The 56,600-nt window shown below is 65.6% G+C and carries 50 protein-coding genes and 1 tRNA gene (1 of these 51 only partly in view); 29 read left to right on the top strand and 22 right to left on the bottom strand.

Features of this window, described 5'->3' with window-relative positions; translation table 11 throughout:
• Positions 1–841: the 3' portion of a transglycosylase SLT domain-containing protein gene (locus tag P5W99_RS11435; RefSeq protein ID WP_434660838.1), read on the top strand. Its footprint begins 368 nt before the window's first position; the window shows 841 of its 1,209 coding nt (coding positions 369–1,209); the start codon falls outside the window, past its left edge; its stop codon occupies positions 839–841.
• 136 nt (positions 842–977) lie between these two features.
• On the opposite strand, the gene P5W99_RS11430 is transcribed toward P5W99_RS11435, so the two are convergent.
• The 9 genes from P5W99_RS11430 to P5W99_RS11390 all read right to left on the bottom strand — a co-directional run bounded on the left by P5W99_RS11430 (position 978) and on the right by P5W99_RS11390 (position 11,022).
• Entirely contained in the window at positions 978–2,171 is a 1,194-nt protein-coding gene (locus tag P5W99_RS11430; protein WP_421024534.1) for a pyridoxal phosphate-dependent aminotransferase, read from the bottom strand.
• A gap of 100 nt (positions 2,172–2,271) precedes the next feature.
• Entirely contained in the window at positions 2,272–2,706 is a 435-nt protein-coding gene (gene nusB, locus P5W99_RS11425) for a transcription antitermination factor NusB (protein ID WP_035522241.1), read from the bottom strand.
• Entirely contained in the window at positions 2,703–3,215 is a 513-nt protein-coding gene (gene ribH / locus P5W99_RS11420; protein ID WP_129562624.1) for a 6,7-dimethyl-8-ribityllumazine synthase, read from the bottom strand. The genes nusB and ribH overlap by 4 nt, the downstream gene beginning before the upstream one ends.
• A 54-nt stretch (positions 3,216–3,269) precedes the next feature.
• The gene (gene ribBA / locus P5W99_RS11415; protein WP_434660835.1) at positions 3,270–4,430 is read right to left on the bottom strand and encodes a bifunctional 3,4-dihydroxy-2-butanone-4-phosphate synthase/GTP cyclohydrolase II; all 1,161 of its coding nucleotides are present in this window, start codon (positions 4,428–4,430) and stop codon (positions 3,270–3,272) included.
• Between the two features lie 226 nt (positions 4,431–4,656).
• Entirely contained in the window at positions 4,657–6,486 is a 1,830-nt protein-coding gene (locus P5W99_RS11410) for an ABC transporter ATP-binding protein (protein WP_421024532.1), read from the bottom strand.
• Positions 6,487–7,058: 572 nt separating this feature from the next.
• Positions 7,059–7,694, bottom strand: a complete 636-nt coding sequence (locus P5W99_RS11405; RefSeq protein WP_421025252.1) for a riboflavin synthase — start codon at positions 7,692–7,694, stop codon at positions 7,059–7,061.
• A 44-nt stretch (positions 7,695–7,738) separates the two neighbouring features.
• Positions 7,739–8,899, bottom strand: coding sequence for a bifunctional diaminohydroxyphosphoribosylaminopyrimidine deaminase/5-amino-6-(5-phosphoribosylamino)uracil reductase RibD (ribD, locus tag P5W99_RS11400; RefSeq protein WP_434660833.1), 1,161 nt, complete (start codon positions 8,897–8,899; stop codon positions 7,739–7,741).
• 98 nt (positions 8,900–8,997) lie between these two features.
• Positions 8,998–10,287: a glutamate-1-semialdehyde 2,1-aminomutase gene (hemL, locus tag P5W99_RS11395; RefSeq protein WP_434660831.1), complete on the bottom strand. Its 1,290-nt coding sequence runs from the start codon at positions 10,285–10,287 to the stop codon at positions 8,998–9,000.
• A gap of 198 nt (positions 10,288–10,485) precedes the next feature.
• Entirely contained in the window at positions 10,486–11,022 is a 537-nt protein-coding gene (locus P5W99_RS11390; protein WP_434660829.1) for a hypothetical protein, read from the bottom strand.
• Positions 11,023–11,311: 289 nt separating this feature from the next.
• On the opposite strand from P5W99_RS11390, the gene P5W99_RS11385 reads away from it, so the two are divergent.
• Positions 11,312–12,547 carry a Bcr/CflA family multidrug efflux MFS transporter gene (locus P5W99_RS11385; RefSeq protein ID WP_434660828.1) on the top strand — a complete coding sequence of 412 codons (1,236 nt, stop codon included), beginning with the start codon at positions 11,312–11,314 and terminating at the stop codon, positions 12,545–12,547.
• Between the two features lie 101 nt (positions 12,548–12,648).
• Here the strand turns inward: P5W99_RS11385 and P5W99_RS11380 are convergent, their stop codons facing one another.
• The 3 genes from P5W99_RS11380 to zwf all read right to left on the bottom strand — a co-directional run bounded on the left by P5W99_RS11380 (position 12,649) and on the right by zwf (position 16,784).
• Positions 12,649–14,571, bottom strand: a complete 1,923-nt coding sequence (locus tag P5W99_RS11380; protein ID WP_421024527.1) for a bifunctional transcriptional regulator/glucokinase — start codon at positions 14,569–14,571, stop codon at positions 12,649–12,651.
• Positions 14,552–15,253, bottom strand: a complete 702-nt coding sequence (gene pgl / locus P5W99_RS11375) for a 6-phosphogluconolactonase (RefSeq protein ID WP_421024526.1) — start codon at positions 15,251–15,253, stop codon at positions 14,552–14,554. The genes P5W99_RS11380 and pgl overlap by 20 nt, the downstream gene beginning before the upstream one ends.
• Positions 15,254–15,317: 64 nt before the next feature.
• On the bottom strand, positions 15,318–16,784 hold the full coding sequence (zwf, locus tag P5W99_RS11370; RefSeq protein ID WP_421024525.1) for a glucose-6-phosphate dehydrogenase: 1,467 nt from the start codon (positions 16,782–16,784) through the stop codon (positions 15,318–15,320).
• Between the two features lie 621 nt (positions 16,785–17,405).
• Between zwf and P5W99_RS11365 the strand changes: the two genes are divergently transcribed.
• The 4 genes from P5W99_RS11365 (at position 17,406) to P5W99_RS11350 (ending at position 21,729) form a co-directional block, all read left to right on the top strand.
• Positions 17,406–18,653: an ABC transporter substrate-binding protein gene (locus P5W99_RS11365; protein WP_421043240.1), complete on the top strand. Its 1,248-nt coding sequence runs from the start codon at positions 17,406–17,408 to the stop codon at positions 18,651–18,653.
• A gap of 138 nt (positions 18,654–18,791) precedes the next feature.
• On the top strand, positions 18,792–19,733 hold the full coding sequence (locus P5W99_RS11360; protein ID WP_421024523.1) for a carbohydrate ABC transporter permease: 942 nt from the start codon (positions 18,792–18,794) through the stop codon (positions 19,731–19,733).
• Positions 19,723–20,580, top strand: a complete 858-nt coding sequence (locus tag P5W99_RS11355) for a carbohydrate ABC transporter permease (protein ID WP_213293438.1) — start codon at positions 19,723–19,725, stop codon at positions 20,578–20,580. Before P5W99_RS11360 ends, P5W99_RS11355 begins: the two co-directional genes overlap by 11 nt.
• A 30-nt stretch (positions 20,581–20,610) precedes the next feature.
• Entirely contained in the window at positions 20,611–21,729 is a 1,119-nt protein-coding gene (locus P5W99_RS11350; protein ID WP_434660825.1) for an ABC transporter ATP-binding protein, read from the top strand.
• Between the two features lie 111 nt (positions 21,730–21,840).
• Here P5W99_RS11350 and P5W99_RS11345 read toward each other — a convergent pair whose 3' ends face one another.
• Positions 21,841–22,611: a Smr/MutS family protein gene (locus P5W99_RS11345; RefSeq protein WP_421024521.1), complete on the bottom strand. Its 771-nt coding sequence runs from the start codon at positions 22,609–22,611 to the stop codon at positions 21,841–21,843.
• Between the two features lie 178 nt (positions 22,612–22,789).
• On the bottom strand, positions 22,790–23,782 hold the full coding sequence (gene trxB, locus P5W99_RS11340; RefSeq protein WP_421024520.1) for a thioredoxin-disulfide reductase: 993 nt from the start codon (positions 23,780–23,782) through the stop codon (positions 22,790–22,792).
• A 366-nt stretch (positions 23,783–24,148) separates the two neighbouring features.
• On the opposite strand from trxB, the gene P5W99_RS11335 reads away from it, so the two are divergent.
• Entirely contained in the window at positions 24,149–26,464 is a 2,316-nt protein-coding gene (locus P5W99_RS11335) for a DNA translocase FtsK (protein WP_421043243.1), read from the top strand.
• A 74-nt stretch (positions 26,465–26,538) separates the two neighbouring features.
• A complete protein-coding gene (gene lolA / locus P5W99_RS11330) occupies positions 26,539–27,249 on the top strand; it encodes an outer membrane lipoprotein chaperone LolA (protein WP_421024518.1) in 711 nt (236 codons plus the stop codon).
• 87 nt (positions 27,250–27,336) lie between these two features.
• Here lolA and P5W99_RS11325 read toward each other — a convergent pair whose 3' ends face one another.
• A complete protein-coding gene (locus P5W99_RS11325) occupies positions 27,337–28,407 on the bottom strand; it encodes an MBL fold metallo-hydrolase (protein ID WP_434660822.1) in 1,071 nt (356 codons plus the stop codon).
• Between the two features lie 236 nt (positions 28,408–28,643).
• Between P5W99_RS11325 and P5W99_RS11320 the strand changes: the two genes are divergently transcribed.
• From P5W99_RS11320 to bioB, 10 genes are all read left to right on the top strand, one after another.
• Positions 28,644–29,069 carry a MerR family transcriptional regulator gene (locus P5W99_RS11320; protein WP_421024516.1) on the top strand — a complete coding sequence of 142 codons (426 nt, stop codon included), beginning with the start codon at positions 28,644–28,646 and terminating at the stop codon, positions 29,067–29,069.
• 71 nt (positions 29,070–29,140) lie between these two features.
• Entirely contained in the window at positions 29,141–30,958 is a 1,818-nt protein-coding gene (gene aceK, locus P5W99_RS11315; protein WP_421024515.1) for a bifunctional isocitrate dehydrogenase kinase/phosphatase, read from the top strand.
• Between the two features lie 15 nt (positions 30,959–30,973).
• The gene (locus P5W99_RS11310; RefSeq protein WP_434660819.1) at positions 30,974–32,167 is read left to right on the top strand and encodes an acetyl-CoA C-acetyltransferase; all 1,194 of its coding nucleotides are present in this window, start codon (positions 30,974–30,976) and stop codon (positions 32,165–32,167) included.
• Between the two features lie 90 nt (positions 32,168–32,257).
• Positions 32,258–32,935 carry an SDR family oxidoreductase gene (locus P5W99_RS11305; RefSeq protein WP_421043247.1) on the top strand — a complete coding sequence of 226 codons (678 nt, stop codon included), beginning with the start codon at positions 32,258–32,260 and terminating at the stop codon, positions 32,933–32,935.
• Positions 32,936–33,068: 133 nt separating this feature from the next.
• Positions 33,069–33,521, top strand: coding sequence for a YchJ family protein (locus P5W99_RS11300; RefSeq protein WP_434660817.1), 453 nt, complete (start codon positions 33,069–33,071; stop codon positions 33,519–33,521).
• Between the two features lie 527 nt (positions 33,522–34,048).
• Positions 34,049–35,440, top strand: a complete 1,392-nt coding sequence (locus P5W99_RS11295) for a dienelactone hydrolase family protein (RefSeq protein WP_434660815.1) — start codon at positions 34,049–34,051, stop codon at positions 35,438–35,440.
• A gap of 379 nt (positions 35,441–35,819) precedes the next feature.
• Complete coding sequence (gene bioA / locus P5W99_RS11290) at positions 35,820–37,175, top strand: adenosylmethionine--8-amino-7-oxononanoate transaminase (protein ID WP_434660813.1); 1,356 nt, start codon at positions 35,820–35,822, stop codon at positions 37,173–37,175.
• Positions 37,175–38,407 carry an 8-amino-7-oxononanoate synthase gene (bioF, locus tag P5W99_RS11285; RefSeq protein ID WP_434660811.1) on the top strand — a complete coding sequence of 411 codons (1,233 nt, stop codon included), beginning with the start codon at positions 37,175–37,177 and terminating at the stop codon, positions 38,405–38,407. The genes bioA and bioF overlap by 1 nt, the downstream gene beginning before the upstream one ends.
• Positions 38,404–39,162 (top strand): dethiobiotin synthase, encoded by a 759-nt coding sequence (gene bioD / locus P5W99_RS11280; protein WP_434660810.1) that lies wholly within the window; start codon positions 38,404–38,406, stop codon positions 39,160–39,162. The genes bioF and bioD overlap by 4 nt, the downstream gene beginning before the upstream one ends.
• 17 nt (positions 39,163–39,179) lie before the next feature.
• Positions 39,180–40,259 carry a biotin synthase BioB gene (bioB, locus tag P5W99_RS11275; protein WP_421024507.1) on the top strand — a complete coding sequence of 360 codons (1,080 nt, stop codon included), beginning with the start codon at positions 39,180–39,182 and terminating at the stop codon, positions 40,257–40,259.
• An 87-nt stretch (positions 40,260–40,346) separates the two neighbouring features.
• Here the strand turns inward: bioB and cytX are convergent, their stop codons facing one another.
• Positions 40,347–41,678 (bottom strand): putative hydroxymethylpyrimidine transporter CytX, encoded by a 1,332-nt coding sequence (cytX, locus tag P5W99_RS11270; RefSeq protein WP_434660809.1) that lies wholly within the window; start codon positions 41,676–41,678, stop codon positions 40,347–40,349.
• Positions 41,679–41,920: 242 nt separating this feature from the next.
• Between cytX and P5W99_RS11265 the strand changes: the two genes are divergently transcribed.
• The 3 genes from P5W99_RS11265 (at position 41,921) to P5W99_RS11255 (ending at position 44,816) form a co-directional block, all read left to right on the top strand.
• Positions 41,921–43,252, top strand: coding sequence for a replication-associated recombination protein A (locus P5W99_RS11265; protein ID WP_421024505.1), 1,332 nt, complete (start codon positions 41,921–41,923; stop codon positions 43,250–43,252).
• A gap of 58 nt (positions 43,253–43,310) precedes the next feature.
• Positions 43,311–44,603, top strand: coding sequence for a serine--tRNA ligase (gene serS / locus P5W99_RS11260; protein WP_434660807.1), 1,293 nt, complete (start codon positions 43,311–43,313; stop codon positions 44,601–44,603).
• Positions 44,604–44,725: 122 nt separating this feature from the next.
• Positions 44,726–44,816, top strand: a tRNA-Ser gene (locus P5W99_RS11255).
• Positions 44,817–44,883: 67 nt separating this feature from the next.
• Here P5W99_RS11255 and P5W99_RS11250 read toward each other — a convergent pair.
• Positions 44,884–45,696: a glycosyltransferase family 2 protein gene (locus P5W99_RS11250; protein ID WP_434660805.1), complete on the bottom strand. Its 813-nt coding sequence runs from the start codon at positions 45,694–45,696 to the stop codon at positions 44,884–44,886.
• 202 nt (positions 45,697–45,898) lie between these two features.
• Here P5W99_RS11250 and map point away from each other — a divergent pair, with 202 nt between their 5' ends.
• The 6 genes from map to P5W99_RS11220 all read left to right on the top strand — a co-directional run bounded on the left by map (position 45,899) and on the right by P5W99_RS11220 (position 50,238).
• A complete protein-coding gene (map, locus tag P5W99_RS11245; protein ID WP_421024502.1) occupies positions 45,899–46,684 on the top strand; it encodes a type I methionyl aminopeptidase in 786 nt (261 codons plus the stop codon).
• Positions 46,685–46,836: 152 nt separating this feature from the next.
• Positions 46,837–47,373 (top strand): GNAT family N-acetyltransferase, encoded by a 537-nt coding sequence (locus tag P5W99_RS11240; protein WP_421024501.1) that lies wholly within the window; start codon positions 46,837–46,839, stop codon positions 47,371–47,373.
• Positions 47,374–47,553: 180 nt separating this feature from the next.
• On the top strand, positions 47,554–48,465 hold the full coding sequence (gene minC / locus P5W99_RS11235; protein WP_434660803.1) for a septum site-determining protein MinC: 912 nt from the start codon (positions 47,554–47,556) through the stop codon (positions 48,463–48,465).
• A gap of 92 nt (positions 48,466–48,557) precedes the next feature.
• Positions 48,558–49,373 (top strand): septum site-determining protein MinD, encoded by an 816-nt coding sequence (gene minD / locus P5W99_RS11230; RefSeq protein WP_421024499.1) that lies wholly within the window; start codon positions 48,558–48,560, stop codon positions 49,371–49,373.
• Positions 49,374–49,387: 14 nt separating this feature from the next.
• Entirely contained in the window at positions 49,388–49,642 is a 255-nt protein-coding gene (minE, locus tag P5W99_RS11225) for a cell division topological specificity factor MinE (protein WP_322056710.1), read from the top strand.
• 278 nt (positions 49,643–49,920) lie between these two features.
• Complete coding sequence (locus tag P5W99_RS11220) at positions 49,921–50,238, top strand: hypothetical protein (RefSeq protein ID WP_421024498.1); 318 nt, start codon at positions 49,921–49,923, stop codon at positions 50,236–50,238.
• Positions 50,239–50,446: 208 nt separating this feature from the next.
• Here the strand turns inward: P5W99_RS11220 and P5W99_RS11215 are convergent, their stop codons facing one another.
• Positions 50,447–51,826, bottom strand: coding sequence for a chloride channel protein (locus tag P5W99_RS11215; RefSeq protein WP_434660800.1), 1,380 nt, complete (start codon positions 51,824–51,826; stop codon positions 50,447–50,449).
• A gap of 238 nt (positions 51,827–52,064) precedes the next feature.
• Here P5W99_RS11215 and waaC point away from each other — a divergent pair, with 238 nt between their 5' ends.
• On the top strand, positions 52,065–53,072 hold the full coding sequence (gene waaC, locus P5W99_RS11210; protein WP_434660798.1) for a lipopolysaccharide heptosyltransferase I: 1,008 nt from the start codon (positions 52,065–52,067) through the stop codon (positions 53,070–53,072).
• A 273-nt stretch (positions 53,073–53,345) separates the two neighbouring features.
• Positions 53,346–53,471, top strand: a complete 126-nt coding sequence (locus tag P5W99_RS11205; protein WP_269151836.1) for a hypothetical protein — start codon at positions 53,346–53,348, stop codon at positions 53,469–53,471.
• Positions 53,472–53,497: 26 nt separating this feature from the next.
• On the opposite strand, the gene P5W99_RS11200 is transcribed toward P5W99_RS11205, so the two are convergent.
• The 4 genes from P5W99_RS11200 to P5W99_RS11185 form a co-directional block, all read right to left on the bottom strand.
• The gene (locus P5W99_RS11200; protein WP_035522328.1) at positions 53,498–53,677 is read right to left on the bottom strand and encodes a hypothetical protein; all 180 of its coding nucleotides are present in this window, start codon (positions 53,675–53,677) and stop codon (positions 53,498–53,500) included.
• Between the two features lie 156 nt (positions 53,678–53,833).
• Positions 53,834–55,150: an MFS transporter gene (locus tag P5W99_RS11195; RefSeq protein ID WP_421043257.1), complete on the bottom strand. Its 1,317-nt coding sequence runs from the start codon at positions 55,148–55,150 to the stop codon at positions 53,834–53,836.
• Positions 55,151–55,590: 440 nt separating this feature from the next.
• Positions 55,591–56,136, bottom strand: coding sequence for a TonB C-terminal domain-containing protein (locus P5W99_RS11190; RefSeq protein ID WP_434660795.1), 546 nt, complete (start codon positions 56,134–56,136; stop codon positions 55,591–55,593).
• Between the two features lie 155 nt (positions 56,137–56,291).
• A complete protein-coding gene (locus P5W99_RS11185) occupies positions 56,292–56,504 on the bottom strand; it encodes a hypothetical protein (protein ID WP_421024493.1) in 213 nt (70 codons plus the stop codon).
• Between the last annotated feature and the right edge of the window lie 96 nt (positions 56,505–56,600).

The raw sequence follows: 56,600 nt of genomic DNA, 5'->3' as shown, positions 1-56,600 counted from the left end.
GGTGGATCGCGTCGCAACCAGCGTTTCCAAAGGCGGCATGGCCACGCTCGACGCGGTCACGCTCAATGGTCTCGACCCGCGTTCGCTGCCGAGCGTCGGCACGCTGGCGCGCATGATCCCGTCGCAGCGCATCACGCCCGATGCCCGCGACGACCGCGTGCTGGTTTCGGCGCGCGAACAGGCGATGGTTGCGACCTATATCGCGCGCCGCTATCGCGTGGCGCAGGAGCCGGTCGGCGAACTCGTCAAGGCTGCCTTCGACACCGGCCGTGAAGTGGGGCTCGATCCTCTGCTGCTGCTCGCGGTCATGGCGATCGAGTCGGGCTTCAACCCGTACGCCGAAAGTGGCGTGGGCGCACAAGGTCTCATGCAGGTCATGTCGAAGGTTCACTCGGACAAATTCCGGTACTTCGGCGGCCAGAGCGCTGCGCTTGATCCGCTCGCGAACATCAAGGTCGGCGCGCTGGTCCTGAAGGACTGTATCGCGCGCGGCGGTTCGCTGCCGGGCGGTCTGCGCCTGTACGTGGGCTCGACCTCGCCCGACGACGGTGGCTACGGCGCCAAGGTCATGGCCGAGCGCGGGCGTCTGCGCGACGTGGCTCGTGGCCGCAACGTGCCGATCAACGCGCCACAGGCGCCTGTGACGTCCACGGCCGGCACGTCGTCGGTGCAGAAAGTGGCGAGCACCAGCGGCGAGAAGCGTGTGCACGTGACGCTCGACAACGCGCATGCGCTGGTGGAGAAGCCCGCGGCCGAGAATACCGCACCTGAACAGGACGACGCCAACAACGGCGCCAGCACGGCGGCCCAGAAGCACAGCCAGTCCGAGTTCGGCGCGTAACAAGGTATCGAAAGGCATCGAGATCGGACTCCGGCCAGCAGGACATGCTGGCGAATACGAAAAACGAAAAAGGCACCCTCGGGTGCCTTTTTTTCATGTCTGCCGGCTTGGCGGCAGCAACGGAATCGCTGGGGGATCAGCGATTGAACAAGGTCCGCAGCCGCCCGACCGCCTCTTCGAGCCGCTCGTAAGCCGTGGCATATGAGAGCCGTACATATTGGTGCGGCGCCGCCGCGCCGAAGTCCATGCCCGGAACCATCACCGTGCCTGCATCGTGCAGCATAGCGCGCGTGAGCGCGTCGCTGTCGCCGGCCGCCGGGTGATTGACGTTCGTGCAGTCGGCGTAGACATAGAACGCGCCGTCGGGCATCACCGGCACGGTGAAGCCGAGCGACTCGAGCGCAGGCGCGATGAAGTCGCGGCGGCGCTTGAACTCCAGCCGGCGTGCTTCGTAGATGTCCAGCGTCTGCGGCTCGAAACAGGCGAGCGCCGCATGTTGCGCGAGCGCCGACGCGCAGATGAACAGGTTCTGCGCGAGCTTTTCGAACGCGCCGACCAGCACGGGCGGCACCACGAGCCAGCCCAGCCGCCAACCGGTCATGTTGAAGTACTTCGAGAAGCTGTTGACGGTCACCACGTCGTCGCCGAAGGAGAGGGCGGAGACGGGGCGAGCGTCGTAGCTCAAGCCTTGATAGATCTCGTCGACGATCGTGAAGCCGCCGCGTGCGCGCACGGCCTTCACGATGCGTGCGAGCTCGTCGGGCTCGATCGAGGTGCCGGTGGGGTTCGACGGTGAGGCGAGCAGCACGCCGCGCGTGCGCGCCGTCCACAGACGCTCGACGTCGCCGGCGGTGAGCTGGAAGCGCGCCTCCGGGCCGCTCGGCACGAGCACCGGCTTGCCTTCCGCGGCGGCCACGAAGTGCCGGTTGCACGGATAGCACGGGTCGGGCATGAGCACTTCGTCGTCGCGGTCGACGAGCGCCGTGCAGGCGAGCAGCAACGCCGCCGAGGCGCCGGCCGTCACGACGATGCGTGCCGGATCGACCTTCAGGCCGTAGGCGTGTTCGTAGTGCGCCGCGATCGCCTCGCGCAGCGTGTGGAGGCCGAGCGCATTCGTATATTGCGTGACGCCACGGCGCAGCGCCGCGGCGGCGGCCTCGACGACGGGCTCGGGCGCCGTGAAGTCCGGCTCGCCGATGCCCATATGGATGATGTCGCGACCGGCGCGTTCGAGCTTCGCGGCCTCCTTCGCCAGTTCCATGACGTAGAAAGGCTGGATCTCGTCGACGCGCGCGGCAAGCCGCAGCAGCGGTTCGGCAACAGTGTTCATGCGGGTGTTTCCAGTGCTTGCGGGCGATGGAGCGCGCGAGAGGCCGAGGGCTCGATGCCCCGGCCCCGCGCGCTTCATGCCATTACAACCCTTACCGCCATTACGACCGGCGGGCGGCCTGGGCTTCGGTGGCGCGCAATTGCGCCGCGAGCTTGTCGAGTACGCCGTTCACGTACTTATAGCCGTCAGAGCCGCCGAAGGTTTTCGTGAGCTCGACCGCCTCGTTGATGACGACGCGATACGGAATGTCGACGTGGTGCTTGAACTCGTAGGTCGCCACGAGCAGCACCGCGCGCTCGACGGGCGAGAGCTGCTCGATCGGACGGTCCAGGCACGGCACGATGGCGGCGGAGAGCTCCTCCGATTCGCGGATCACGCCGTGCAGAAGGGCGTCCAGGTGCTCGTGGTCGGCCTTGTCGTAGCCCTGCGAACCGCGCAGCTGCGCGTCGATCTCGCCGGCGGGCACACCCGACAGCAGCCACTGATACAAGCCCTGCGTGGCCAGTTCGCGGGAGCGGCGGCGCGCACTCTTCATTGCTGTTCCTCTTCGTCTTCCTCGTCTTCGTCGTCGTCGCCACCGTCGAGCTGCTCCAGCGCGACCGTGAGGTTCGCCATTTCGACGGCGACGCGCGCGGCGTCACGACCCTTCTCGGTCATGCGCGCGATGGCCTGCTCATCGTTCTCGGTCGTGAGGACCGCATTCGCGACCGGCACGCCGAAGTCGAGCGCGATGCGCGAGATGCCCGCGCCGCTTTCGTTCGAGACGAGCTCGAAGTGGTACGTCTCGCCGCGCACGACCGCGCCGAGCGCGATCAGGGCGTCGAATTGGCCGCTTTCGGCGAGCTTTTGCAGTGCGAGTGGAATTTCCAGCGCGCCCGGCACGGTGACGAGCAGCACGTCTTCGCCGGTGACGCCGAGGCGTTCGAGTTCTTCGATGCAGGCGTCGACGAGGCCGTTGCAGACGGGTTCGTTAAAGCGCGACTGGACGATGCCGATGCGCAGTCCATCGCCGTCGAGATTCGGTTGGTATTGTCCGATTTCCATGTGATATCCGTAGGTTCGGTTGAGCGTGGTGACGCGTGAAGTGGGGCCTGCGGTTTAATGTGCAGAGCGGTCGGCGGCTTCCGGCGGGCAGGGCGCTTCTGCGTCGCTGCCCGGCATCGGCACGAAGCCGGTGACTTCGAGGCCATAGCCCGACATGCTGCCGAGGCGGCGCGGCTTGGAGAGCACCTGCATGCGGCCCACGCCGAGTTCGCGCAGGATCTGCGCGCCGATGCCGTATGTCTTAAAGTCCACCGGCCGGCGCGCGAGCGCCTCTGCGCGCTCCTTCTGGTCGAACGCCTTGAAGACGTCGATCAGATGTTCCTTGGTGTCGCCGCAGTTGAGCATGACAATCACGCCGAGATCGCGCTCGGCGATTTCACGCATGGCCGCGTCGAGCGTCCACGAGTGCGTGGAGGAGCCCGTTTCCAGCAGATCCAGCACCGAAAGCGGCTCGTGCACGCGCACCGGCGTGTCCTCGCCGGGCTTGGGCGTGCCGCGCACGAGCGCGATGTGCGGCGTGCGGGTGGGCTGGTCGACGTACATGACCGCGCGGAACGTGCCGTGGGCGGTGTGCATGGTGCGCTCGGCCACGCGTTCGACGATCGATTCGGTGCGGCTGCGGTAGTGGATCAGGTCGGCGATGGTGCCGATCTTGATGTCGTGCTCCTTGGCGAACTCGATCAGATCGGGCAGGCGCGCCATCGTGCCGTCGTCTTTGATGATCTCGCAGATCACCGCCGCCGGCGTGAGGCCCGCAAGCGCCGTGAAGTCGCAACCGGCCTCGGTGTGGCCCGCGCGCACGAGCACGCCGCCGGGCTGCGCCATGATCGGGAACACGTGGCCCGGCTGCACGATATGCTCGGCGCGCGCGTCATGTGCCACGGCGGTCTGGATCGTGCGTGCGCGGTCGGCGGCGGAGATGCCGGTGGTGACGCCTTCGGCCGCCTCGATGCTGACCGTGAACGCCGTGCCGTACTGCGTGCCGTTTCGATAGGTCATGAGCGGCAGGTTGAGCAGCTTGCAGCGCTCCTGCGTGAGCGTGAGGCAGACCAGGCCGCGGCCGTACTTCGCCATGAAGTTGATGGCTTCAGGCGTGACGAACTCCGCTGCGATGACGAGGTCGCCCTCGTTTTCCCGGTCTTCTTCGTCGACGAGGATCACCATCTTGCCGGCTTTGAGCTCGGCGATGATTTCAAGGGTGGAGGCGAGCGTCATGGTGGAATTTTGGCTGGAAAGCGCACATTTTACGCCACGCGGGCGGGCGCGTCGCCCAGAACGAAGGGTGGCGGAGGGATTTGGGTCTGGCGTGTGCGTGAGCGGGCTTGCAGGCGTTGGGCGTTCGCCTCGCCGGATGCGCATCGGGCGTATGCAAGGGTCGGCCGAACGTCCCGCACGCCCCCCGAGTGGCGCTTTCGCGACAATGAAGCTGTTCGGTCGCCGTTTATCGCAGCACGACATCGTCGGCGAGTCCCTTCGTGAGCTCCAGCGCCTGGCGCTCGAACAGGCGGCGGTACAGCCCGTTCTCGCGGCGCACGAGTTCGTCGTGCGTGCCTTCCTCCGCGACGCGCCCGCGCTCGAGCACCAGCAGGCGGTCGAGCGCGCGCACGGTCGAAAGCCGGTGCGCGACCACGACCGTCGTGCGGCCCTCCATCAGCCGCTCCATCGCCTGCTGGATCAGCACTTCGCTTTCGCTGTCGAGACTGGAGGTCGCTTCGTCGAAGATCAGGATCGGTGCGTTTGCAAGGAACGCGCGCGCGATCGCCACGCGCTGGCGCTCGCCGCCCGAGAGCTTGACGCCGCGCTCGCCCACGAGCGTTTCATAGCCGCGCGGCAGCGCCATGATGAAGTCGTGCGCGCTCGCGAGTTTCGCCGCCAGCACGATCTCGTCGTGGGTCGCGCCGGGCCGCGCATAAGCAATGTTCTCGGCAAGCGAGCGGTGGAACAGCACCGGCTCTTGCTGCACGATGGCGATCTGCGAGCGCAGCGACGCCTGCTGCACCTGCGCGATGTCCTGGTCGTCAATCGTGATGCGGCCGTCGGTGACATCGTAGAGGCGCTGGATCAGCTTGATGAGCGTGGTCTTGCCGGAGCCCGAATGGCCGACCAGACCCACGCGCTCTCCCGGCGCGATGCGCAGCGAAAGATTCGCGTAGAGCGGCCGCTCGTGCGCGCCGTAACGGAACGTCATGTTCTCGAAGCGGATGTCGCCACGGTCGATCACGATCGGTGGCGCGCCCGCTTCATCTTCGATGCCGAGCGGCTGGGCTTCGAGCATCACCAGCTCTTCCATGTCGTTGACCGAGCGTTGCAGGTTGCGCACGTGCATGCCCACGTCGCGCAGATAACCCTTGAGCAGGAAAAACAGCGTGAGCGCGAAGGTGATGTCGCCCACGCTCGCGAGCCCGTGCGCCCACAGCAGGAGCGCCGCGCCGAGTATGGCGGCCTGCATCGCAACCAGCAGCGCGCCCTGTACGCCGCCGTTGAAGGTGCCGCGCCGCCAGGTGCGGCGCGTGCGGCTGTCCCATTTGTCGATCACGCGCGCGAGCCGTGCCTCTTCGCGCGTTTCCGCGCCGAAGGCCTTGACGACCGCGTTGCACGAAATGGCGTCGGCGAGCGCGCCGCCCATCTTCGTGTCCCACTGGTTCGCGAGGCGCGCCGACGGCGCGACGTAGAACAGCGACAGCGACACGGTGATGGCGAGATAAAGCACCGAGCCGATACCGACCACGAGGCCCATGACGGGCCACTGCAGCGCGAGCAGGGCGGTCGAGCCGACCAGCATCACGAGCGACGGAAAGAGCGCCACGAGCAGCGTGTCGTTGAGCAGGTCGAGCGCCCACATGCCGCGCGTGATCTTGCGCACGGTCGAGCCGGCGAAGCTGTTCGCGTGCCAGTCGGTGGAGAAGCGCTGCACGCGGTGAAAGGCGTGCGTGGCGATCTCGCTCATCATCTTCAGCGTGAGCACGATGATGTTCTGGAATGCGGCCTGGCGCATCAGCGTGCCGGTGAGCCCGAGCGCCGTCAGTGCCCCGAACGCCGTGACGGCGGCGTGCCAGGCGGCGGCATTGCCGCTCGCGGCGTCGTGCGCGAGCGCGTCGACGAGTTGGCCCGCATAGTGCGGCGTGAGCACGTCGGCGAGCGCGCCCAGTAGCGCGGCGAGGGCCACCGCGCCTGCGCGGCGCGGCTGGCGCGACCACTGCCGGAACGTGAAGCCGAGAACATTGCGGAACGTTTGTCCGCCGGAAGCAGGGTTTTTGTCTTGGTCTGCCATGGACAGATGCTTCGGGCCAAAGGCCTGAAGACTCTTCAGAAATGCGATGAGCGGAAAACGGGGTTCGCTCGTTCAGGCACCGGATGCCGAACGTCAATCCTCGAAATCGTGGGAAAGCGGCGTGGCGGCCAGATCGCCGCCACGGGCGCACCGCCCGAGACGCGCCGTCGTGGACGCAGTCAGCGCACCGGAAGCAGCGCGTGCGCGATATGTGGCATCACCCGAACCGGCGGCATGACGGCGGCCTTCTTGACTACTGCCATCTTTGCCTCCTTCATGGTGTTCGGGTGGGGAGCGCGCGGCGCGTCAAAAAGGCGGCCGCGAGGGAATTTGGACGGATTTTATCAGTGATGCTGCAGTTGCGCTTGCGCGGTGCCCGGGACACAGAGTCAGGGCCATTTTGGCGGAAATTTTGACCCTGTTGAATGGGCGAAGAGCCGAATTTTGGAGACCTGACGATAATACGAACCGTAGGTAAGGGTCGTGCACATTCGGAATCACCGCCGCCATCCAATCGCGAATTTGGCCAGATCGGGGGAGGCAGCGGTAAACCGTGGATTTCAAAATCCGGATTATTTCAACGGTTTAGGGTTGTTCTGAGATGCACCGAGCATCCGCTCCACATACCGCGCAATCAAATCGATCTCGAGATTCACCTTCGCGCCGGCCACGAGGTGCTTGAGCGTGGTCACTTCAACGGTGTGCGGGATCAGGTTGATCGAGAATTCGCAGCCGTCCGCGCGGTCGTCCACCGAGTTTACGGTCAGGCTCACGCCGTTGACCGTGACCGAGCCCTTATAGGCGAGATAGCGGCCGATCTCCGCGGGTGCGAGCACGCGCAGCTCGTGCGACTCGCCGACGGGCGCAAAGCGCGTGACAGTGCCAAGGCCGTCCACGTGGCCCGAGACGATATGGCCTCCCAGACGGTCGTGCGCGCGCAGCGCTTTTTCCAGATTCACTTCGCCGGTGTCGGCGAGGCCCACGGTGCGGTTCAGGCTTTCGCGCGAGACGTCCACGTCGAAGCGGGTCGCAGATTTTTCGATGACGGTCATGCACGCGCCCTGAATGGCGATGCTGTCGCCGAGCTGCACGTCGTCGAGGTCGAGGCCGCCCGCGTCGACGGTGAGGCGCACGCCCGCATCGGCGTCGCTGCCGAGCGGCTTGATCGATTCGATGCGGCCCACGGCCGCGACGATTCCGGTAAACATCTGGCTGTCCTTTGTATTCAGTGCGTTCAGTTCGTCAGAAACAATCATGATGCGTCTCCATGCGCGTGCGTGTCCGCGTCGAGATTCGTATTCGAGTCATCGGGCACGAGGCGCGCGAGGATGCGCAGATCCTCGGCGACGCGCTCGACCGAGTGAAACGCGAGGCGCGTGCGCGCATCGAGCGTCGCGGGCGCGGCAAGATTGAACATGCCGAGCGCGTCCGTGCCGAGCAGCGAGGGCGCGAGATAGACGAGCAGCTCGTCCACGCAGCCTTCGCGCAGCAGCGATCCATTGAGCTTGTAGCCGGCTTCCACGTGCAGTTCGTTCACGCCGCGCGCGGCCAGCTCCGTGAGCACGGCGGGCAGATCCACCTTGCCGCCCGCGTTGCCGAGCGCGACGATTTCGGCGCCGCGCGCGCGCAGCGCATCGGCGCGTTCCTCGATGGTGGCGTCGAGCGCGGCGCAAAACACCAGCGTGGGCGCGCCAACGAAGATCTGTGAGAGCGGCGAGGCGTCGAGACGGCTGTCGATGAGAATGCGCTTGGGCTGGCGCGGCGTGTCGATCGCGCGCACGGTCATGCGCGGGTCATCTTCCTTCACAGTGCCGATGCCCGTGAGGATGGCCGAGGCGCGTGCACGCCACGCGTGGCCGTCGGCGCGCGCGGCTTCGCCCGTGATCCACTGGCTTTCGCCCGAAGGCAGGCCGGTGCGGCCGTCGAGCGATGCCGCCACCTTCATGCGCACCCAGGGGCGCTTTCTCGTCATGCGCGAGACGAAGCCGATATTCAGTTCGCGCGCTTCGTTGGCGAGCAGGCCGCAGCGCACTTCGATGCCCGCGTCGCGCAGTATCGAGAGGCCGCGCCCCGAAACGAGCGGGTTGGGGTCCTCCATCGCCGCGATCACGCGCGCGACCTTCGCTTCGATCAGTGCATTCGCGCAGGGCGGCGTGCGGCCGAAATGGCTGCACGGTTCGAGCGTAACGTAGGCAGTGGCGCCGCGCACTTCGTGGCCGCGCGCACGCGCGTCCCTCAACGCCTGGATTTCGGCGTGGTCGTGGCCAGCGGGCTGCGTGAAGCCCTCGCCGATCACCACGCCGTCCTTCACCAGCACGCAGCCGACGCGCGGGTTCGGATCGGTCGTGTACAGACCGCGCACCGCGAGGGCGAGCGCGCGCTCCATGTAGGTGAAATCGGCTTGCGAAAACATGTCGTGCGGGCTCCGGGGCGTTGCGGACGAGGGGCGGGGCGTGCGCCCCGCGTTCGGCTGATGCTCGGCGCGCCTTGTTGCGCGCCTTACGGTGTGCCTTACTGCGCGGCGAACGCGTGGCGCGCGGCGGCGATCGTTTCGTCGATGAGGGCGTCGTCGTGCGCGCTCGACACGAAGCCCGCCTCGTAAGCCGACGGAGCGAAGTACACGCCCGCGTCCAGCATCTGATGGAAGAAGCGGTTAAAGCGCGTCACGTCGCTCTTCGTGACTTCCGCGAAGCTGCCCGGAACCTTGTCCGCGAAATAGAGACCGAACATGCCGCCCACCGAATCGGCGACGAACGGCACGTTCGCTTCGCGTGCGGCCTGCGAGAGGCCTTGCGCGAGCCGCGCGGTCTGCGCTGTGAGCCGGTCGTAGAAGCCCGGCGCCTGAATGAGTTGCAGCGTCTTCAGGCCCGCGGCCACGGCGATCGGGTTGCCCGAGAGCGTGCCCGCCTGGTACACGCCGCCGTTGGGGGCGAGGTGGTCCAAGATCTCGCGGCGGCCGCCGAACGCCGCCGCCGGCATGCCGCCGCCGATCACCTTGCCCAGACACACGAGATCGGCCTGCATGCCGTAGAGCGCCTGCGCGCCGCGCAGGCCGACGCGGAAGCCGCACATCACCTCGTCGAAGATCAGCACGCTGCCGTGCTTCGCCGTGAGGCTGCGCAGCGCGCCAATGAATTCGGGCGTGGCCTTCACGAGATTCATGTTGCCCGCGACGGGCTCGACGATCACGGCGGCGATCTCGTCGCCGAACGCCTTGAACGCTTCTTCGAGCGCCGCGACGTTGTTGTACTCGAGCACCGTGGTGTGCTTCGCGATGTCCACCGGCACGCCCGCCGATGTGGGGTTGCCGAACGTGAGCAGACCCGAGCCGGCCTTCACGAGCAGGCTGTCGGCGTGGCCGTGATAGCAGCCTTCGAACTTCACGATGCGGTCGCGCTTCGTGTAGCCGCGTGCGAGCCGCAGCGCGCTCATGGTGGCTTCGGTGCCGCTCGACACCATGCGCACCTGCTCCATCGACGGCACGATCTTGCAGATTTCCTCGGCGATCTCGATTTCTGCCTCGGTGGGCGCGCCGAACGAGAAGCCGTTGACGAGCACGCGCTGCACGGCTTCGAGCACCTCGGGGTGGACATGGCCGACGATCATCGGGCCCCACGAGCCGATGTAGTCGATATAGCGCTTGCCTTCGGCGTCCCAGAAGTACGCACCTTGTGCGCGCTCGATGAAGCGCGGCGTGCCGCCGACCGAGCGGAACGCGCGCACGGGCGAATTGACGCCGCCCGGAATGGTGCGCTGGGCGCGTTCGAAGAGGGCCTGGTTCGTGGACGAGCTGTTGGACATGGGTGCTGGGCCTGCGAGAGTGGTTGGTGCGGTGGCTGCAGTGGTGTGATCAGGCGCGCGGCAGGCGGGGCCTTGGCGCGCCGACGCTCGGACCCCATGCGGCTCGGGGCCGGCCAGACGAGGTGCCGGGCCGGGCGCCAGCGAAGGGGCGGCAATGGCGAAATTGTACCGGACTCACGCCGAGTGGGCCGGGGGCCGCTACGGACGGCGCGCGGTCCGCGCAAGCGCGTCATGCGCCGCAACCGCCGCAACCGCCGCAACCGCCGCAACCGCCGCAACCGCGGCGGCCGGCATGGGCCGCTTGCCGGTCAGCTCGGCCCAGCGTTTCTCCAGCGCGCCCTCGGCGATCGGCTTGATGACCGTGCCCGAGCTTTGCGCATCCCATGTCTGCACGGAAAACGGATGGACGCGCAACGCGTCGCGCGCGATGACGACGTTGTCGTTGGCGTCGACCAGCCAGTCGTAGACGAAGTCGATGCATAGCCGATAGCCGCGCTTGTACGCGAGGTCGGGCACCTCGTAGGGCGCGCGCGTCACGTAGCCGGAGCCGAACAGGCCGCGCGGCTCGGAGGCGACGCGATGCAGGAACACGCGGTCGCCGGGCAGGATGCCGCGTGCGAAGCCGCAGCCCCAGGTGTCGGCGACGGCAGCGCTTTCCTGAACGCGGCGCGCGCAGTCGGGCAACTCGGGCCAGGGCCACTTCCTGGGGCTCCAGATCAGCAGGTAGGCGCTCATGAACGAAGCTCGCGCCGTGCGGCGCATTGAAGAACGGGAAAGGGCGCAGCTTAACGCAAAGCGTGGGCGCAGCCCGGCCTGGCCGGCCTTGCGCGATGCCGAAAGCGGAATTTAAGCGTCGGGTACAATGCCCCCGCTACGTAGCCGCTTTTTGCGTCACCCGCGTCGCACTTGCATCGCAATCGAGATGCGGAGGAGAGACGCGGATGAGACCCCAACCGGTTCATGCCGAAGCGGCCCAGAACACCGGGACCGCGCCCTCGGCGACGGTCCGCTCCTGGTCGATCCCATGCCCCATTCCCCGCGACGCCGGCCCGATGGCCGGCTGATCCTGTTGCTCGGCGTGCTCGCCGCCTGCGGCCCGCTTGCCACCGACATGTACCTGCCGAGCCTGCCCGCCATCGCCCAGTCGTTCGGCGTGAGCACGGCTGCGGCCGCGCTCACGCTCACGAGTTTCATGGCCGGCTTCTCGATCGGCATGCTGCTCTACGGCCCGCTCTCCGATGCCTACGGCCGTCGCCCCGTGCTGCTGGGCGGCATCGCGCTCTTCACGCTCGCGAGCATCGCATGCTGGTTCTCGTACTCGGTGGGCGAGCTCACGGTCGTGCGCTTTCTGCAGGCGCTCGGCGCGGGCGCGGCCTCCGTGCTCGCACGGGCGATCGCGCGCGACGCGCACGAGCCGTCCGACGCCGCCAAGGTGCTGTCGATGGTCGCCATCGTCACCTCGATCGGGCCGCTGCTCGCGCCGCTCGTCGGCGGGCAGTTGCTGCTGCTCGGCGGCTGGCGCGTGGTGTTCGTCGCACTCACACTGTTCGGCCTCGCGTGCGCTGCGGCCGCCTGGCTGCGCGTGCCCGAGACCTGGCCCGCCGAGAAGCGCGAGAGCGGCGCCGTGCTGCGCTCATTCATGGCGTACGAGCGGCTGCTGCGCGACCCGCTCGTCTGGGGCCACATGCTGTGCGGCGGCATGGCGTTCGCGGCCATGTTCACCTATATCTCGGCCACGCCGTTCGTCTATATCGAGTACTTCCACGTCTCGCCCCAGCACTACGGGCTGTTCTTCGGCGCGAACGTGTTCGGCATCATGCTCGGCAATTTCCTCAACACGCGCTTCATCGGGCGCATGGGCACGCTGCGCATGGTGTCGATGGCCTCCACGGTGAGCATCGCCGCGTCGTTCTTTGTTGCGCTCGTGTGCGTGACGGGTTGGGGCGGGCTGTGGTCGATCGTGGCAGGGCTGTTCTTCGTGGTGGGCGTGGTGGGGCTGCTGAGCGCGAACTGCGCGACCGATCTGATGTACCGCTACCCGAAGAACGCCGGCGCGGCCGCTGCGGTGTTCGGCGCGACGCAGCTCGCGCTGGGCGCGTTCGCGAGCGTCGTGGTCGGCTGGTTCCCGGGTGTCTCGCCGCTCGGCATGGGCTGCACGATCGGCGCGTGCGGCGCGCTCACCTGGGTTGGCCGCCGCATCGTCGTGAAGTGGCATGGCCGGCCCGCGCCGGGCGTCAGCCAGACGGCGTCGAACGCGTAAGCGCGCACCATGAACAACGGGACGCCGAGGCGTCCCGTTGTTCATTTCATCGCACGTTCGCGTCGCGCATTTGCGTCATGCGTTTGCGTCACGCATTGACATCAATCGCTCGCGCGCGCCGACGATGACGCGCCGTGGCTCAGCCAGTCGAGCACGGCGGAGGCGTCGTCGTCGGCCTGCTCGCGGGCCTTTTCGACGGCGTGGCTCATGTCGCCCTCGGGCGACGCGCGGCGGATCGCGACGCCCACCGCGAGAATGTCGATCATCAGCAAGTGCAGGATGCGCGAGATCATCGAAAGCTGCGACTCGCGCATCTCGATGTGATCGGTTTCGAGCGCCACGGTCGCTCGCTTGGCGAGCGGCGTGTTGCTCGACGTGATCGCAATCACTTTCGCGCCGGCCTGCATCGCCACGTCGAGCACGCGCAAGAGCTCAGGCGCGCGGCCCGACTTCGAGACCGCCACGATCACGTCGCCCTTGCCGAGCAGCGCAGCGGACGCCGCCTGCATGTAGAGGTCGCCGTAAGCGATAGTCGGGATGCCGAAGCGAAAGAACTTGTAGTGCGCGTCCTGGGCGACGATATGCGAGTTGCCGAGCCCATAGAACTCGATGCGCCGCGCGCCGTTGAGCAGCGTGATGGCCTGCTCGACCTGCTCGAAGTTCAGGTGCTCGCGCAGCTGCAGGATGGCCGAAACCGTGTTGTCGAGCACCTTCGCGCCGAAGTCGGTCGCGGTGTCGCCCAGATGCACCTGGCTGTGGCTCACGGGGATCGTGCCCGTCAAGCCGGTGGCGAGCTTGAGCTTGAAGTCGGAGAGCCCCTGGCAGCCGAGCGAGCGGCAAAAGCGGATCACCGTGGGCTGGCTCACGTCGGCCTTGCGCGCGATATCGACGATGGGGTCGTTGATGATCGAGCGCGGATGGTTGAGCGCGAGGTCGGCCACGCGCCGCTCGGCGGGCGTGAGCGCATCACGCATCTGGCGGATGCGCTCGAACACCGCCGACGATCCGCCGCCCGCGCGGTTCGAGAGCTGTTCCGCGAGGATGGCCGAGACGCCGAGAAACGCCGGGTATTCGGCGGTAATGACGTAGGTGGGCACGTTAGCGAGATAGGCGTCGAAGCGGCCCTTGGCCTCGAAGCGCTGGCGAAACGACGAGCGCATGAATAGCTCGCCCAGACGCGGCACCACGCCGCCGCCGATATAAATGCCGCCGAGCGAGCCGAGCGTCATCGCGATGTTGCCCGCGAAGCTGCCGAGAATGCCGCAGAAGCATTCGATGGTTTCCGCCGCGAGCGCGTCGCCGTCGTGCGCGCGCTTGACGATCTCGGCCGTGTTGATGTCCGCGCCCACCTTCTTCTTGTCGCGCGCGGCAAGCGCCCCATAGATCAGCTCGATGCCGGGCCCCGCGCAGACGCGCTCGAACGACACGTGCGGCCACTTCTTGCGCACGTGCTGGAGCACGAGATCTTCGCGCTCGTCCTGCGGCGCGAAGCTGGCGTGGCCGCCTTCGCTGCCGAGCGCGATCCAGCGGTCGTCGGCGGGAATCAGGCCCGAGACGCCGAGGCCCGTGCCCGGCCCGAGCAGACCGATCACGCTGTTCTGGCGGCGCTGGCCGCCGCCCACCTGGGTGCGCTGCGCGTCGGTCAGGCCCGGCAAGGCCATGGCGAGCGCGGTGAAGTCGTTCACGACCAGCAGCGTGTCGAAGCCGAGCGCGCGGCGCGTGGCTTCGATCGAGAAGGTCCAGTCGTGATTGGTCATGCGCACCTGGTCGCCGTCGACCGGGTTCGCAATGGCGATCGCGGCGTGGTTCACGCGGCCGATCTTCGTGTCCTTCAGATACTGCTGGATCACGTCCGCGACGCCCGGATAGTCGGCGCATGGGTACACGCGCACCTGGCCGATCTCGCCCGCGCGCGTCTCCAGCGCGAAGCGCGCGTTGGTTCCGCCGATGTCGGCGAGCAGCCTCGGTCCGTCGGCGTGCTGGCCCGCGCCAGGGGCGGATTTGTTAGGCGCACCAGTAGACATCGAGTCTCACTCCCTTGTCGTTCGCCAGCTTCGAGATGGCGTTGTTCTGTTCCGCGGCAGCGGCTTGTTGCAGCACGTCGAGCTTGCGCTGGCCCGCGATCAGCAGGAACAGGCGATCGACCTGGCGCAGCGCCTGCATCGACCACGAGACGCGCGCGTGCGGCGCGGCCTGCGGATGCACGGCCACGAACGGGCGCGCCGTGGTGATGGCTTCGTGCCACTCGGGCGCGTCGGCGAAGATCGACGCGGTGTGGCCGTCTTCACCCATGCCGAGCACCGCGACGTTGGGCAGGCGGCGCTGCGGGTCGGCGTTGAGCGCGGCCACGTGCGCATCCAGTTCCTGCGTGACGTCGACGAGCGGCAGGAAACGCGCCTGCGCCGCCTCGTGCTTCAGCAGGGTCTCGTGCGCGAGGCGTGCGTTGCTGGCCGGATCGGTCTCGGGCACCCAGCGGTCGTCCACCAGGGTGATGTCGGTGTGCGCCCAGTCGAAGCGGTGCGTCGACAGGGTCTCGAGAAACGGACGCGGGCTCGTGCCGCCGGAAACCGCGAGCGTTGCACGGCGCGCGCCGGTGCCGGGCGCGGCAGCAAGAGCGGCGAGCGACGCATGTAGTGCGTCGCCCACGGCTCGCGCCAGCGCGTCCGATTGGACGCGCGGGTCGTCGAATACGTGAAGCTCGATCACTTCTCCTCCAGGCTGCTTTTTTGTCGATCCGCGGGGATGTTCGCGGGGGTGTTCATCGGTCCGGTCAATTCTCTTCTTCGAGCCAGCAGGTGCCGTGCTGCGCCAGCATCGCGCTCGACGCTGCCGGTCCCCAGGTGCCCGCGGCATAAGGCTTGGGCGGGCGGGGCGACACGGCCCATTCGTTGAGGATGGGCTCGACCCATTTCCACGCGGCTTCCTGCTCGTCGCGGCGCACGAAGAGCGCGAGGCGCCCGTTGATCACGTCGAGCAAGAGACGCTGGTACGCCTCCATCTGGCCTTCGCGGAAGAACTGGTCGAACGCGAGGTCGAGATGCACGCTCGAGAGATTCATGCCTTCGCCAGGCTGCTTGGCGAGGCAGTACAGACGAATATTTTCGTTCGGCTGCAGGCGGATGACCAGACGGTTGGAGCCCGCGCGCAGCGCCGTGGGGCCCAGCGCCGAATGCGGCACGGGGCGGAAGTTCACCACGATTTCCGCGACGCGGTCGGCCAGACGCTTGCCCGTGCGCAGGAAAAAAGGCACGCCCGCCCAGCGCCAGTTCTCGATCTCGACGTTCAGGGCGACGAAGGTTTCGGTGCGGCTATCGGGCTTCACGCCGTGCTCGGTCGCGTAGCCCGGCACCTGCTGCCCGCGGATCACGCCCGCATGGTATTGGCCGCGCACGGCGACCTTGCTGATATCGGCGGGATTGATGGGCTTGAGCGCGCGCAGCACGCGCAGCTTTTCGTCGCGCACCGAGTCCGAATCCATTGAATGCGGCGGCTCCATGGCGACGATCGAGAGCAATTGAAGCAAGTGGTTCTGCACCATGTCGCGCAGCGCGCCGGTGTTGTCGTAGAAGTCGCCGCGCGCTTCCACGCCCAGTTCTTCCGCAATGGTGATCTGGATGCTTTCGACCCATTCGCGGCGCCACAGCGGCTCGAACAGCGCATTGCCGAAGCGCAGCGCGAGCAGGTTCTGCACCGGCTCCTTGCCGAGATAGTGGTCGATCCGGTAGATCTGCTCTTCGGCGAAGATTTCGCCGACCGCGTCGTTGATCGCATTGGACGACTCGAGGTCGTAGCCGAGCGGCTTTTCCAGCACGATGCGCGCGTTCTGGTTCAGGCCGACCGAGGCGAGCGCGCGGCAGATCGGCACGAACAGGGACGGGCCCGTGGCCAGGTAAAACACGCGGATGCCGGGCAGCGCCTCGATGCCGTCGCGCAGCGTGGTGAAGTCCTCGGCGCGCGAGAGGTCGAGCTTCACATAGACGATGCGCTCGAGAAAGCTCGCCCACGCGGCTTCGTCGAGACCGTTCTTCGAGACGTGCGGCTTGACGTGCTCGTTGACCCACTGGAGGTATTGGTCGCGAGTGTCCTCGTGGCGTGCAACGCCCACGATTTTCCCGGACGCGGCGAGCATGCCCGAGCGGTGCGCCTCGAACAGGGCCGGCAGGATCTTGCGCATCGACAGGTCGCCGGTGGCGCCGAAGAGCACGAACGTGAAACCAGAATCGTTAGGGCTTTGCATAGTCTCCGTCACAGTCCAGAAATGCCGCGGGAACAAGTTCCGGCGGGGCCGCGGCGGTATGCCGATCGCGCTGCGCCAGGCGGCCGTAGTCCGATAAAATTTTTTTTGACACTGAATTGTAGTTTAACTACAATCCAAATCAAGAGGTAACGTTCATTCGATGAAAAAAGCGTAGGCAAGCGCGGCGCAGCATGGGTTTTGCAGCAATCGTGCACGGGTTTTCGCGCGCTTTTTCGGATGGGCGGAACGCCCACATGTTAACGGACAATGGAGCCGTTCATGTGCCCGCCGGGCGCCGGAGGTGGGGATGTTCGGCCGCCGCGCTGCATGAGCATGGCACGCGGCGCCTCGACTGGCTGCGCATCGCGCTTGCGAACGCGGCCGGAGAAAATCAAAAGAGGAGACAGTCTTTGTATTCCGAACCACTCATCTCTTGAGCGTCCAGCGGCCGGACACCGGCCCGCGGCCCGCGCGCATCGATTGACCTTCACGCGCGCGGCACTCCGGCGCCCGTCCGTCCAGTGTTTTGCCTGTTTTTGTGCCTGTATTAACCACACCGCACCCTGGGTACATCAGGGGCCAACTAGTTTTTACTGATCAGGTGTCTGGAGGAGATAAGCAATGAAATTCCGAGCGATCATGGGCGCCCTGTGCGCCGCAGGTCTCATGGCCGGCGTCGCGACTGCGCAGGCAGCCGAATCCCTCGAAGTGCTGCACTGGTGGACTTCGGGCGGCGAATCGAAGGCGGTCGGCGTGCTCAAGGACGACATGCAGAAGCAGGGCTACGTGTGGAAGGACTTCGCGGTCGCCGGCGGCGCGGGCGCGGCGGCCATGACGGCACTGAAGACCCAGGTGATCTCGGGCAACGCACCCACGGCAGCGCAGATCAAGGGCCCGCTGATCCAGGAATGGGCGCAGCAGGGCGTGCTGGTGCCGATCGATTCGGCTGCCGGCGACTGGAAGGCCAACCTGCCGCCGCAAATCGACAAGATCATGCGCGCGGACGGCCATTACGTCGGCGCGCCGTTCTCGGTGCACCGCGTGAACTGGCTGTGGATCAACAAGGCCGCGCTCGACAAGGTGGGCGGCAAGGCGCCGACCACGTGGCCGGAGTTCTTCGCGCTGGCCGACAAGCTCAAGGCCGCGGGCTACCAGCCGGTTGCGGCGGGCGGCCAGCCGTGGCAAGACCTGACGCTGTGGGAAGACGTGGTGCTCTCGCAGGGCGCGGACTTCTACAAGAAGGCGATTGTCGATCTCGACCAGAAGACCCTGACCTCGCAGCAGATGGTGGGTGTGTTCGACACAGTTCGCAAGATTCAGTCGTATATGGATAACGCGCGCACGGGCCGCGACTGGAACCTCGCCACGGCCATGGTCATCAACGGCAAGGCGGGCATGCAGTTCATGGGTGACTGGGCCAAGGGCGAGTTCGAAAACGCCAAGAAGCAGCCGGGCAAGGACTACGTCTGCGCGCCGGTGCCGGGCACCTCGAAGGCCTACACGTTCAACGTCGACTCGTTCGTGTTCTTCCAGCAGAAGGACCAGAAGGCGGCCACGCCGGGTCAGATCGCGCTGGCGAAGACGATCATGAGCCCCGCTTTCCAGGAACAGTTCAGCCTGTACAAGGGCTCGATCCCGGTGCGCCTTGGCGTGGACATGAGCAAGTTCGATGCGTGCGGCAAGCAGTCGTACGCGGATGAGCAGGCCGCGATCAAGGCGGGCGGCTATGTGCCGTCGCTCGCACACGGCATGGCTCAGGCAGACGCCACGGCCGGTGCGATCACCGACGTCGTCACGAAGTTCATGAACTCGACCCAGGATTCGAAGAGCGCGGTGGAAGCGCTCGCGAAGGCTGCCAAGACCAAGTAAGCGAAGCGGGTTTTTGAAGTCGTTGCAATGAAACAAGCGGAGTGCGCCGTGCGCGGCGCACTCCGGGCATGACGGGTCAAACCTAACCCTTTATCGTGCGGAGTCCGTAATGTTCCACACCGTACCAGGAGTCGCGCAGTGACTGCTTCTCTTAGCGGCAACGGCAAGGCGGCCACGCCTGCCACAGGCCGCGCGTCGCCCATGGCGGCGCTCGCAGACCGCTGGATTCCGAAGCTGGTGCTTTCGCCCAGCATTCTGATCAGCCTCGTGTTTGTCTACGGCTTCATCATCATCACCGGCTATCTGTCGCTGTCGAATTCGCGGTTGATGCCGCGCTACGAATTCGCGGGCTTCGACCGCTACAGCGAGCTCTTCAGCAACGACGTCTGGTGGACCTCGGCGCAGAACCTCGCATGGTTCGGCATTCCGTTCATCGCCGTTTGCGTGGCGCTCGGGCTGTTTCTCGCGATCCTGCTCGATCAGCAGATTCGCCAGGAAGGCGCGCTGCGCGCGGTGTTTCTCTATCCGATGGCGCTCTCGTACATCGTCACGGGCACGGCGTGGCAGTGGATCTTCAACCCCGATCTCGGTCTTCAGCAGGTGCTGCACGACTGGGGCTGGACGAGCTTCCAGCTCGACTGGCTCAACGACCCGGACAAGGCGATTTTCTGTATCGTGGTTGCCGCCGTCTGGCAGTCCACCGGCTTTTGCATGGCGCTGTTCCTCGCCGGCCTGCGCGGCGTCGACAGCGAAATCTTCAAGGCCGCCCAGGTGGATGGCGCGACACTGCCCACGATCTACCGCAAGATCGTGATTCCGAGCATGCGTCCGGTGTTTTTCTCGGTGCTGCTGATCCTGTGCCACATCACGATCAAGACCTTCGACCTCGTCGTCGCGCTCACCGCGGGTGGCCCCGGCACGTCGTCGTCGCTGCCGGCCATCTTCATGTACACGTTTTCGTTCAACCGCGGGCAGCTCGGTGTCGGCGCAGCTTCGTCGATGATGATGCTCGCGACAGTGGTGGCCGTGCTCGTGCCGCTCATGTACCTGGAATCGAGGAGCACGCGCAATGCAGCCTAAGATGAAGGTGAGCCGCGTGTTCGTCTATGCGGCGCTGATCCTGTTCGCCCTGTACTTCCTGTTCCCGCTCTACGTGATGCTGTCGACGTCGTTCAAGACGCTCGACGAGCTTCACACGGGCAACATGCTCACGCTGCCCGCGAGCCCGAGCTTCGCGCCGTGGGTGAAGGCGTGGGCGCATGCCTGCACCGGCGTGCGCTGCGACGGCATGCAGCCGTTCTTCATGAACTCGGTGAAGATGGTGATCCCGGCCGTGCTGATCTCGTCGATCATCGGCGCGTTCAATGGCTACGTGCTCACGCACTGGCGCTTTCGCGGCGCGGATGCGCTCTTCACGATGCTGCTGGTGGGCTGCTTCATCCCGTTTCAGGCGATCCTCTTGCCGATGGCGCGTCTCGAAGGCTTCTTCGGCCTTTCGAACACGATTGGCGGGCTGGTTCTGGTGCACGTGGTGTACGGCATCGCGTTCACGACGATGTTCTTCCGCAACTTCTACGTGAGCGTGCCGGCGGAACTCGTGAAGGCTGCGCGCATCGACGGCGCCGGCTTCTTCATGATCTTCACGCGCATCATGCTGCCGATCTCGCTGCCGATTTTCATGGTGTGCCTGATCTGGCAATTCACGCAGATCTGGAATGACTTCCTGTTCGGCATCGTGTTCTCGGGTGTCGATTCGATGCCGATCACGGTGGCGCTGAACAATCTCGTGAACACCTCCACGGGCGTGAAGGAATACAACGTCGACATGGCCGGCGCGATCATCGCCGCGCTGCCCACGCTGCTCGTCTACGTGATCGCCGGCCGCTACTTCGTGCGCGGCCTCACGGCGGGCGCGGTGAAGGGCTAAGAAGCTCTACTCGATTAAAGGATTCATAGCATGGCAAGCCTTTCCATTCGCGACGTCTACAAGACCTACCCCAACGGGGTGCCCGTCCTCAAGGGCGTCAACATCGACATCGAAGACGGCCAGTTCCTGATTCTGGTCGGCGGCTCGGGCTGCGGGAAGTCGACGCTGCTCAACATGATCGCGGGTCTCGAAACCGTCACCAAGGGCGAGATCATGATGGACGGCAAGGTGGTGAACAACCTCTCGCCGAAGGATCGCGACATCGCGATGGTGTTCCAGTCGTACGCGCTCTATCCGTCGATGACCGTGCGCGAGAACATCTCGTTCGGCCTGAACATCCGCAAGGTGTCGAAGGCCGAGCAGACGCAGATCGTCGACCGCGTGTCGAGCATGCTGCAGATTCAGCATCTGCTCGACCGCAAGCCCGGCCAGCTTTCGGGCGGCCAGCGCCAGCGCGTCGCGATGGGCCGCGCACTCGCACGCGACCCGATCATGTTCCTGTTCGACGAGCCGCTCTCGAACCTCGACGCCAAGCTGCGCATCGAGATGCGCTCGGAAATCAAGCTGCTGCACCAGCGCGTGGGCAAGACGATCGTCTACGTGACGCACGACCAGATCGAGGCGATGACGCTCGGCGACCGCATCGCCGTGATGAAGGACGGCATCGTGCAGCAGTTCGGCGCGCCGCAGGAGATCTACGATTCGCCGTCGAATCTCTTCGTGGCGGGCTTCATCGGCGCGCCGCCGATGAACTTCATCAACGGCAAGCTGGTGGAGCAGGGCTCGGGCATCGGCATCGAGCTCGACACGGGTGTCGCACGCAGCGTGCTGAACCTGCCGTTCGAGGCCAGCAAGCTGCGCGGCCGTGTCGGCCAGGAGGTGGTGCTGGGCCTGCGCCCGGAGCGCATCACCGACGCGCGCAGCTCGCACGACGGCCACGGCCACGAACTGCAGCGCCACACCGTGAAGGTCGACGTGATCGAGCCGACCGGCCCGGACACGCTCGTGTTCGCGCAGGTCAACGGCAAGCGCATCGTGAGCCGCGTGCACCCGGGCGCGAATCCGCAGCCGCTCAATAGCATGGAGCTGCTATTCGACGTGTCGAAGGCTGTGCTGTTCGATCCGAAAACCGAAGAGCGCATCGCTTGAGCGGTCCGGATCGATTCGCGCCAGGTTTTGCTGGTGCGCTTCTGGTGTGGTAAGCGACAAAAAACCCCGCCGCTGCGTGAGCAGCCGCGGGGTTTTTACTGAAGGCTTCGCTCAGCGTGCGTGCGAGTGATGCTGTCCGTGCCCGTGCGTATGCGGCTGCAGCAGCACGAGCACCGCACCGGCGCCGCCGTCATGCGGCCGCGCCTGGCAGAACGCGATCACTTCTTCCTTCTGCACGAGCCACGCACGCACCTTGCCCTTGAGCACGGGCTCCTTGCCCACGGAGCCGAGCCCCTTGCCGTGAATCACGCGCACGCAGCGCAGCCCGCGCTTGCCCGCCTCGCGGATGAAGGTTTGCAGTGAATCGCGCGCTTCCTCGCGGCGCATGCCGTGCAGGTCGAGCTGCGCTTGCACGATCCACGCACCGCGCCGCAGCTTCTTGACGACTTCCTCGCTCACGCCGGGACGGTGGTAATAGAGCGAGTCGTCGGTATCGAGCAGGGCTTCGGGGTCGAAGTCGTCGGAAATCGCTTCGTGCAGGACCGCCTGCTCGTCGAGACGCGTTTGCAGTGGCAGCGGCACGGGTGCTTCGCGGCGCGGCTGCGCGCGCGGCGGCTGCTTGAGCGGCGCGATCTGGCCGATTTCGCGGCGGAACAGGTCGCTGTCGGCGGCGGCTTCCACGCGCGCCGCCTGGGCGGCCGCGCGTTCACGCTCGCGCTGGCGCGTTTGTGTTTTGAGCGCTTCGCGCAGGCTGCCGAGGCCGGCGAAGCCCGTGGCGGCCTTGCCGGGTTCGGGGGCGGGCTCGGGCGCGATGCTTGGCGCGGCAGGGCGCGTGGGGGCGGGGCGCTTGGGCTCGCCCGGATGGGGCACGTTCTTGGGCATGGCGAAAGACGCTGGATGAATCTCAGTGGCGTGCGTTCAGCGCGGCACGCGAAAAACGCTGCAAAAAAGACGGCAAAAAACGCTGTAAAAGCAAAGGGCCGCCGGCTGGCTGGCCGCGGCCCTCTCTCGGTGCGCCGTCTGGTTTAACGACGCTATTTTAACGGCTCGCGCGGATCGATCAGCGCTCGGCTTCGGCGCTCATCACGTGCGCCCCGATCTCGCTGACGGTTTCCAGATAGCGCTGCGCGTCGAGCGCGGCCATGCAGCCCGTGCCGGCGCTCGTGATGGCCTGGCGATAGACGTGGTCCTGCACGTCGCCGGCCGCGAACACGCCCGGCACGCTCGTGCCCGTGGCGTTGCCGTTCAGGCCGCCGTTCGTGATGATGTAGCCGTTCTTCATCTCCAGCTGGCCTTCGAAGATGTCGGTGTTCGGCTTGTGGCCGATCGCGACGAACACGCCCTGGAGATCAAGGTCGGTGGTTTCGCCCGTCTTCGTGTTCTTGATGCGCAGGCCGTTCACGCCGCCCTCGTTGCCCTTGACTTCGTCGAGCACGTGATCCCACTTGATCTCGACGACGCCTTCCTTTTCCTTTTCCAGCAGGCGGTCGATCAGGATCGGCTCGGCGCGGAACTTGTCGCGGCGGTGGATGACCGTGACCTTCTTCGCGATGCCGGCGAGATAAAGCGCTTCCTCGACCGCCGTGTTGCCGCCGCCGATCACCGCGACGTGCTGGTTGCGGTAGAAGAAGCCGTCGCAGGTCGCGCAGGCGGAGACGCCGCGGCCCATGAAGAGCTCTTCGCTCGGCAGGCCGAGGTATTGCGCCGATGCGCCCGTCGCAATGATGAGCGAATCGCAGGTGTACTCGCCCGAGTCGCCGATCAGGCGGATGGGCTTCTCATCGAGTTTGGCCGTGTGAATGTGATCGAACACGATTTCCGTGTTGAAGCGCTCGGCATGCTCGAGAAAACGCTGCATCAGTTCCGGGCCCTGCACGCCGTTCGGATCGGCGGGCCAGTTTTCCACATCGGTCGTGGTCATGAGCTGGCCGCCCTGGGCGAGCCCGGTGACGAGCAGCGGCGAAAGGTTCGCGCGCGCCGCATAGACGGCTGCCGTGTAGCCGGCGGGGCCGGAACCGAGAATCAGGACTTTGGCGTGTTTGGTTGCGGACATGATCGAATTCCGTAGAAGGCGCTGCGTGGCGCGGGTTCCCGGGGCCGGCGGCCTGGTGCAGTTAGCTGAATCCTCAGGCGGCCGCCGGTGAGTGCGGCGGGGCACACGCAGGTAGTTGGGCATCAGCCCGCAATTATAAAGGCCGGGAGCTTTCGCCGCGCTATCAAGGTTTTTCATCGGCGCGATAGCCTGGGTTCGGCGCCGGCGGCGCCGTTGCCAGTTACCCTCATTTACAGCGTTGAGGCAGCCGGGGTCTAAACAACGCGTTTACAATAGGCCGGATCAGACGTCGGCGGCCGCGCCGGTCTGCCGGAGCCCCCGGCAGTGCGCCCGGACCGCGCAAGCATCAAGAATCACCAGGATTCAATGGCCAAAGCTCCTTTTTCCGCGCAGGCGCAGGCATTGCCTAATCGCATGTCGCGTCTTTTCACCGAAATCCGCTGGATCCTGCAGGTCGCGCTCGGCGTGTTCCTGCTGATGGCGCTCATCAGCTACAGCCGCCGCGACCCGAGCTGGACCCACGCCGCTCAGGTCGACCATATCTCGAACTGGGCAGGGCGCGTCGGCGCATGGACCTCGGACATCCTGCTGCTGCTGTTCGGCCTGTCCGCCTATTGGTGGGTCGTGCTGCTCGCGCGCCACATTTCGAAGAATTACCAGCGCATCACGCGCCACGAAGCGCTCCCCGAGGACGACGACGAGAAACCGCGCGACCACGGCTGGATCGCCGAAGGCTTCGCATTCGTGCTCGTGCTGCTCGCCTGCGACGGCATCGAGGCGCTGCGCATGTGGTCGCTCAAGGTGCAGTTGCCGCGTGCGCCGGGCGGCGTGGTGGGCGAGGCAGTGGCGCGCGGCGTCTCCAGCGCGCTGGGCTTTACGGGCGGCACGCTCGCGCTGTTGCTGGCGCTTGCGATCGGTTTGTCGCTGTATTTCCGTTTTTCGTGGCTGAGCGTGGCCGAAAAGGTCGGCGAGTCGATCATCAATGCCGTGACGATGGCGCAACTGCGCCGCGAAGCGGGCCGCGACCGCAAGCTCGGCGAGGCCGCCGCGGTCAAGCGCGAAGGCAAGGTCGAGCGCGGCCGCGTGAAGATCGAGGAGCACGAGCCGGTCACGATCGTGCCGCCCGTGGTCACGCCGCAGCGCTCCGAGCGCGTGGAGAAGGAGCGTCAGGTGCCGCTCTTCACCGATCTGCCGGGCGACTCCACCTTGCCGCCGATCTCGCTGCTCGACCCCGCGCCCAAGACTCAGGAAACGATCTCCGACGATACGCTCGAGTTCACCTCGCGCCTGATCGAGAAGAAGCTCAAGGACTTCGGCGTGGACGTGGCCGTGGTGGCTGCGTATCCGGGCCCGGTCGTCACGCGCTACGAGATCGAGCCCGCCACCGGCGTGAAGGGCAGCCAGATCGTGGGCCTCGCGAAGGACCTCGCGCGCTCGCTTTCGCTCGTTTCGATCCGCGTGGTGGAGACGATTCCGGGCAAGAACTACATGGCGCTCGAGTTGCCGAACCAGCGCCGCCAGACCGTGCGCCTGTCCGAAATCCTCGGCTCGGCCGTTTATGCGGACGCGCCTTCGGCGCTCACCATGGGTCTGGGCAAGGACATCGGCGGCAAGCCGGTTTGCGCCGATCTCGCGAAGATGCCGCACCTGCTCGTGGCCGGCACGACCGGCTCGGGCAAGTCGGTGGGCATCAACGCGATGATCCTCTCGCTGCTTTACAAGGCGAGCGCCGAGCAGGTGCGCATGATCCTCATCGATCCGAAGATGCTCGAAATGAGCGTGTACGAGGGCATTCCGCATCTGCTGTGTCCGGTCGTGACCGACATGCGCCAGGCCGGCAACGCGCTGAACTGGACCGTCGCCGAAATGGAGCGTCGCTACAAGCTCATGAGCAAGCTGGGCGTGCGCAATCTCGCGGGCTACAACAACAAGATCGAGGAAGCGAACAAGCGCGAAGAGAAGATTCCGAATCCGTTCAGCCTCACGCCCGACGATCCGGAGCCGCTGCAAAAGCTGCCGCACATCGTCGTGGTGATCGACGAACTGGCCGACCTCATGATGGTGGTCGGCAAGAAGGTCGAAGAGCTGATCGCGCGCATTGCGCAGAAGGCGCGCGCCGCCGGCATTCACCTGATCCTCGCGACGCAGCGGCCTTCGGTGGACGTGATCACCGGCCTCATCAAGGCCAACGTGCCGACGCGCATCGCGTTCCAGGTGTCGTCGAAGATCGACTCGCGCACGATTCTCGACCAGATGGGCGCCGAGTCGCTGCTCGGCATGGGCGACATGCTCTATCTGCCGCCCGGCACGGGGCTGCCTGTGCGCGTGCACGGCGCATTCGTGGCCGACGACGAGGTGCACCGCGTCGTCGACAAGCTCAAGGAGCAGGGCGAGCCGAACTATATCGAAGGCATTCTCGAAGGCGGCACGGCGGGCGAGGGCGACGAAGGCTCGGCGAGCGCTTCCGGAACCGGCGACGAGTCCGACCCGCTCTACGATCAGGCCGTCGAGGTGGTCATCAAGAACCGGCGCGCGTCGATCTCGCTCGTGCAGCGGCATCTGCGCATCGGCTACAACCGCGCGGCGCGCCTGCTCGAACAGATGGAGCAATCGGGACTCGTTTCGGCGATGTCTTCGAGCGGCAACCGCGAGATTCTCGCGCCCACGCGCGAGGTCGATTGAGTCTGCCTTGAGTCCGCGCGCATGACGGCGCGAGCACTCAGGGTGGTCGCATGGTAGTTTTTGGAGAACGACAGATGCAGTTTCCGGTTGGACAACAGACCCGTTTGACGCTGGGCCGCGCGGGCCGCGCAATCTTCGTCGCGCTTGGCGCGTCGCTCGTGATGGCGTCGCACGCCTGGGCGAGTGGCACCGATCAACTGAAGCAGTTCGTCTCGCAAGTGCACGCCGCGCGCGGCAACTTCGTGCAGCGCGAGCTCAAGACGCCCACCAACGCGAAGAACGCGAGCGATGCCATTGCCACGGCCACGGCGAACGCCAAGACGTCGAGCGGCACATTCGTGTTCTCGCGTCCCGGCAAGTTCATCTGGACCTATGAGAAGCCGTATCAGCAACTGCTGCAATCCGATGGCGACAATCTCTATGTCTACGACAAGGACCTGAACCAGGTCACCGAGCGCAAGCTCGGCGGCGCGCTTGGCGCGAGCCCGGCGGCCATCCTGTTCGGCAGCAACGATCTGGACAAAAACTTCACGCTCTCCGACGCGGGTGTGAAGAACGGCATCGACTGGCTGCAACTGGTGCCGAAGTCGAAGGACACGCAGTTCAAGAGCGTGGGCATCGGCTTTCGTGACGGCAACCTTGAAGCGATGGAACTGCACGACGTGTTCGGCAACGTGACGCTGCTCACGTTCTCCAACATCGAGAAGAATCCGTCGCTGCCGGCGTCGGCGTTCAAGTTCGTGCGGCCCAAGGGCGCCGACCTGATTACGGGTGGCGGGAACTGATTTTCGCGGCGTGATGTGATGCGGCAAAGAAGAGGGGGCGGCTCGATTGAGCCGCCCCCTTTTGTTTCTTGTTATCTGCTTACGCAATCAGGCCGAAAAGCGCACCACGCCTTTCTCGTCGATCGTGCGCTTGAGCTTGCCCGCGAACCACAGTAGATGCAGATGCGCGAGCGCTTCGCCCATCGCGAACGTCAGCTGATGCATGTCGAGCGCGCGCTTGAACATGAGCGGCACGATGTCGGCGGCGCTTTTTGGCGTGTGCGCACAGGCCTCCATGACTTCGGCGAGCCGCGCGTCGTGGTGCGCGCGCAGTTGGCCGATGCGCGTGCGCACGCCGCGAAACGGCTTGCCGTGCGAGGGCAGCACGAGCGTGTCTTCGGGCATGGCCTCGTAGCGACCGAGCGACTCGAGGTACAGGCCGAGCGGGTTGCCTTCCGGCTCCATGTCGAACACCGATACGTTGGTCGAGATGCGCGGCAGCACCATGTCGCCCGAGATCAGCACGCCAAGCGATTCGCACAGCAGCGCGCAATGTTCGGGCGAATGGCCGTAACCCGTAACGACGCGCCAGTCGCGGCCGCCGATCGTGACCGTGTCGGCCTCGCGCAGGCGGCGGTATTGCCCCGGCAGCGCAGGTACGAGATTGGAGTAGTAATTGCGGCGGTTGCGCAGTTGCTCGAGCGAGGCTTCGTCGCTCACGCCGTGGCGCGCGAAATGGCGCGCCGCGCCTTCGCCGCCCGCGTTCGAGCCGTTGCCCGAGGCCAGCACGCACGCGCTCATGTATTCGCCGAGCGTCGTCCACAGGCGCACGTCCCAGCGCTTCTTCTCGCCGCCCGCGCAAATCCAGTGCGCAAGGCCGATATGGTCCGGATGGCAGTGCGTGACGAGCACGCGCAGCACCGGCAAGCCTTCGAGCTGGGTTTCGAACACCTGCTCCCAGCGCGCCTTGATCGTATCGTCGGTGATGCCGCAGTCCACCACGGTCCAGCCTTGCTGGCCGTCGATCTCGTCGCGCAGCAGCCAGAGGTTGATGTGATCGAGCACGAAGGGCAGCGGCATGCGCAGCCATTTCACGCCGGGCGCGACTTCGAAGGCGAGGCCGGGCTCGGGCAGGGTATCGGCGAAAGGATAGTCGAGCTGGTGTTCGAGGGCGTTCATTGGAGAGTCGTCTCGCGTCGTTATGGTGGACTGCGGGCGGCTGGCGCCGCCGCTTCGCCTCATTGTCGCTGCATTGCGCCATTCCTGCAGGCAGTTCGGGAGAGTGTTCCGATACGCGGAACAAACCGGCTGTTGCGCAACCCTTGAGTTGACGATAACGTAAACGTCGACTCCAACGATAGCCCTTCTGCCCGGTCGAGCCCGAACCCGGCTTGCGCGAGGCGCGCTTTTTCTACATGACCCAGTACACGATTACCGAGCTTGCCCGCGAATTCGACGTGACGCCGCGTGCGATCCGCTTCTACGAGGATCAGGGCCTGCTCGCGCCGAGCCGCGAAGGCGCGAGCGGACTCAAGCGCGTGTTTTCGGGGCGCGACCGCACGCGGCTGAAGCTCACGCTGCGCGGCAAGCGCCTCGGCTTCACGCTCAACGAGATCCGCGCGCTGCTCGATCTCTACGACTCGCCCACCGATACGCAGCCGCAGCTCCAGGCGTTTCTCGCCACCGTCGTGCGCCACCGCGAGCTACTGGAGCGCCAGCGCGCCGACCTCGACGCCACGCTCGAAGACCTCGCGCAGTACGAGTCGCAGGCGCGTGCGCTGCTCGCGAAGAACGGTGCCGGCGAGCGGATCGCGCCGCACACCTTGCCCGACGATCAGTAGCCGGCGCTGGCCCGTCATTGCCCATTTCTGCCCGTTCCTGCACCAAGCCGCCGAGCCGAGGTGAATGCGTCATGAGACATTTCCCGAAACTGCTTTCATCGCAGATCGGCTTCGACGTTGCGCAGACGATGCTCGAGGGCTTCGACCATCATTACCGCAACTTCTGCGCGGTGGCCGTGCGGGCGCGCGAATGCTTCGAGGCGCGCGACTGGCACGGCCTGCAGCAACTCGCGCGCGAGCGCATCGCCTCTTATGACGAGCGCGTGCGCGAGTGCGTGGTGGCGCTTGAAGACGAGTACGACGCGGAAAACATCGACGACGAGGTCTGGGAGCAGATCAAGCTTCATTACATCGGCCTGCTGACGACGCACCGGCAGCCCGAGTGCGCCGAGACGTTCTTCAACTCGGTGTGCTGCAAGATCCTGCATCGCTCGTATTTCAACAACGATTTCATTTTCGTGCGGCCCGCGATCTCAACCGAGTACATCGAGAACGACGAGCCCGCGGCCAAGCCCACCTATCGCGCGTACTACCCGGCCAGGGACGGGCTGGCGGCCACGCTCGCGCGCATCGTCACGAATTTTCAGCTCGAAACGCCGTTCGAGGACCTCGCGCGCGATGTGGACTGCGTGATGCGCGCGATGCTCGACACCTTCGGCGTGGTCGAGCCCAAGCCCAACTTCCAGATTCACGCGCTCGCTTCGCTGTTCTTTCGCAATCAGTCAGCGTACATCGTCGGGCGCATCATCAACGGCGATCTGCTCGCGCCGTTCGTAGTGCCGATCCGTCACACGCCAGGCGGCATGCTCGTGCTCGACACTGTGCTGCTGCGCACCGATCAGTTGCTGATCATGTTCAGCTTCTCGCACTCGTATTTCCTCGTGGATATGGGCGTGCCGTCCGCCTACGTGGAGTTTCTGCGCACGATCATGCCGCGCAAGGCGAAGGGCGAGATCTACACGTCGCTCGGGCTGCAGAAGCAGGGCAAGAACCTGTTTTATCGTGATCTGCTGCACCATCTCTCGCATTCGAGCGATCAGTTCGTCGCCGCACCCGGCATTCGCGGCATGGTGATGATCGTGTTCACGCTGCCATCGTTTCCGTACGTGTTCAAGGTGATCAAGGACAGCTTTCCCGCGCCGAAGGAGACCACGCGTGAGCAGGTGGAGGCGAAGTATCAGCTCGTGAAGCGTCACGACCGGCTCGGGCGTCTGGCCGATACGCTCGAATATTCCAGCGTCGCGCTGCCCGTTGCGCGCCTCTCCGAGGCGCTCGTGCGCGAACTCGAAACGCTTGCGCCTTCGATGATCGAGTACGAGGGCGACAATCTCGTGATTCGCCACCTCTACATCGAGCGCCGCATGGTGCCGCTCAACATCTGGCTGCAAAACGGCAGCGACGAAGAGGTCGAGCACGGCATCCGCGAATACGGCAACGCGGTGAAGGACCTGATGCGCGCGAATATCTTTCCGGGCGACATGCTCTACAAGAATTTCGGCGTGACGCGCCACGGCCGCGTGGTGTTCTACGACTACGACGAAATCGAGTATCTGACCGAATGCAACGTGCGCGCGGTGCCCGCGCCAGTTCATGAGGAAGACGAATTATCGAGCGAGCCATGGTACGGAGTCGGTCCGCGCGATATTTTTCCGGAGACGTACCGCACCTTCCTGCTCGGCGATACGCGCGTGCGGCGCTATTTCCTCGAGCATCACGCGGACTTCTTCGACCCCGCGCTATGGCAGCAGAGCCAGGCGCGCCTGCTGGCGGGCGAGGTGCCCGACTGCCTGCCATATGACGCGGCGGTGCGTTTTCGCACGCGCTATCCCGAGCGCTTCGCGCCGCACGAACAACGTACAGACTCGAATTTCGCATCGTCGATTGATTGAAAAAGGAGAGAGAGCATGAGTGAGACGGAGATGGATCCAGTGGTGATCGTGGCGGCGGCGCGCACGCCGATGGCGGGCTTTCAGGGCGATTTCGCCGCATTGAGCGCGCCGCAACTGGGCGCGGCGGCGATTGCGGCCGCGCTCGAGCGCGCGGGCCTGAAGCCCGAGCAGATTGACGAAGTGGTGATGGGCTGCGTGTTGCCTGCCGGCCTGGGCCAGGCGCCCGCACGCCAGGCGGCGCTCGGCGCGGGCCTGCCGCTCGCGGCGGGCGCGACCACGGTGAACAAGATGTGCGGCTCGGGCATGCGCGCGGCGATGTTCGCGCACGACATGCTGCTGGCGGGCTCGGCCGAAGCGATCGTCGCGGGCGGCATGGAGAGCATGTCGAACGCGCCGTATCTGCTGCCCAAGGCACGCGCGGGCATGCGCATGGGGCACGGCCAGGTGCTCGATCACATGTTCCTCGACGGCCTCGAGGATGCCTACGACAAGGGCCGCCTCATGGGGACGTTTGCGGAGGAGTGCGCGGGCGAATTCGCTTTTTCGCGCGAGAGCCAGGACGCCTTTGCGATCGAGTCGCTCAAGCGCGCGAAACGCGCCAACGAGGACGGCTCGTTCGCATGGGAGATCGCGCCGGTCAAGGTGGCCACGCGTGCGGGCGAGACCATGATCGAGCGCGACGAACAGCCGTTCAAGGCCAATCTCGACAAGATCCCGACGCTCAAGCCCGCCTTCAGCAAGACCGGCACGGTGACGGCCGCGAATTCCTCGTCGATCTCGGACGGTGCGGCGGCGCTCGTGATGATGCGCGAGTCCACGGCGAAGCGCCTCGGCGTCACGCCGCTCGCGCGCGTGACGGGCCATTCGACTTTCGCGCAGCAGCCCGCGAAATTCACGACCGCGCCGGTGGGCGCGATCGCGAAGCTCTTCGAGAAGACCGGCTGGAAGGCCGCCGACGTCGATCTCTACGAGATCAACGAGGCGTTTGCCGTGGTCACCATGGCCGCGATGAAGGAGCACGATCTGCCGCATGAGAAGGTCAATGTGAACGGCGGCGCGTGCGCGCTGGGCCATCCGATCGGCGCATCGGGCGCGCGCATTCTCGTTACGCTGATCGGCGCTCTGCGCGCGCGCGGTCTTAAGCGCGGCGTGGCGACCCTGTGCATCGGCGGTGGCGAAGCGACCGCACTGGGCGTCGAACTCATGTAGGCTTCCGAGTGACGGGCGCCGCACGCAGCGGCGCCTCCCATCGCTGGCACGCGGCGCTGCATAGCCGCGGCACCCAGAAAAGGCGGCGACATGAAAACAGCGTTGATTGTGGGCGCGTCGCGAGGCCTCGGCCTCGAGTTCGCGCGCCAGTATGCGAAGGCCGGCTGGCGCGTGCTGGCCACGGCGCGCTCCGAGGCGGCGCGCACGGCGCTCAACGCGCTGGGCGCGCAGGCGTTCGCGCTCGACATCGCGCGGCCCGAGGACATTGCCGCGCTCGGCGCGAAGCTCGAGGGCGAGCGGCTCAACGTGGCGCTCATCGTTTCCGGCGTCTACGGCCCGCGCACCGAGGGCGTCGAAGCCATCAGCGCCGAAGACTTCGAGTACGTGATGAACACCAACGTGCGCGGCCCGATGCAGCTCATCCCGATTCTGCTGCCGCTCGTCGACGCGGCGTTCGGCGTGCTCGGCGTGCTGTCGAGCCGCATGGGCAGCATCACGCAGACAACCGGCACGACGGGCTGGCTCTATCGCGCGAGCAAGGCGGCCTTGAACGACGTCATCAAGATCACCTCGCTGGAGACGCGCCGGGCGACTTGCATCGCGCTGCATCCGGGGTGGGTGCGCACGGAGATGGGCGGCGCGCAGGCGGCCATCGACGTGACGGCGAGCGTCGCCGGCATGCGCGAAGTGGTGGCGGAAGCCGCGGCGGCACGCGAGGTCTTCAACGGACGCTTTTTCCAGTACGACGGGACCGAGCTCGACTGGTGAGCGCCCGATCCACGCAATATCCGCGCAATAATTGCGCAGCCATTGCACGTAGGGGCCGCAGCGCTGGCGCGAGCGGCCCTTGTTTTTTGTTCTGCTGAAAGCGCACGAAGTGCGTGAGAAGGATCGATATTTAATGTCTGCTCAATCCACGCGCGCGAAGCGCCCGCTCGAATGTCCTTGCGGCGGCGCCGCCCCCAACCTGAAATCGGGCGCCAAGCCCCCGCGCTTCGCCGATTGCTGCGGCCGCTTTATCGACGGCGGCGCGCTGCCCGCCACGGCGCTCGAACTGATGCGCTCGCGCTACACGGCCTATGTGCTTGGCGAAGCCGGCTACCTGCGCGCGACCTGGGCCGCCGAGACCTGTCCCGCCGATCTCGACGTCGACCCCGATGCACCCGGCGCGGCGCGCTGGCTCGGGCTTGCCGTCAAGCGCCACGAGCCCATCGACGAGACGCATGCGCGCGTCGAGTTCGTCGCGCGCCACAAGAGCGGCGGGCGCGCCTTTCGTCTGCACGAACTGAGCCGCTTCACGCGCGGCGACGACGGCCGCTGGCGCTACGTCGACGGCGACATCCTCGAAGGCTGAGGGCAGTCTTTGCGCCGCTGCCGTGGCGGCTAAAACAACGCATTTATAAGCAATCACTTAATGCAAAAAACGGGGCCTTAGCGAGCGGCGACATATGACTGTGTGAATGATCGTTATTTCGCCGCGGCTCACGACCGCCCCGAAATCCCGCTATGCGCCGCGCGTCAAGGTATACGAGGAACTGGCCCTTCGTTGGCACGCCTTATGCCGGGTTACCCCTGAATTGCGCAACAAATAATTGTCGTGCGACGATGCAATCACGGTGCTCGTTACGCCACGTAAGCAAGTGTTGAAAAGACATTTCTCGCGGCGATCACAAGACGGGTGCTGGCGGCGGATCTGAAAGTTTGCAGATCGGCGCCGCACAGGTGTTCCGATCCGTGTTCTCCCCCGCAGCATCGGTTGCGACCACGCCAGGCCTCTCGGCCAGGCGCGCCGTGTGCTGTTGTGCCCGCTGGGCAGGGGACGTTCGCGCAGTGGTTCGGTACGCAGATTGACGGCGGTTTTTTCGCAGGCGGGTGTTGCGCATGGCGTTCAGGAAGCTTCTTACCGGATGGGCGATGGCCGGCGCGGCGTGTGTGCTGTCGGTTGCTCATGCGGCGTCGCTTTCCGACCCGGCTGCCGCCGCCAGCGCTCAGGCAGCGCTGATGTCGACGCCGTCCGCCACGCATTCGAACGCGCATCGCGACGCCTCGCAAGGCGCGGCTGCGTCGTTCGCCAATGGCCCGCTCGGCAGTGCGAACGTGCCGCGCATCGCACTCGGCGACACGTATCTGCCCGTCGTGCGCGCCGACATGAATCAGCAGATCATTCACATTCCCGTGGCCGGCGACCCGAGCGTTACGCTCGAAACCACGGTCTACCGTCCCGACGGTCCTGGCCCGTTCCCGATGGTGGTGTTCAATCACGGCAAAATTCAGGGCGACCCGCGCATGCAGCCGCGCAGCGACCCGACGTCGTTCGCGCGCGAATTCGTGCGCCGCGGCTACGTGGTCGTCGCGCCGAACCGCCGGGGTTTCGCCGGCTCGGGCGGCGACTATCAGCAAGACGGCTGCGACGTCGCGAGCAACGGCCTGGGCCAGGCCGCCGACGTGGCCACCACGGTCGACTACATGGCGAAGCAGCCGTACGTGGACGCGAGCCATATCGTCGTCGCCGGCACCTCGCATGGCGGTCTCGCGACCATGGCCTACGGCACCGAAGCCGCGCACGGCGTGCGCGCGCTCATCAACTTCTCGGGCGGCCTGCGTCAGGACGCTTGCACCGGCTGGCAGAACAACCTGACCGAAGCCTTCGGCGATTACGGCGCGAAGGCCCGCGTAGCCTCGCTCTGGCTCTACGGCGACAACGATTCGGTGTGGACGTCCGATCTCGTTACGCGGATGTTCGCGGCGTTTCGTTCCGCGCGGCCGGGCGCGGGCGCGCAACTCGTCGATTTCGGCTCGTACAAGAACGATGCACATCGCCTCGTGGGCGACCGCGACGGCGTGCAGGTCTGGTGGCCCAAGGTCGAGGCGTTCCTGGCGAACCAGGGTATGCCCACGGCCGTGGAATATCGCGTAGCGACGCAAGCCGCGCCGCGCGCCACGGGCTACGCATCGATCGATTCGGTGAGCGCGGTGCCGTTCCTCGATCAGGCGGGCCGTGACGGCTATCGCAACTTCCTCAAGCAGTACCCGAGCCGTGCTTTTGCCGTGTCCGATTCGGGCGCATGGTCGTGGGCCGAGGGCGGCGACAATCCGATGGCTGTCGCCGTTGCGAACTGCCAGAAGCACAGTTCGGATCCGTGCCGCCTCTACGCGGTGAACAGCCATGTCGTGTGGTCTAACGACACCGCCACGGCGCAAAACGACAACACCGACGACGGCAATGCCGTTGCCGCCGATGCGGATACCGCACACGCACTCGCGAGCCGTTAAGCGCGCCTGACGCATCGCTGGCGCGCGCATCGTCGCGCTGCCACCGCTCCCTCGTTTCCCTCGTTTTTCCCACTATTTTCTCACCGCTGTTGCGCTCCTGCCTTCGCGCTCGAGTTCGACCGCGGCGTACGCGCTCGTCTTTTTCGGCGTGCGGCCGCAGATTTTTTTGCACAAGCGCGCTTCACTTTGCCGTCGTCATCTTCGGGCATTTCGGGTCTTCGCAAAAGAACTGTGCGCAGCTGTCCCGAACCGCGCCGAACCTCGTGCGAGCGGGCCTTTCAAGGCCATTTCGGGGGTAGTGCATTGCGGAATTGAACGCGTTAATCTCGGGCCCGTTGCCTGGCAGGACACCAGCAGGACACACCAGCAGGAGCCGTATTTGAACTCGCATTCCTACCCCGCCAACGACGCCTGGATCGCGCGCAGCTTGCGCGCCGTCTGGCATCCTTGCACCCAGATGAAGCACCACGAGCGCTTGCCGCTCGTCGCCGTCGCGCGTGGCGAAGGGCCGTGGTTGTACGACCATGAAAGCCGGCGCTACCTCGACGCCGTTAGCTCGTGGTGGGTCAATCTGTTTGGCCACGCCAATCCGGTAATCAACGCCGCGCTCAAGGCGCAGCTCGACACGCTCGAGCACGTGATGCTCGCGGGCTGCACGCACGAGCCCGCAGTCGAACTCGCCGAGCGCCTGAGCGCGCTCACCGGCGGCACGCTCGGCCATGCGTTTTTTGCGTCCGATGGCGCCTCGGCGGTCGAGATCGCGCTGAAGATGAGCTTTCACGCGTGGCGCAATCAGTGTGCGAGCGACAAGCGCGAATTCGTGTGCCTGGCCAACAGTTATCACGGCGAGACCATCGGCGCGCTTGGCGTGACGGATGTGAAGCTCTTCAGGGATGCTTACGATCCCCTTTTGACTCACGCGCACGTGGTCGCGTCGCCCGATGCGCGCACGGCGCGCGAAGGCGAGAGCGCCGCTGACGTGGCGCACCGCGCGCTCGCGGACGTCGAGCGTGTGTTCGCCGAGCGCGAAGGGCGCATCGCGGCGCTGATCGTCGAGCCGCTCGTGCAGTGCGCGGCAGGCATGGCGATGCACGATCCCGCGTATCTCCGGGGCCTGCGCGCGCTGTGCGACCGCTACCAGGTGCATCTGATCGCCGACGAAATCGCCGTGGGCTGCGGGCGCACGGGCACGTTCTTCGCATGCGAGCAGGCTGGCATCTGGCCCGATCTGCTCACGCTCTCGAAGGGCATCAGCGGCGGCTACCTGCCGCTGTCGATCGTGCTTTCGCGCGACGAAATCTACGCGGCCTTCTACGACGACGACACCGTGCGCGGCTTCCTCCATTCGCATTCGTACACGGGCAATCCGCTCGCCTGCCGCGCGGCGCTTGCAACGCTCGATCTCTTCGAGCGCGATGGCGTGCTGGCCGCGAACGCCCAAAAATCGAAGCAATTGCGCGAAGCGTTTGCACCGCTCGAGCAGCATCCGCTCGTGCGCGACCTGCGCCAGTGCGGCACGATTCTCGCGTTCGACGTGGCGATCGACGACGCCGAGCGCGCGCGCACGTTCTCGCGCCGGTTCTTCGAAAACGCGCTGCAGCGCGAGCTGCTGCTGCGCCCGATCGGCACGACGGTCTACGTAATGCCGCCATACATTCTCGACGCCGGAACGCAAGCGCACCTGGCCGCGCGCACGCGCGAGACATTCGACGCGACTGTCGCGGAGGACCTCTGATGCACTTGCTGCACACACTCGAACAAAACCTGCGCGAACTCGATGCGCAGGGCCTGCGCCGCCGCCGCCGCACCATCGATTCGCCGTGCAGCGCCCATATGGTTGTCGATGGCCGCGAGAGCATCGGCTTCGCGAGCAACGACTACCTCGGGCTGGCTGCGCATCCGCGGCTCGTCGCGGCGCTGGCCGAGGGCGCGCAGCGCTACGGCGCGGGCAGCGGCGGCTCGCATCTGCTGGGTGGCCATTCGCGCGCCCACGCGCAACTCGAGGACGATCTCGCGGCGTTCGCCGGCACCTTTGTGGATGCGCCGCGCGCGCTGTACTTCAGCACCGGCTACATGGCGAATCTGGCTGTGCTCACCGCGCTCGCGGGGCAGGGCACGACGCTCTTTTCCGATGCGCTCAATCACGCCTCGCTGATCGACGGCGCGCGGCTCTCGCGGGCCGAGATCCGGATCTATCCGCACGCGGACATGGACGCCTTGAGCACGATGCTCGAAGCGTCGGACGCGCGCGCGAAGGTGATCGTGAGCGACACGGTGTTCAGCATGGACGGCGATGTCGCGCCGCTCGCGCGTCTGGTCGAACTTGCCGAAAAGCATGGCGCATGGCTGGTGGTCGACGACGCGCACGGGCTTGGCGTGCTCGGCCCGCAAGGGCGCGGCGCGCTGGCCGCAGCCGCGCTGCGCTCGCCGAACCTCGTGATGGTCGGCACGCTCGGCAAGGCGGCGGGCGTTTCGGGCGCGTTCATCTGCGCTCACGACACGGTGATCGAGTGGCACGTGCAGCGCGCCCGTCCGTACATCTTCACGACGGCGTCGTCGCCGGCGGTCGCGCACGCGGTCTCCGCGAGCCTGCAACTGATTGCGGGCGAGGAGGGTGACGCGCGGCGCGCTCATCTGAATCATCTGATCGGGCGCACGCGCTCGATGCTCAAGGAAACTTGCTGGCGGCCCGTCGATTCGCACACGGCAGTGCAGCCGCTCGTGGTCGGCGCCAACGAGGCCACGCTTGCGCTGCAAGCCGCGCTCGAGCGCGATGGTCTGTGGGTGCCGGCGATTCGTCCGCCGACGGTGCCCGCCGGCACCTCGCGGCTGCGCATTTCGCTCTCGGCTGCGCATTCGGACGCCGACCTCGACCGTCTGAACGCGGCGCTGCAACGCGTGAGCCTTGAAGAGCAACGGCAAGAGCAACAGCAAGAGCAACAGCAGGCGCAAGAGGGCGCGCGATGAGCACTGCAAAGTATTCGCTTTTTGTAACCGGCACCGATACCGAAATCGGCAAGACTTTCGTGAGCGCGGCGCTCTTGCGCGGCATGGCGCGAGCGGGCCTGCGCGCGGCGGCGATGAAGCCCATCGCTGCGGGTGCATACGAGCGCGAAGGCGTCTGGCACAATGAAGATGCCGACCAGCTCGACGCTGCCGCGAGCGTGCTGCTTCCTGCGGAAATGCGCACGCCGTTTTTGCTCAGGGAGCCGGCCGCGCCGCACATTGCCGCCGCGCTCGAAGGCGTGACGCTGGACATGGCGCGCGTCGTGCAATGTTTCGGCGAGGCACGCGAGCGCGCGGACGCCGTGGTGGTGGAAGGCGTGGGCGGCTTTCGCGTGCCGCTCACGGCGACGCAGGACACCGCTGATCTCGCGGTTGCGCTGAATCTGCCGGTGGTGCTCGTCGTGGGCATGCGACTGGGCTGCATCAGCCATGCGCTTCTCACCGCCGAGGCGATCGCCGCACGCGGCCTCACGATCGCGGGCTGGGTCGCGAACCGCATCGACCCGGCCATGACCTTCCCGCAAGAAAACATCGACGCGCTTCGTGAGCGCCTGGCCGCGCAGTTCGGCGCGCCGCTCATCGGCGTCGTGCCCCGTATGCCCGGCGCTCATACGGCTACGTTGGCCGAGCTCGCCGCAGAACACCTGAACATCGACGCGTTGCTCGCGCGGCTCGACACTCTCGCGCCTGCATCCGAATCCCTGTCGCCTCTGTAAAGAAGGACCCCTACACCATGACCGAAGCTCATATCGACATTACCGCGCTCAAGAAAAGCGCGCCGCACGCACCAGCACAAGACGAAGCCGCCGCGCGCTGGCGCGTCGCCGACGTCGCCGCACTCTACGAACTGCCGTTCAACGATCTGATGTTCCGCGCGCAGCAGGTGCATCGCGAGCATTTCGACGCGAATGCAGTGCAGCTTTCCACGCTCCTGTCGATCAAGACCGGCGGCTGCGAGGAGGATTGCGCATATTGCCCGCAGTCGTCGCATCACGATACCGGGCTCGACGCGAGCAAGCTCATGGACGTGGACGCCGTGCTCGACGCCGCGCGTGTGGCGAAGGCGAACGGCGCGACGCGCTTTTGCATGGGCGCGGCATGGCGCAATCCGAAGGACCGCCATCTCGAGCCGATCAAGGACATGATTCGCGGCGTGAAGTCGATGGGGCTCGAAACCTGCGTCACGCTCGGCATGCTCGAAGCGCATCAGGCGAAGGCGCTCGCCGACGCGGGCCTCGATTACTACAACCACAACCTCGACACCTCACCCGAGTTCTACGGCCAGATCATCTCGACGCGCACCTACGAGGACCGCCTCGAAACGCTCGAGCGCGTGCGCGACGCGGGCATCAACGTGTGCTGCGGCGGCATCGTCGGCATGGGCGAGTCGCGCCGCGAGCGCGCGGGCCTGATCGCGCAGCTCGCGAACATGGAGCCGTATCCGGAATCGGTGCCCATCAACAATCTCGTGCAGGTGAGCGGCACGCCGCTCGAAGGCACCGAGCCGCTCGATCCGTTCGAGTTCGTGCGCACGATCGCGGTCGCGCGCATCACCATGCCCAAGGCGATGGTGCGTCTCTCGGCCGGCCGCGAGCAGATGGACGACGCGCTTCAGGCGCTGTGCTTCATGGCGGGCGCGAATTCGATTTTCTATGGCGATCAGTTGCTCACGACGGGCAACCCGCAAGCCGAAGCCGATCGCCAGCTGTTGCAGCGTCTGGGCATCAGCGCGCAGACGGCGCAGGCATTGCCGGCGGATGTGCATGAGCACCATGACCATCATGCGCACGGCGGCTGCGGCCACTGCGAATAAGTCTGTCGAAGCGCACCGCTGAAAAGACAAACGCCACGCGATGAAGCGTGGCGTTGTCGTTTGGAGCACTATCGATGCAGGCGCGGTTTAAGCGTAAGCTGCGCGCCGACGCCCCGCGAGCACGACATAGCACAGCGCGCCGGTCACGAGCGCGGGCAGCGTCGCACCGAGATTCGGCAGCCACTGGTTGAGCGCCTGGTACGCGCCAAAGCCGATGCCCCACGCGACAAACGCGGTCACGTGCCAGCCGCCCGAGTAACCGTAGATGCCGCTCAGATCGGCCAGTGCATGGGCGTCGATGCGCCGGCGGCGCACGATGAAGTGATCGGCGAGCACGACGCCGAAGAGCGGTGCGAACACCGAGCCGATGAAGAGCAGGAAGTTCTCATAGCGCGCCATCGGCACGACGAGGCCGATCAGCGTGCACAACGCGCCGAACGCCGCCGAGAGCCACGGCACGCTGCCGCGCGTCCAGAACGTGCCCGTGGAAACCGCGGCCGAGTGAATATCGGCGAAGGCGTTGTCGATTTCGTCGATCAGCACGAGCAACAGCGCAAGGCCGCCACCGGCTTTCGCGAGCGCCGTGGTGAGGAGCGCGTCGCCGCCGCCCGCCGCGAGTCCGTAGATCGCGCCGAGCGCGTAGAACCACAGGTTCGCGATGCCATAGCCGAGCAGCGTGCCGCGGAACGTCTCGCCCGCGCGGCGGCCGAAGCGCGTGTAGTCGGCGATGAGCGGCAGCCACGACAGCGGCATCGCGACCACGAGGTCGATCGCGCTGCCGAACGGCATCTCGCCAGTGCCGGGGCGGCGCATGAGCGCGCCGATGTCGTGCTGCACGAGCAGACTCCACGTGAGCCAGGCGGCACCCGCGAGCAGAAGCCAGATGCCCCAGGTGCGCAGGAAGCGGCGCACGAACGAGAGCGGGCCGCTCACGGCGAGCAGCGTGGCCAGCAAGCCGAAGATCACCGTCCACACGAGCGGAATCGACAGGCCGAAGGCTTGCTTGGCGAGCGCATCGGCGGAATCGCGCATCACGATGATCTCGAACGAGCCCCAGCCCACGAGCTGCACCATGTTGATGACCGCCGGCACCGACGCGCCGCGAATGCCGAGCGTCGGGCGCAGCGACGACATGGCGGCAAGGCCCGTGTCGGTGCCGATCACGCCCGCGAGCGCGAGGAGCACGACGCCGATCACGCTGCCGATGCCGATCGCGGCGAGCGCATGGGGCAGCGAAAGCCCCGGCACCAGCAGGGCGCCCGCCTGGGCGACCAGCAGGCCGATGCCGAGCGAGAACCAGAGCGCGAAGGCGTCGCCGGTGCGGAACTGGCGGCGCGCGTCGGGCACGGGCACGTTGGGCGCGTAGGTCGAGCCGGCTTCGCCGGAGCTGGCCGCGCCGGCCTGCGAGTCTAGAGTCATCGGTAAAACGGTCCTCTGTGTCGTTTGTCTTATCTGATGTTTGGCGGGGCCGGCCATCCGGGCAGCCAGCGAAGGCGGGCATCGGTCGCATATCGGCAGCAGCCAGGCACGGCATCTCGCGCAACCGCCCAGGCTGTCATAATGCACGACTGCATCCGTCATGGCAGGCCGTTTTCGGGGGCGCGAACAGCGCCTCGGCAATGGCCCGGCCCCGGCAAAGCCGACATTATCGCGAAAACGTCATGTTTGAAGAAACCCGTGCCAACGTCCCGCTCGCCGAGCGGTTGCGCCCGCGCTCGATCGACGAAGTCATCGGCCAGAAGCATCTGCTCGGGGCCAACAAGCCGCTGCGCGTCGCCTTCGAGTCGGGCGAAGCGCATTCGATGATCCTCTGGGGGCCGCCCGGGGTCGGCAAGACCACGCTCGCGCGCCTGATGGCCGATGCCTTCCACGCGCAGTTCATCGCGCTCTCGGCGGTGCTCTCGGGCGTGAAGGATATCCGCGAGGCCGTCGAGACGGCGCAGATGCACCGCGCGCATGGCCATCAGACGCTCGTGTTCGTCGATGAAGTCCATCGCTTCAACAAGAGCCAGCAGGACGCCTTCCTGCCTCACGTGGAGTCGGGCCTGTTCGTATTCATCGGTGCGACGACCGAGAATCCGTCGTTCGAGGTGAATAGCGCGTTGCTTTCGCGCGCGGCGGTCTACGTGCTCAAGAGCCTCGACGAAGACGAGCAGGGCGAGCTGCTTGCGCGCGCGAGCGCGGAGCTGGGCGGCCTCACTTTCACGGAGGAAGCACAAAAGGCGCTGATCGGTTCGGCCGACGGCGACGGGCGCAAGCTGCTGAACAACCTCGAAATCGTCGCGCGGGCGGCCGCGCAGCAGAAGAAGCGCGAGATCGACGGCGAGCTGCTCGGCAGCGCGCTCGCCGAAAATCTGCGCCGCTTCGACAAGGGGGGCGACGCGTTCTACGATCAGATCAGCGCGCTGCACAAGTCGGTGCGCGGCAGCAATCCGGACGGCGCGCTCTACTGGTTCTGCCGCATGCTCGACGGCGGCGCCGATCCGCGTTATCTGGCACGACGCATCGTGCGCATGGCGTGGGAGGACATCGGCCTCGCCGACCCGCGCGCGGCGCGCATCACGCTCGACGCCTCGGAGACCTACGAGCGGTTGGGCTCGCCCGAGGGCGAGCTGGCGCTCGCGCAGGCCGTCATCTACCTCGCGGTCGCGCCGAAATCGAACGCGGGTTACATGGCATACAACGAGGCGCGCCGCTTCGTTGGCAAGGACCAGTCGCGCGCGGTGCCCGTCCACTTGCGCAATGCGCCCACCAAGCTCATGAAAGAGCTGGGCTACGGCCACGAATACCGCTACGCGCACGACGAACCCGATGCCTACGCGGCCGGCGAGACCTATCTGCCCGACGGCATGCGCGAGCCGCGCTGGTATCAGCCCACGCCGCGCGGGCTCGAAGGCAAGATCGGCGAGAAGCTCGCGCGCCTCGCCGACCTCGACGCGCAATGGCGCGACGAGCATCGTGACGAAATCCGCGAGCGCAAGCGCAAGGGCTAGCCCCCGCCGGTGCGCTAAAATCGACGCTTCACACAACGACACTGCGTCTCACAATCCCATGCTCGACATCCAGTTGCTGCGCAAAGACCTCGACGGCGTCGCCAAGCGCCTCGCCGACCGCGGCTATACCCTCGACGTCGCGGCGTTTTCCGCGCTCGAAGCGGAACGCCGCGCCATCCAGACCCGCACCGAAGAACTGCAGGCGCGCCGCAACAGCCTGTCGAAGCAGATTGGCGCGATGAAGGGCCGCGGCGAGGATACCTCGGCGGTCATGGCCGAAGTGGGCGGCATCGGCGACGAAATGAAGGCCTCGGCTGCGAAGCTCGACGAAATCCAGACGAAGCTTTCCGACCTGCTGCTCGGCGTGCCGAACCTGCCGCACGAGAGCGTGCCCGTGGGCCGCGACGAAGCCGACAACGTGGAAGTGCGCCGCTGGGGCACGCCGCGCCACTTCAGCTTCGAAGTGAAGGATCACGTCGACGTGGGCGGGCCGCTGGGTCTCGACTTCGAGACCGGCGCGAAGCTTTCGGGCGCGCGCTTCACGCTGCTGCGCGGCCAGATCGCGCGCCTGCATCGCGCGCTCGCGCAGTTCATGATAGACACGCACACGATGCAGCACGGCTATACGGAGACGTACACGCCCTACATCGTGAATCCGGAAATCCTTTACGGCACGGGCCAGTTGCCCAAGTTCGCCGAGGACATGTTCCGCGTGGAGAAGGGCGGCGCCGAGAACACGGTCACGCAGTACCTGATTTCCACCTCGGAAATCTCGCTCACGAACACGGTGCGCGAGAGCATCGTCGAAGGCAGCGCGCTGCCCATCAAGCTCACCGCGCATTCGCCGTGCTTCCGTTCGGAGGCCGGTTCGTATGGCCGCGACACGCGCGGCATGATTCGCCAGCATCAGTTCGACAAGGTCGAGATGGTGCAGATCGTGGCGCCGGAAACGTCGTACGACGCACTGGAGCAAATGGTCGTGCATGCGGAGACCATCCTGCAAAAGCTCGGCCTGCCGTACCGCGTGATCACGCTGTGCACCGGCGACATGGGTTTCTCGGCCACCAAGACCTACGATCTCGAAGTGTGGCTGCCGGCGCAGAACACGTATCGCGAAATTTCGAGCTGCTCGAACACCGAGGCGTTCCAGGCGCGCCGCATGCAGGCGCGCTACCGCAATGCCCAGGGCAAGCCGGAGCTCGTGCATACGCTCAACGGTTCGGGTCTCGCGGTGGGCCGCACGCTTGTCGCTGTGCTCGAGAACTATCAGGAAGCGGACGGCTCGGTCACCGTGCCGGAGGTGCTGCGTCCGTACATGGGCGGGGTTGCCCGGCTTGAAATGCAGGGCTGAACGCTCTCTTCGAGATTTTTCTCAAAGAGCCCTTGCAAAAGCCAAAATTTGTTCTATAATCTCCGCTTCTCTGGTCGCCGACCAAGGTCAGAGAAGCAGTAAAGCAATGCCGGCAGTACCCCGGAGAGGTGGCAGAGTGGTCGAATGTACCTGACTCGAAATCAGGCGTACGGTTTCCCCGTACCGTGGGTTCGAATCCCACCCTCTCCGCCAAATTCAGAAAACCCCCGCATGCCTGACGGCTGCGGGGTTTTTGCTTTGTGGTCGCTTTTTCGGCGGCTTATTTCTTCATGTGCCCGCGTTGCTCCAGCGAGCGCAGGAAGGTGCCCGAGATCGCCGAGCCGCCGTGGTGCACGATCTTCTCGTCGACGAGCGCCCAAACCGACATCCCGGCGGCGCGCACGCGCTGGCAGAACGACAGGTCTTCCGAGAGATAGACGCCTTTTTTACCGATCGGACCGAAGAACGCGTAGAAGCGGCCATCGGGCAGGTAGGGCGCGTATTGCGAGGGCGGCCGGTAGATCTGCGTGAGCGGCGCGAGCGCAACGAGCGCATCGCGGCGGATAAGGAAGATGCCCGTGCCGATGTGGTTGACCTCGACCCAGCCGTTGCTGACCGTGCTGCTGCCTTGTTCGTTGGCGCGGATCGCCGTGTTGTACTCCACGGTTTTTTCCTGCCATTCGCGCAGCGAGAGGCCCACGTCGTCGCTCGTAATCTTCTTTTCCACATCGAAGAACCGGTACGGGCATGCGATGCCCGCTACCGGCTTGTTGCCGGCGAGGAGGCGCGGAACCGCTTCGCGCGAGAAGTCCATGTCCGTATCGAGGAACAGCACGTGCGTGAATTCGGGGTGGCTCAGGAAATAGCTTGCGAAGAAGTTGCGCGCGCGGATGATGTGCGACGAAGCCGTGTGGATGTACTCGAAGCGCACGCCGCGCTCCTTGAAGGTTTCCATCAGGCGGGCCAGCGCGATCGCGAAGTCGAAATGCACCGAGTTGTCGTAGGTGGGCAGGGCGATCAGCACGTTGAGCGGGGCGTCCGATTGTGCGCCGGGCGTGGCGCTTGTCGTGGGGGCGGAGTCAGGCTGGGTCATGGTCGGCGTTCGGCTCACGTCGTTGTAAGATATTTCTTATTTTTAAGGGTGGCTTGTGCGCGGACAATCGGACGTATCCGAATCGGCGCCTGCTGGATGGGGGTGACGCCCCGGTACAATGGCGCTTTCTGCGCGGCTGCCCCGAATTTGCTGCGAGGCGCCTTGCGCCGCCGCGCTCACTACCCGTTCACAGCGTTCACAGATGGCCATCACTTACAAATCTGCCGACGACGTCGCGCGTCTGCGCATTTCCGGCCGGCTTGCCGCCGACGTGCTCGCCATGATTGGCGAACACGTCAAGCCCGGCGTCTCCACCGACGACCTCGACGCGATCTGCAACGACTATATCGTCAACACGCTCAAGGCGGTGCCGGCCAACGTCGGCTACCTCGGCTTTCCGAAAACGATCTGCACCTCGGTCAACTCGGTGGTCTGCCACGGCATTCCGAGCCGCAACGAGGTCCTCAAGGACGGCGACATCATCAATATCGACGTGGCCGTGATCAAGGACGGCTATTTCGGCGATACGAGCCGCATGTACACCGTGGGCACGCCGAGCACGGTCGGTCGCCAGCTCATCGACACGACTTACGAGGCGATGCTCGCGGGCATCCGCGAGGTCAAGCCCGGCGCGACGCTCGGCGACGTGGGTCACGCGATTCAGCGTCGCGCCCAGGCCGACGGTTTCTCGATCGTGCGCGAATACTGCGGTCACGGCATCGGCAAGGTCTATCACGAAGAGCCGCAGGTGCTGCATTACGGCCAGCCCGGCCAGGGCGTGCGCTTGAAGCCGGGCATGGTCTTCACGATCGAGCCGATGGTCAATGCAGGCCGCGCCGGCACGGCGGTGCAGCGCGACGGCTGGACGGTGGTGACAAAGGATCGTTCGCTCTCCGCGCAATGGGAGCACATGGTGGCGGTTACCGACGAGGGCTACGAGCTTCTCACGCCCTGGCCAGACGGCACGGGCGCGTACGAAGCCCCTTGAGCCGCGGTGCATATGCCTGTGGGGCCCCTGGGCTGGTCTGTCAAGTTCCGCGTCGGCGGTGTGCGCCGGGCAAATTTGTTAAATAAGGATTTGACTCTCCGCCCAGTTCGGTTAAAGCTACGCGTTAGTGCTTTATTGGGGTTTACGACTGCATGAGTCCGTCACTGACCGTTCGCCGTATCGCTGCCGATCAGGGTGCCGTGCTCCGCGAGCTTCGAACTGCTTCGCTGCGCGACGCGCCTTATGCGTTCGGCGACTCGCTTGAAGACGCGCTGTCCGCCGATGTCGCCGTTTTCGACGCTGCGGCGGCCCGTCACGCGAACTCGCATACTGCCACATCGTTCATCCTCTATACCGAGGGGCATCCGGCCGGCCTGATCGGCGCGAATTTCGAAAGTGCGCCGGCGCGCCGCGCGTTCGTGTTCGCATTGTGGGTGGCGCCGGCCGTGCGGCATCTGCGCGGCGGCGAGCTGCTCGTCAATGCCGCCATCGACTGGCTCTTGAGCGAAGGCGCTGCGCAAGTCTTCGCCTGGGTGACCGACAACAACATCACCGCCATGCGCTTCTACGAGCGGCTCGGCTTCGTCGCCACGGGCGACCACGCTCGCAGCACCCAAACGCCCGAGCAGTGGGAGACGCTCCTCGTGCGCGACGTCGCGCTCGCGCAGAAGAGCATGTCGGCCCAGTAACGGAGTGTCTGCCCAGCAGCTTTTCTCTTGTTCTTAGCCATGGCGTGCGTCCGGCACGTCATGCGCCGGTATCTCCCGCCGTTGTGCATTGCTCCCTGTGTCGCAGCATTTTGAGCCATTAAAAATAATGGCCGTGCGCGTCGACGCCTGTAAAATACGCAAAAATTTTCGCCGAACGCCATGTCGTCCAGGAAATCGCCCTATTTTGAACTGAAGAGCGGCTCAGTCGATACGCTTTTATTTGTGGTCAAAACGACTGAGCTCGATGCGATGCGCGCCGAACTGACCCGGCGCTTCGAGGCGACGCCGGAATTCTTCGCCAACGATACGGTCGCCATCGACTTGCGGCGCCTCGCAGAGGGTGAGCAAATCGCGCTTGCCGACATCGCGCGCCTGCTCGAAAGCGTGCGCATGCGCCCGGTGGGCGTGGTCGCGCTGCCCGCGCAGCATGGCTGGGCCGCCGAGGCGGGCCTGCCGTTCCTCGAAGCGCGCGACAAGCGCGTCGCAGGCAGCGCAGTCGGCCTGGCCGGCGACGTGCCCGCCACTCAGGCCTCGGCCGTTGTGCGGGCCGCCGGCGCTGAAGCTGGCTCTGCAGTCACAACCGGTGCGGCGAACGGCACGCCGGTGCAGTCCGCCGATGCTGCCGCCAGCGCGCCAGCCGTGTCCGCCGTGCAGCCGGAACTCTTCCTTCCGGAGGCTCCCGAAGCGGACGCAGGATCCGATGCAGCCGGTTCCGTGGCGCGCTCGACGAGCGCGGAGCCGACGCTCGTGATCGACCGTCCGCTGCGCTCGGGTCAGCGCATCTACGCGAAGGGCGACCTCGTCGTGCTGGGCGCGGTGTCGAACGGGGCGGAAGTGATCGCCGAAGGCAACATCCATATTTACGCGCCATTGCGTGGCCGCGCGCTCGCGGGCGTGCACGGCAACCACGACGCACGTATTTTCTGCACGAGCCTCGAGGCGGAGCTCATTTCGATCGCGGGTATCTACCGCACCGCTGAAGTTCCGCTTGCCGCCGAGGTGAAGGGCAAGCCCGCGCAAATCCGGCTCGACGAAGAACGGCTCTTGATCGAGCCGTTGCGGCTCTCCTGAGCCGCCTGTCGGGCGCGAGCAACACGCGGGCGCGAGCGGCGCAAGACCGCGACGAGACCAAATTGGGAAACTGACGAACGCAAGGTAAGGGAATGGCAAAAATCATTGTGGTGACTTCGGGCAAGGGTGGCGTTGGCAAAACGACCACGAGCGCGAGTTTCGCATCGGGCCTCGCGTTGCGTGGCCATAAAACCGCGGTCATCGATTTCGACGTCGGCCTGCGCAATCTCGACCTCATCATGGGGTGCGAGCGCCGCGTCGTGTACGACCTGATCAATGTGATCCAGGGTGAGGCGAACCTCAATCAGGCGCTCATCAAGGACAAGAAGTGCGAGAATCTCTTCATCCTGCCGGCCTCGCAGACGCGCGACAAGGACGCGCTCACGAAGGAAGGCGTGGAGAAGGTGATCGAAGATCTGCGCAAGATGGACTTCGAGTACATCATCTGCGATTCGCCGGCCGGCATCGAGTCGGGCGCGCTGCTCGCGATGCACTTCGCCGACGAAGCGCTGATCGTGACGAACCCGGAAGTGTCGTCCGTGCGCGATTCGGACCGCATCCTCGGCATGCTGTCGTCGAAGACCAAGCGCGCGATCGAAGGCAAGGATCCGATCAAGGAGCACCTGCTGATCACGCGCTATAACCCCAAGCGCGTGAGCGAAGGCGAAATGCTGTCGCTTTCGGATATTTCGGAGATCCTGCGCATCGAGCTGATCGGCGTGATTCCGGAATCGGAAGCGGTGCTGCACGCATCGAACCAGGGCCTGCCCGCAGTCCATCTCGACGGCACCGATGTCGCGGAGTCGTACAAGGACGTGGTAGCGCGCTTTCTCGGCGAAGACAAGACGCTTCGTTTCACCGATTACCAGAAGCCGGGGCTCTTGCAGCGCCTCTTCGGTAGCAAGTAAGGGAGGCGCACGTCATGTCGTTTCTTTCGTTTTTTCTCGGCGAGAAGAAGAAGTCCGCCTCGGTAGCGAAGGAACGCCTGCAGCTCATCATCGCTCACGAGCGCGCAGGCGGCCATCCTCCCGCCGATTATCTGCCGGCCCTGCAACGCGAGCTGGTCGCGGTGATCTCGAAGTACATCAAGATCTCCGACGACGACATTCGCGTGAGCCTCGAACGCCAGGACGATCTCGAAGTGCTCGAGGTCAAGATCGAGATTCCGCAGGCCTGATGCACGCGATGCGCGCGGAGCGGCTGTGCGCCGCGCGCATCTCAATATTGTCGCCGTAACGCCATCGCTTTTCGCGCATGCGCGTGGTTTGCGTTTGCGTCTTCTTTACGCCTTCTTTACGCGCCTTCCGCCGGCGCGTTTCATCGCTGCCTTCCTTACCGAAATATTCGGTTTCACTTCACCCCTCGTGGTAACAGCGCCGTTGTCAGCGCAGGCGCGTGCTCGCGCATTGATCGGGTAACGCCACTTTCGGCGTACACCTCGAAGGGGAGCTTCATATGAACCATTCCATCCGCCTGCTGGTTGCCAAGGCTGCCATTGTTGCCGCGGGCGCTTGCGCCGTCGCGGCCCCTGCGTTTGCGGAACAAATTGTCGTCATCGCGCCGAGCGCACCGCCGCCCGCGCGCGTCGAAGTCGTGCCCGCGCCGCGTGTCGGCTATGTATGGGATCGGGGCCACTGGCGCTGGAATCGCGGCCACTACGTGTGGATCGCGGGCCACTGGCAGGCCGAGCGTGTCGGCTATCACTGGGTGCCGGGCCACTGGGTCGCGCACGGCCCGAACTGGCGCTGGGTCGAAGGTCGCTGGGTAGCTTGAGAGGCGCGCTTGATTGACGTGAAAAAAGCGCTAACCCTGATCGACAGATAAAACACCATGAGCAAAAGACTGCTTGCCGCTGCGGCGCTTACGATCATGCTGGCCGGTTGCATCGTTGTTCCGGCCCGGCCCATGTATATGCGGCCCGCGCCCGTCGTGATTTATTGACGCCACCTGCCATGCAATGGCACGGCAAGCCCGGCGCACCTCAGCGGGTTGTGGTTTCGTCCGCTGCGGTGTGGCCGGGCTTGTCGCTTTCGGGTGCGGCTTTCGGTGCAGCCAACGCCATCGCCGGGTGCGTGTAGCGCAACGAGAGCGTTTCGTAGAGCGGTGGCGCAAAGATGCGCGAGACGCGGCTCGCGATCAGCGCAGTGGCCATCAGCGAGATCACGAGCGCATGGCCGTCAATCATCTCCATGACGATCACGAACGAAGTGATGGGCGACTGCGTGACCGCCGCGAGATAGCCGACCATGGCGAGCGCGATGAGCATCGGCAGCTGCATGTCGTTGAAGATCATGTGCAGCACGTTGCCGAAGCCTGCGCCGATCGACAGCGAAGGGGCGAAGATGCCGCCCGGAATCCCCGGCAGGTAGGAGCCGACCATCGAGGCCATCTTGAGGAACGGATAGGCGATCGACAGATGCTCGCGGCCGTCGAGCAGGCCACGCGCTTCGGCGTAGCCGCTGCCGAACGTCGTGCCGCCCGAGACAAGTCCGATCACTGCGATGACAAGCCCGCAGAGCGCGGCGAATGCGATGGGACGTTCGGCATGCAGCTTGCGCAACGGCGCGGGAATCCAGTGCTGCGTGTTGAGCAGCAGCCAGCAGAAGATGCCGCCCGCGATGCCGGTGACGATCGCAGTAATGAGCACGGCCACGGCGAGCAGGTTGGGGAAGTGCGCGCCGATCTGGATCCTGCCGAAATACGTGTAGTTGCCGTTCAGGCCGAGCGCGATCACACCGGCGATGATGATCGATGTGATGACCACGCCGCTTGCGCGCGCCTCGAAGCTGCGCGTGAGTTCTTCGATGGCGAACACGATGCCCGCGAGCGGCGTGTTGAACGCCGCGGACAGGCCCGCAGCCGCGCCGGCGAGCACGAGCTTGCGCTCGATGAGCGCGTTCGAGCGCGGGTAGAAGCGGCGCATGTTGAACATCAGCGCCGCGCCCACCTGCACCGTGGGCCCCTCGCGGCCAATCGTAAAGCCGCCGAGAATGGCGAGAAACGAGACGAGGATCTTGCCCGCGAGAATGCGCAACGTGAGCAGGCGCATCCCCGCTTTACCGGTCTTCGTGTGCAGCGTGGCGATCACCTGCGGAATCCCGCTGCCTTCTGCGCCGCGAAAGAACGTGCGGGTGAGCCATACGGCGAGCGCAGCAACGGCGGGTGTGACGACGAGCGGCAGCCAGACGTGATCATGCTGCACGCGCAGAAAGGCGTTGTAGCCCCAATCGATCAGGCGCGCGTAGAACACCGCGACGAGACCGACCGCGATCGCGCCGAGCCAGAGCACGCCGTATTGCCGCCACAGGCGCCGCGAGCGTCGCTCGAGCAGCGCAAGAAGGTTCGGGTTCACGGGGCGCATGGTTTTTATTCGAGACGCAAAGCACTGATTGTAACGGCCTGAGGTCGGGCGCTGTGTTCGTCTACGCAACGGGGCAGGCTGCTCTGACCGGGGCGAGGCGCCGGAATGCATGAAAGAAGGGTCCGATGAATACCGGATGAACTCATAGATTTGTCCGTGGGCGCGGTCCCGCTCCGTTAAAATCTCGGGAAAAATTCAGGCAAATCATCGAAATCGGACCTCGCAGGTTCGCAGCACAATGAAACGAGTCTTGATTGTCAAAGTGACTTCGCTCGGCGATATCGTCGAGGCGCTTCCGGTCGTAGCCGACGTGCAACGCGCATTCCCCGGCGTGAAGGTCGACTGGGCCTCCGACGAGGCATTCGCCGATATCGTGCGCTGGAACGCCGGTGTCGACCGCGTGTTCTGCGCCCCGCTGCGCCGCTTCAAGAAATCGCGCCGCTGGAGCGACTTGAAAGCGATCTGGGAGTCGATCGCCGAGTTGCGCGCCGAGCGCTACGACGCAATCATCGATATTCACGGTGTCTATAAGAGCGCGATCATCTCGTTTATTGCGCGCGGTCGGCGGCGCTTCGGCTATCTCGCCCAGGATCTCGGCGAGCGCGGCGCGGCCTTCGCCTACAACGGCCGCTTCGGCCCGCGCCCGAAATGCGACGCGTGGCTGGGCATGCGCATCAGCACGGGCGAGGCGCTGGGCTACAAAATCGACACGCCGCCCGATTTCCAGATGCGCATCCCCCGCGATGGCATGGCGCTTCCCGCACCCGATGCGCCCACCGCGCTGATCTTCCACGCCACTTCGAAAGAAGAGAAGAAGTGGCCCGTCGAGCATTGGGGCGAGCTGTGCCACGCATTGATTGCGCGCGGTCTGCGCATCGAGTTGCCGTGGGGTTCGGATGCCGAGCACGCCACCGCGCGCGAGATCGCCGCGCTCGTGCCGGGTGCCACGGTGCTGCCGCGCCTCACGGTTTCGCAAGTCGCGCAGCGTATCGAAGACTGCTCGCTCGTGGTCGGCACCGACACGGGCTTCGTGCATCTCGGCCACGCGCTGCTCAAGCCGACTGTCATGATCTTCGTTGCGACCGACGCCGAGCATCTTGGTGTGCGTGCGCCCAACCGTTCGATCTCGGTCGGCGACGGACATCACGTGCCGTTGGTCGCGGTTGCGCTAGATGCTGTCGATCGCGTTTATCCTGCGCGTAACGGCGGCGATGCATCGAAGGGGCCACTCGCAACCGCGGCCTGAACAACACGCACGGCGTCGCGTTCTGCGGCGCCGCTGCTCTGCCGCTTCTGCGCTGTTTCTCATTACATAGTTGTTAAAAGTGTCGCCGTTGCCTGCCGTGCGCTGCGCTGGCGGCGCATGCGTCCGCGAGACATTGCGCGGGCTGTAACATCCGCCACACTGCTTCTTACAAATTGCAACGCCTCAGACGTTCGCCGTCGTGTTCAATCGAAAGCGTCCGCAGCCGGCAAGGGCCGCGCGGGACAACTGACATTGACTCGATGGGAGAACGAAGTGAAACGATTGACGCGTACCCTGATTGCAGGTGCATTGCTCGCGGCGGCGCTGGGCGGGTGCGTCGTGGTGCCGGCGGGTGGCTATTACGGCGGCGGCTACCACCACGGCTATTACTATCGATGAGGCTCGCGCGGAGTGTGGCGGTGCGTTCAGGCGAGCAGCAGCTCGACCGCAACCACTGCCGCGATTGCCGCGGCATTGGCAACCAGCGCTTCCAGCACGACTGAACGCCAGGTCGCTGTGCGCAGGCGGAAGGCCAGGACGAGCGAGATACCTAGAGCGAGTGCGATCATCAGCACGATATCGGCGTTGCTCAGATGCAGGTTCATGGTTGATCTCCCCCCGCAGACGTACGCGGACCTCGTTTAATCGAGTATAGGCACGCCAGTGTCGCTGGCGAATAAAAAAGCGGAATCCGCGTTTGCGCGGACTCCGCTTTTTTTTGCCGGTGCGCTGTGAATCAGGACCGTGAGTCAGGCCGTGAATCAAGTCAGCGACCTGTGACGCGTTTCGCGCATGCACAACACGCCGAACAGGCTCACGCATGCCGCGATCGAGACATAGGCGCCAACCCACGAGAGGCCGCCGCGCGCGGCGAGCACCTGCGCAATATACGGCGCCACTGACGCACCCAGGATGCCGCCCAGGTTGTACGCGACGCCCGCGCCCGTGTAGCGCACGCTGGTGGGGAAGAGCTCGGGCAGAAGCGCGCCCATCGGTGCGAAGGTGGCGCCCATCAGGAACAGCTCGATTACGAGGAACAGCAGCACGAGCGGCAGCGAGCCGCTGCCGAGCAGCGGCTGCATCGTGAAGCCCGAAAGGATCGCGGCGATGCAGCCGACGATCAGCACCGGCTTGCGGCCGAAGCGGTCGGACAGCCAGGCCGAGATCGGCGTGGCGATGCCCATGAACACCACCGCGATGCACAGCATGCCGAGGAAGGTCGGGCGCGGGATATGCAGGGCGCTCACGCCATGTGAAAGCGAGAACACGGTGGCGTTGTAGAACAGCGTGTAGCAGACCACCATCGCGAGTGCGCCGAGCAGCGTCGGCCACCAGTGCTTCGAAAGCAGCGTGGCGACCGGCACGCGCACGCGCTCCTCGCGCTCGATGGCAGTCTTGAACGCCGGCGTTTCGGCAATCTTCAGGCGCACATAGAGCCCCAGCGCGACGAGCACCGCCGAGACGATGAACGGCACGCGCCAGCCCCAGTCACGGAACTGTTGGTCGGAGAGCGTGGAGGCGAGGCCGAAGAAGAGGCCGTTCGATGCCAGAAAGCCTACCGAGGGCCCGAGTTGCGGGAACATACCGAACCAGCCGCGCTTGCCCTCTGGTGCGTATTCGGTCGCGAGCAGCGCCGCGCCGCCCCATTCGCCGCCAAGGCCGATGCCTTGGCCGAAGCGCAGCACGCACAGCAGGATTGGGGCCAGGCTGCCGATCGAGTCGTAGCCGGGCACGAAGCCGATCAGCGTGGTGGACAGGCCCATCACGAGCAACGAAGCGACGAGTGTCGATTTGCGGCCGATACGGTCGCCGAAGTGGCCGAAGATGAACGAGCCGATCGGCCGTGCAACGAACGCGATGCCGAATGTCACGAATGCGGAGAGCGCCTGGGCCGTGGCTGAGCCATGCGGGAAGAATACGGGGCCTATCACGAGCGCGGCGGCCGTTGCGTACACATAGAAATCGTAGAACTCGATCGCGGTGCCAATGAAGCTCGCGAAGATCACGCGCGCGGCGCTTTGCTGCTTCGCTGCGTCTGGCTGATCGGCGCGCGCGGGCGAAATGGGAGAGGTGGACATCGATGGGGCTCCAGTCGTTGTGCTGTCAGTGTGAAGCGCGCCTTGCGCGTTCCGGCGCGCGAAGCGCAAGGCGCGGCGCAGGCGTCTTTTATTCAGGGTTCGAAGCTGTCAGGCTGGCGGCGCGGCGGAGTGGTCTCAAGGCGGCAGCGCTTCGCCTTGGCGCAGGCGTTGGGGCCATCCTTGCGCAGGCAACGATCTAGCAGTATGCATCGTGCGGGGCCGGGTGTGTGCACGAAACGGGAACCGGCCGGGTGCGCGTGGATAAGCGCAATGGGCACGCGACGTGGCCGCGCGGCGGCCGGGGCGCGCATTGGCGCGGCGCGGGTGGCGCCAGACCATGCGCCTGGCCGGGCAAATGCCGGTAGGGGATAGCGAAAAATTATAACGACCGTTCGCAAGGCGCAGCAAGGCACCCGCAAGGTGAGTGGCGCCCGCGGGGTTCAGTTGAAGTTCTGTGCCTGCGGCGAGGCGAGCGTGCGTAACTGGAATTTGCCGTCGTCATTGAACAGCCAGTCTTCGAATAGTTCGAGCTGGCCGATCGAGTTGAGCAGGTGCGCCGGCGGCGGTGGCAACGGCGCCGAGTGGCGCAGCGTGACGAGCGCGGTAGCTTCGGAATCGTAGTCGCCATTGGTGCGGTAGACCGACGACTTCACGATCTGTCCGTCGCGATTGACCGTGAACGAGACGACCACGAGCGAGCGCAGCATCGCCTGAGGCGTGCCACGCAGCACATGGGACGGATTGCGCTCGACGATGCGCTTCGCCACGGCGGCGCGATACTCGTCGAGCGCCGCGCTGTTGATCGCCTGGGGCGGGATGACCAGTGTCGGGCGGGTCGCGGGTGTGATCGTGCAGGCACTCGCGAGGGCGAGCAGCAAGGACGAGCCGAGATAACGCAGCAGGCAGGCGCAGGCGAGCCTGTGGCTAGTGGCGCTAGTGGCGCTCACGGCTGCAAGGCCGTTGCGCGGGCGGGCGCGGATGAGCATGGCGAGCAGGCTCGGATGCGAAACCAGATTTGAGCTTAGTCTAAACGAGCGGGGTTTCAATCCGCAGTCACCCGCGTGGCGTATCGGGGTGTGCGTTCAAGGCCGCCTTGAGCAAGGCGGCGCGAGGCAAACAGAGGGAAAGACGTGTTGAACGCTTATTCGATGGGGAACTGTGCGCACGGATCGCCGGACACGGTGGCGCAGGCGTACGAGTACTGGCCGCTCTTCAGGAAGAGCTCTTTGCCGACCTCAAGGTTGGCGCGCAGATCCGGCGAGCTTTCCCAGGCGATGTAGCTCGAGCAGATCACGGCAGACAGGACGACGATCGAAAATGCGAATTTTTCAAGCAGTTGGAAACGGTGCGGCATGATTAATCCTCTCAATGAGCAGGATTGTACAGCACTACTAGGGTTTTCACCTATGTATCTGCCGTATAGGTGGCATGATGTGTGGCAGCGATATAC

Origin of the sequence: Paraburkholderia sp. A3BS-1L (assembly GCF_051125215.1) — a bacterium.
In the GTDB taxonomy this organism is placed as follows: domain Bacteria; phylum Pseudomonadota; class Gammaproteobacteria; order Burkholderiales; family Burkholderiaceae; genus Paraburkholderia.
This window is presented reverse-complemented; position numbering and strand designations above follow the sequence as displayed.

What these genes read in the sequence shown, in the direction of transcription:
- P5W99_RS11220 (WP_421024498.1), top strand. Translation starts at nt 49,921, where the DNA reads ATGAACCATTCCATCCGCCTGCTGGTTGCCAAGGCTGCCATTGTTGCC.
- cytX (WP_434660809.1), bottom strand. Translation starts at nt 41,678, where the DNA reads ATGACTCTAGACTCGCAGGCCGGCGCGGCCAGCTCCGGCGAAGCCGGC.
- P5W99_RS11250 (WP_434660805.1), bottom strand. Translation starts at nt 45,696, where the DNA reads ATGACCCAGCCTGACTCCGCCCCCACGACAAGCGCCACGCCCGGCGCA.
- serS (WP_434660807.1), top strand. Translation starts at nt 43,311, where the DNA reads ATGCTCGACATCCAGTTGCTGCGCAAAGACCTCGACGGCGTCGCCAAG.
- minC (WP_434660803.1), top strand. Translation starts at nt 47,554, where the DNA reads ATGTCGTCCAGGAAATCGCCCTATTTTGAACTGAAGAGCGGCTCAGTC.
- aceK (WP_421024515.1), top strand. Translation starts at nt 29,141, where the DNA reads ATGAGACATTTCCCGAAACTGCTTTCATCGCAGATCGGCTTCGACGTT.
- P5W99_RS11390 (WP_434660829.1), bottom strand. Translation starts at nt 11,022, where the DNA reads ATGAGCGCCTACCTGCTGATCTGGAGCCCCAGGAAGTGGCCCTGGCCC.
- ribD (WP_434660833.1), bottom strand. Translation starts at nt 8,899, where the DNA reads ATGTTTTCGCAAGCCGATTTCACCTACATGGAGCGCGCGCTCGCCCTC.
- nusB (WP_035522241.1), bottom strand. Translation starts at nt 2,706, where the DNA reads ATGAAGAGTGCGCGCCGCCGCTCCCGCGAACTGGCCACGCAGGGCTTG.
- ribH (WP_129562624.1), bottom strand. Translation starts at nt 3,215, where the DNA reads ATGGAAATCGGACAATACCAACCGAATCTCGACGGCGATGGACTGCGC.
- P5W99_RS11300 (WP_434660817.1), top strand. Translation starts at nt 33,069, where the DNA reads ATGTCTGCTCAATCCACGCGCGCGAAGCGCCCGCTCGAATGTCCTTGC.
- P5W99_RS11430 (WP_421024534.1), bottom strand. Translation starts at nt 2,171, where the DNA reads ATGAACACTGTTGCCGAACCGCTGCTGCGGCTTGCCGCGCGCGTCGAC.
- bioD (WP_434660810.1), top strand. Translation starts at nt 38,404, where the DNA reads ATGAGCACTGCAAAGTATTCGCTTTTTGTAACCGGCACCGATACCGAA.
- P5W99_RS11320 (WP_421024516.1), top strand. Translation starts at nt 28,644, where the DNA reads ATGACCCAGTACACGATTACCGAGCTTGCCCGCGAATTCGACGTGACG.
- P5W99_RS11185 (WP_421024493.1), bottom strand. Translation starts at nt 56,504, where the DNA reads ATGCCGCACCGTTTCCAACTGCTTGAAAAATTCGCATTTTCGATCGTC.
- P5W99_RS11385 (WP_434660828.1), top strand. Translation starts at nt 11,312, where the DNA reads ATGCCCCATTCCCCGCGACGCCGGCCCGATGGCCGGCTGATCCTGTTG.
- waaC (WP_434660798.1), top strand. Translation starts at nt 52,065, where the DNA reads ATGAAACGAGTCTTGATTGTCAAAGTGACTTCGCTCGGCGATATCGTC.
- P5W99_RS11295 (WP_434660815.1), top strand. Translation starts at nt 34,049, where the DNA reads ATGGCGTTCAGGAAGCTTCTTACCGGATGGGCGATGGCCGGCGCGGCG.
- P5W99_RS11345 (WP_421024521.1), bottom strand. Translation starts at nt 22,611, where the DNA reads ATGCCCAAGAACGTGCCCCATCCGGGCGAGCCCAAGCGCCCCGCCCCC.
- P5W99_RS11240 (WP_421024501.1), top strand. Translation starts at nt 46,837, where the DNA reads ATGAGTCCGTCACTGACCGTTCGCCGTATCGCTGCCGATCAGGGTGCC.
- P5W99_RS11190 (WP_434660795.1), bottom strand. Translation starts at nt 56,136, where the DNA reads ATGCTCATCCGCGCCCGCCCGCGCAACGGCCTTGCAGCCGTGAGCGCC.
- P5W99_RS11350 (WP_434660825.1), top strand. Translation starts at nt 20,611, where the DNA reads ATGGCAAGCCTTTCCATTCGCGACGTCTACAAGACCTACCCCAACGGG.
- bioB (WP_421024507.1), top strand. Translation starts at nt 39,180, where the DNA reads ATGACCGAAGCTCATATCGACATTACCGCGCTCAAGAAAAGCGCGCCG.
- P5W99_RS11310 (WP_434660819.1), top strand. Translation starts at nt 30,974, where the DNA reads ATGAGTGAGACGGAGATGGATCCAGTGGTGATCGTGGCGGCGGCGCGC.
- map (WP_421024502.1), top strand. Translation starts at nt 45,899, where the DNA reads ATGGCCATCACTTACAAATCTGCCGACGACGTCGCGCGTCTGCGCATT.
- P5W99_RS11355 (WP_213293438.1), top strand. Translation starts at nt 19,723, where the DNA reads ATGCAGCCTAAGATGAAGGTGAGCCGCGTGTTCGTCTATGCGGCGCTG.
- ribBA (WP_434660835.1), bottom strand. Translation starts at nt 4,430, where the DNA reads ATGACGCTCGCCTCCACCCTTGAAATCATCGCCGAGCTCAAAGCCGGC.
- minD (WP_421024499.1), top strand. Translation starts at nt 48,558, where the DNA reads ATGGCAAAAATCATTGTGGTGACTTCGGGCAAGGGTGGCGTTGGCAAA.
- P5W99_RS11195 (WP_421043257.1), bottom strand. Translation starts at nt 55,150, where the DNA reads ATGTCCACCTCTCCCATTTCGCCCGCGCGCGCCGATCAGCCAGACGCA.
- P5W99_RS11380 (WP_421024527.1), bottom strand. Translation starts at nt 14,571, where the DNA reads ATGTCTACTGGTGCGCCTAACAAATCCGCCCCTGGCGCGGGCCAGCAC.
- zwf (WP_421024525.1), bottom strand. Translation starts at nt 16,784, where the DNA reads ATGCAAAGCCCTAACGATTCTGGTTTCACGTTCGTGCTCTTCGGCGCC.
- P5W99_RS11215 (WP_434660800.1), bottom strand. Translation starts at nt 51,826, where the DNA reads ATGCGCCCCGTGAACCCGAACCTTCTTGCGCTGCTCGAGCGACGCTCG.
- minE (WP_322056710.1), top strand. Translation starts at nt 49,388, where the DNA reads ATGTCGTTTCTTTCGTTTTTTCTCGGCGAGAAGAAGAAGTCCGCCTCG.
- P5W99_RS11200 (WP_035522328.1), bottom strand. Translation starts at nt 53,677, where the DNA reads ATGAACCTGCATCTGAGCAACGCCGATATCGTGCTGATGATCGCACTC.
- P5W99_RS11335 (WP_421043243.1), top strand. Translation starts at nt 24,149, where the DNA reads ATGGCCAAAGCTCCTTTTTCCGCGCAGGCGCAGGCATTGCCTAATCGC.
- P5W99_RS11405 (WP_421025252.1), bottom strand. Translation starts at nt 7,694, where the DNA reads ATGTTTACCGGAATCGTCGCGGCCGTGGGCCGCATCGAATCGATCAAG.
- hemL (WP_434660831.1), bottom strand. Translation starts at nt 10,287, where the DNA reads ATGTCCAACAGCTCGTCCACGAACCAGGCCCTCTTCGAACGCGCCCAG.
- P5W99_RS11325 (WP_434660822.1), bottom strand. Translation starts at nt 28,407, where the DNA reads ATGAACGCCCTCGAACACCAGCTCGACTATCCTTTCGCCGATACCCTG.
- trxB (WP_421024520.1), bottom strand. Translation starts at nt 23,782, where the DNA reads ATGTCCGCAACCAAACACGCCAAAGTCCTGATTCTCGGTTCCGGCCCC.
- P5W99_RS11265 (WP_421024505.1), top strand. Translation starts at nt 41,921, where the DNA reads ATGTTTGAAGAAACCCGTGCCAACGTCCCGCTCGCCGAGCGGTTGCGC.
- bioF (WP_434660811.1), top strand. Translation starts at nt 37,175, where the DNA reads ATGCACTTGCTGCACACACTCGAACAAAACCTGCGCGAACTCGATGCG.
- lolA (WP_421024518.1), top strand. Translation starts at nt 26,539, where the DNA reads ATGCAGTTTCCGGTTGGACAACAGACCCGTTTGACGCTGGGCCGCGCG.
- P5W99_RS11305 (WP_421043247.1), top strand. Translation starts at nt 32,258, where the DNA reads ATGAAAACAGCGTTGATTGTGGGCGCGTCGCGAGGCCTCGGCCTCGAG.
- P5W99_RS11365 (WP_421043240.1), top strand. Translation starts at nt 17,406, where the DNA reads ATGAAATTCCGAGCGATCATGGGCGCCCTGTGCGCCGCAGGTCTCATG.
- P5W99_RS11410 (WP_421024532.1), bottom strand. Translation starts at nt 6,486, where the DNA reads ATGGCAGACCAAGACAAAAACCCTGCTTCCGGCGGACAAACGTTCCGC.